A 56942-nucleotide genomic window follows, 5' to 3' on the forward strand; every position below is an offset into this window, starting at 1 on the left:
CGACTGTGCCCGGCCATCCGCAGGGCCAGGCTGGCCACCGCCAGCCACGGCTCGGCGCCCTTGCCCACGCCCTTGCAGGCCCGATCCACCAGCGCCGCCTGGGCCCGCAAACTTTGCCAGAATGCCGCCGGCCGACGCCGCTGGGCGCGGGTCAGGAGTTCCCGCCGTCGCGGCGGTTGACCCGCCATATTGCCGTCGATCAGTCGCTGCAAATCCTGAGTCAGCTGCCACAGCGCGAGGATGGGCGTCTCACCGGCGTCCTTCAAATGTGCCAGTGCCCGGGTCAAGCGCCGCCCATCGCCCGCGAGCACCGCGTCGGCAAGATCCCGCGCGGCAAAGCGCGGGTTGTCGGTCACCGCCTGCAAAACACTGTCGCGGCCCAGCGCCGCGCCCGGCGGGCTGAGCAGCACCAGCTTGTCCAGTTCCTGGGCAGCCACCAACAGGTTGCCTTCCGTGAGATCGGCCAGCAGGCTCGCCGCCGCTTCATTCAGCGCTACTCCCAGCGAGCGGGCACGCGCTACCAGCCAGCGCGGCATCGCGGTCGCCTCCAGCGGCCAGGCGTACATCACCACGCCGGTCGAATCACACGCCCGATACCAGGCACTGTCCCGTACTCGGCGCTCGAATGACTCCCCGGTGAGCAGCAGCAATACATCCGGCGCCGGGTCCTTGGCGTACGCACACAGGGCAGCGCTGCCGTCGTCGCCGAGCTTGCCGCCACCCAGGCGCAGTTCGATCAGTCGCCGCTCGGCAAACAAGGACAGGCTGGCCGCCTCCCCGCCCAGCACGCTCCAGTCGAAACCACGCTCGACCTCATGCACCACGCGCTCGCCAAACCCCAGCCGCCGCGCTGCCTTGCGCACCGCGCTGGCGGCGTCGGCAACCAGCACAGGTTCTTCCCCCGCGAGCAGATAAATCGGCTGCAAACCCCGCTCAAGCGCGCTGGCAAGCTGCTCTGCCTTGATCTGCATGTCGGAGCCGGCGGTTAGCGCAGCCGCGCCGCCAGGCGCCGCACGATCTCGCGCACCGACTGATCCAGCAGTTCCACGCGGCCGGCATTAGCCTCGCTCTGGCTGCCGAGCACGTTGCTTTCGTCGTAGGAAATGTCGCGCAGCAACTCCAGGTTCTGCGGCGCCACCAGGAAGCTGCCATCCCGCCGGCTCAGCTCAAAGCCCAAGGTGTAACGCAACTCGTGCTCCAACACCCGGGCGTCGGTGCCCACGGACAGCACACGGGTAGTGAAGGTGGGATCGCTGATACGCAGGACCGAGTCGGCCTCGGTGGCGTCCTCGACCAGGCGCACGCCGCGGCTGGAAAGCGCCCGGTGCAGCCTGTGACGCAGGTCATAGTCGTAACCCGGGACCTCGATGAATACCGCCCCCACCGTGTCCGGCAGCTGGTAGTGGCCGCGCACGTGGAAGCCACACCCAACCAGGAACAACAATGCGGCGAATGCCGGAAGGCGCAGAAAAGTGCTCATGAACGAATTCTCTATGAGTTTCAGACGACAATGTTGACCAGCTTGCCTGGCACCACGATCACTTTGCGCACCGCGCCAGCACCGACAAAGCGCTGAACGTTGGGTTCAGCCAACGCCGCGGCGCAGATCGCGTCATGGTCGGCATCTGCCGACACGCAGACGGTGCCGCGCAGCTTACCGCCCACCTGCACCGCCAACGCGATCTGGGCACGCTCCAGCGCTGCCGGGTCCACCTGCGGCCAGCCCGCGTGCAGGATGGCACCGTCATGGCCAAGCTGCGCCCACAACACATGCGTGATGTGCGGCACGATCGGTGCCAGCAGCCGCAACAGGATGGACAGGCCCTCGTCCACCACCGCTCGGTAGCCAGCACCATCGGCCCCGGTGGGTACCGCCAAACGCGACATCTCGTTCAGCATCTTCATGCCGGCCGACACGATCGTGTTGAACTGGCTCCTGGCGAAGTCATAACTGGCCTGGCTCAGACGCTCGTGCAGCTCCCTGCGTACGGCACGCTGGTCCGCGTCCAACGCCCCAGCATCGCCGGTCGGCGCGCCTTCGCGCCAGACGATGAAGTCAGCGGCAAACCCCCACAGGCGTTTCAGGAAGCGATTGGCTCCGGCCACACCCTCATCGGACCACTCCAATGCCTGGTCGGGCGGTGCGGCGAAAATAGTAAACAGGCGCGCCGTGTCGGCGCCGTAACGGTCGATCAGCGCCTGCGGGTCGACCGTGTTGCCCTTGGACTTGGACATCTTGGAGCCATCCTTGAGCACCATGCCCTGCGTCAGCAGACGCGTGAACGGCTCGTCGACCTGCACCAGACCCTCGTCCCGCATCAACTTGGTAAAAAAGCGCGCGTACAGCAAGTGCAGGATGGCGTGTTCGATGCCGCCGACGTACTGGTCCACCGGCAACCAGCTGTTGGCACGCCCGTCCAGCATGGCGCTGTCCAGGTCCGGGCAGGAGAAGCGGGCGAAGTACCAGGACGACTCGAAGAACGTGTCGAAGGTGTCGGTCTCGCGCCGCGCCGGGCGGCCGCAGTCCGGGCAGGTAGTCTGGTAGAACTGGGGCATGCGCGTCAGCGGCGAGCCGCTGCCGTCCACCGTCACGTCCTCGGGTAGAACCACCGGCAGTTGCTCGTCCGGCACCGCCACGGGGCCACACGCTTCGCAATGAATCACCGGAATCGGGCAGCCCCAGTAGCGCTGACGCGACACGCCCCAGTCGCGCAGGCGGTACTGCACGCGCCGGGCACCCGTACCGCGCGCTTCGGCCAGGTCGGCAATGGCGTCGAACGCTGCCTGAAATTCCAGGCCGTCATAGGGTCCGGAGTTGATCAGCAGGCCCTTGTCAGTGAACGCGGCGTGCGCGACCAGACTTGCCGGATCGCCGTCGAATCCGGCCGGTGCCACCACCGGCGTGATCGGCAGCCGGTACTGGCGGGCGAATTCCCAGTCGCGCTGGTCGTGGCCGGGCACGGCCATGATGGCGCCCTCGCCGTAGTCCATCAGCACGAAATTGGCTACCCACACCGGCAGCTGCGCACCGGTCAGCGGGTGCACGGCGCGCAGGCCGGTGTCGACACCGAGCTTGTCCTGGGTCTGCATGGCCGCCTCGCTGGTCTCGCGGGGCTTGAGCGCGTCGATGGCCGACGCCAGGCCAGAATCGGCCGCCGCCACCTGGCGCGCCAGCGGGTGATCAGCGGCGACGGCCATGTAAGTGGCGCCGTACAGTGTGTCCGGCCGGGTGGTATACACCTTCAGTGGGCCGTAACCGGGCACCTCGAAACTCAGCTCAATGCCTACCGAGCGGCCAATCCAGTTGCGCTGCATGGTCTTGACCGGCTCGGGCCAGTCGAGCTCATCCAGGCCGGCCAACAGCTCGTCTGCGTAGTCGGTGATGCGCAAAAACCATTGCGGAATCTCGCGCCGCTCCACCAGGGCGCCGGAGCGCCAGCCACGGCCGTCGATCACCTGCTCGTTGGCCAGCACGGTCTGGTCGACCGGGTCCCAGTTGACCGCCGCCAACCGGCGGTAGGCCAGGCCTTTTTTCAGCAGCCGCGTGAACAGCCACTGCTCCCAGCGGTAGTACTCGGGCCGGCAGGTGGCGATCTCACGCCGCCAGTCGTAGGCAAAGCCCAGGCGCTGCAGCTGCGTGCGCATGTGGTCGATGTTGTCGTAAGTCCAGCGCGACGGCGCAATACCGCGCTGGATGGCGGCGTTCTCGGCCGGCATGCCAAAGGCGTCCCAACCCATCGGTTGCAACACGCGACGTCCCTGCATGGTCTGATAGCGCGCCAGCACATCGCCGATGGTGTAGTTGCGCACGTGCCCCATGTGCAACGCACCCGACGGATACGGGAACATGGACAGGCAGTAGAACTTATCGCCCGGACCGTCGTCGGCTACTGCGAAAGTGTGATGTTCCTGCCACCAGGTCTGGGCCTGGGTTTCGACCGTGGCGGCGTGGTACTGGCGATTCATGAAGGACTGCGCAAGGGGCGGCAAAAAAGACCGGCGATTATAGCCGTCGACCCGAGCCCACCCGGCCTTTCCACCCGCCGGCCAGGCACAGCGCCAGGCACAGCAGCGTCACCGGCATCTCGCCGAAGCGCGCAAACGGCGTCAAACCCCGCCGGGGCACCACTTCGCCGCGCAACACGGTCGGCTCGAACGGCGCCGCGCGGGACGTCACCCGACCACGGTGGTCGATGATGGCGGTAAGACCCGTGTTGGTGGCGCGGGCGATGGGCCGGCCCAGTTCACGCGCCCGCATGCGGGCGATATCGAGGTGCTGCGGCGGGGCGATGGAATCGCCAAACCAGGCGTCGTTGCTGATGTTGATGAGCCAGTCGGCCGCGGCGCCGGCGCGCAGCTCCTGCGGAAACAGAATCTCGTAACACACCGACGCGGCCACGCGCGAGTCACCCACCTGCAACAGCGGCTGGTCGGTACCACCGGCCGAAAAATCCGACATCGGCACTGCCAGCAGATCAAGCACCGGACCAATTTGGTTTTTTAGCGGCACGTACTCGCCAAACGGCACCAAGTGCCGCTTGCGGTACTCACCGCCCGGGCCCGTCAACTGCACCAGGGCATTGTAGTAGCGGCCATCGGCGTCCTCGGTTGGCATGCCGATCAGCAGTGCGGCACTACCGGCCGCCGCCCGCAGCGCCGCGAAATAGCCAGGATCGACCTGGCTTGGCAAGGCCGGCACGGCGTTCTCCGGCCAGATCACCGCGTCGGCATCGAACTGTCCGACACTCAGGCGCCGGTAGCGATCCAGCGTGGCCTCGAAATAGGCCGGGTCCCATTTCATCTGTTGCTCGACGTTGCCCTGCACCAGGGCCAGGCGCACCGGCGACCCGGCCGGCTGTGTCCACTCGATCCTGTCCAGTGCCAGCCCGCCGGTCGTCAGCAAAATGAACATGGCCGCTGCCGGCCAGCGCCATCGAGTCCGGGTCGACAGGTAGACCAGCAAAGCCGCCGCCGCAACCAGCACAAGCCCGACCCCGGCCACGCCGACCAGTGGCGCGAAGGCGCCGAGCGGGCTGTCGATCTGGCTGTAACCGGGCGCCAGCCACGGGAAGCCGGTCAGCAGCCAGGAGCGTAGCCATTCGCTGAGCCCGAGCGTCCCCGGCGCGGCAAGTAAAAAAGCACCCTCACGCGTGCCAAGACGTCTGGCCACATACAGCGCCAGCGCCGGAAACAGCGCCAGATAGGCCACCAGGGCCGCAGTAGTGATGGTCGCGCTGGCGACATCCATGTTGCCGTAGCGGTAGCAGCTGACGAAGATCCAGTGCACACCACCGCCGAACCACGCCAGACCGAACACGTAACCTCGCGCCGCCGCCTGCCGCGCCGTGCCCCGCATGGCCAAAATCAGCAATCCAGCCAGCGCCAGCAGGGGCAGCTGCCACCAGCCAAAGGGCGCATAGGCAAACGGCATCAGCCCGCCGGCCGCGGCTGCCAGCAACAGCCCGGTGCGGGGCTTTAGCGGCTTCACCGGCGTCTTAACCGTCGTCGGATTCGAGCACCGACAGGTCCTGACGCCGCACCACCATCTGGTCGATGCGCGGCCCCTCGGCGGCCGCCACCTCGAACTCGAAACCCTGGTACTGGAGCCGCTCCCCGGCATCCGGCAAATGCCCGAACTGGTGCGCCACCAGGCCGCCGATGGTGTCGAACTCAGCGTCGCTGAAACTGACACCAAAATGTTCATTGAACGCCTCAATCGGCGCCAGCCCCTGCACCCGCACACTGCCATCGGCATCCGGCTCGATGAAGGCTTCATCCTCGTCGATGTCGTACTCGTCCTCGATCTCGCCCACGATCTGTTCCAGCACGTCCTCGATGGTGACCATGCCAGCCACGCCGCCGTACTCGTCCACCACCACCGCCATGTGATTGCGGCTCTGGCGAAACTCACGTAGCAGCACGTTAAGGCGCTTGCTTTGCGGCACAAAGGCGGCCGGCCGCAACACGTCGCGCAGGTTGAACTGAACCTCCTTGCCTGGCTCCAAGTAAGCCAGCAGGTCTTTCGCCAGAAGGCAGCCGATGACCTCGTCGCGGTCCTCGCCGATTACCGGGTAGCGCGAGTGACCGCTGGCCACCACCACCTGCACCATGCCCTCCAGGTCATCGTCACGGCGCATCACCACCATCTGCGAGCGCGGCACCATGACATCACGCACCTGGCGTTCGCCCATGGTGAGCACGCCCTCGATCATGCTCAAGGTGCCGGCATCCAGTACCGCTGCATCGGCGGCGTTTTTCAGATGCCGCATCAAGCGCTCGCGGTCGAACGGCTCGCCAAACAAGGCGTGGCCAATGCGCTGCAACAAACCGTAGTGGGCGTCGGTACTCACGACTGCTGGTACGGGTGGGGCAGCCCAAGTTCCGCCATGACACGGGTTTCAAGCGCTTCCATGGCCAGGCGGGGCGACTGCTGGTCGTGATTGTGCCCGGCCAGATGCAACACGCCGTGAATCAGCAAATGCGCCAGACGCTGGTCGAAGCTCATGCCGTAGGCCAGGGCCTCGGCCTGCACGACCGGCAAGCACAGGACGATGTCACCCAGCGGCCGCGGCTCGTCTGGCGGGGCCGGAAAGTCGTCTGCCAAGGGAAAAGACAACACATTCGGGGCGTAGTCCTTGCCGCGGTAGTCGCGGTTCAGCACCACGGCTTCGGCCTCGTCCACCAGGCGCACCGCGAGGCTGACGTGGGCCAGGCCGAGCGCCGCCAAACCGGCTGCCACCCAGGCGGCAAACACCGCGTCGGTCGGCGCCGCAACGGCACTGGCCCGATCGACATCAACTTCGGTCGCCGGCAGGGGGCTCGACTTCGCGCTCATAGGCATTGACGATACGTTCCACCAGCGGATGGCGGACCACGTCGCGGGCTGTGAAAAAATTGAAGGAAATACCCTCGACGTCCTTGAGCACGCCGAGGACATGTTTGAGCCCCGAGCGCCGATTCGGCGGCAGATCGACCTGCGTCACATCACCGGTGATCACCGCTGTTGAGCCAAAACCGAGCCGCGTCAGGAACATTTTCATCTGCTCGGGCGTGGTGTTCTGTGCCTCGTCAAGGATGATGAAGGCCTCGTTCAGCGTGCGCCCGCGCATATAGGCCAGCGGCGCAATCTCGATTACATGCCGTTCGATGAGTTTGCTCACCTTCTCGAACGTCAGCATCTCGTACAGCGCGTCATAGATCGGTCGCAGGTACGGGTCGACTTTTTGTGCCAGATCACCCGGCAGGAAACCGAGTTTCTCCCCCGCTTCCACGGCCGGACGCACCAACACCAGGCGCTGTACGCGTTCTTCCAGCAGCGCCTGGACGGCGCAGGCAACAGCAAGATAGGTCTTGCCCGTGCCGGCCGGCCCGACGGCAAACACAATATTGTTCTTCCGGATGTTGTCCAGGTACTCGGACTGGCGCTGGCCACGGGCACGCACCATCTGCCGCCGACCCACCGCAACCACCGCGGCTGACTCAGATACAGGCTGCGCCTGTCCGGACAGACTGGCGCGAACCAACAGGTGCACCTTGGCCGCGGACAGCTCCTCGCTGCCGGCAGTTTCGTCGTACATGGACTGCAAGGCATGTCGGGCGCCACTGACCGACTCGGTCACGCCAGTGATGGAAAACTGATGGCCGTGGCGCCGGATGGTTACGCCAAAATGACTCTCCAGCTGGCCAATGTGCTCGTCGAGCGGCCCGCACAGGCGGGCCAGGCGCGCGTTATCGCCAGGTTCGAGGGTGACTTCCGCCACCTCTGGAGGCGAATTCAAGCCAACCGTTACCGTCACGCGGCGTGACGCGAGGCAACCAACTCGCCGCGCAGAGTATGGACAGAAACCGCGTTGATCTTCACATCCACCATCTGGCCCGCGAGCTGCTCATCGGCGGCGAAGTTTACCACCCGATTGTGACTGATCCGCCCCTGCATACGGCCCTGCCCGCGTTTGGCCGGACCTTCCACCAACACCCGCTGAACGCTGCCCACCAGGCGCTCGACGAAGGCTTGTGACCGGTTCGCAACCAGCGTTTGCAGACGACCCAGACGCTCTTTCTTCACCTCGGGCGGCGTGTCATCGGCCAGCGCCGCCGCCGGCGTACCGGGCCGGGCGCTGTAGACGAAGCTGTATGCCTCATCGAAACTGGCCGCCTCCACCAGCGCCAGGGTGGCGGCGAAGTCCTCCTCGGTTTCACCAGGAAAACCGACGATGAGGTCCGTGGTCAGACTGATCCCCGGCCGCGCCTGACGTACCCGCCCGATCTTGGCCAGGTACTCGGCTACGGTATGGCCGCGCTTCATGGCCCGCAGGATGCTGTCAGAACCGCTTTGCACCGGCAAATGCAGGTGCGCCGCCAGCTTGGGCACCTCGGCATAGGTATCGCTCAGGCGGTCGGTAAACTCGACCGGGTGTGACGTGGTGAAGCGAATGCGGGCGATGGCGTCGATCTGCGCCACCTGCCTGATCAGTTCGGCCAGGTCGGCCGTGCCGCCGCGCGGGGTTGTGCCCAAATACGCGTTGACGTTCTGCCCCAGCAAGGTCACCTCACGGGAGCCCTGCTCGGCGTGCACCGCGACTTCGGTCAAAACATCCAGCAGCGGGCGGCTGAACTCCTCGCCCCGGGTGTAGGGCACCACGCAAAAACTACAGTACTTGGAACAGCCCTCCATCACCGACACGAATGCGGCCGGGCCGCGCGCCCGTGGCAGCGGCAAGCGGTCGAATTTTTCGATCTCCGGAAAACTCACGTCCACCGCGGCCCGGCGACCCTGGGCCTGGTTCAGCAATTGCGGCAGGCGATGGATTGTCTGCGGCCCGAATACCAGGTCCACATAGGGCGCCCGTTGGCGCAGGCGCTCGCCCTCCTGGCTAGCGACACAGCCACCGACACCGATAACCAGTTCCGGGCGATGGCGCTTGTAATCGTGCCACCACGCACCGAGCTCCGAGAACACTTTCTCCTGGGCCTTCTCGCGGATGGAGCAGGTGTTCAGCAGCAGCACGTCTGCCTCGGCGGGGTCGGCCGTGACCTCAAGCCCATGCGACTGCGCCAGCACATCGGCGATGCGCTGTGAGTCGTACACGTTCATCTGGCAGCCAAAGGTCTTGAGGTGCAGTTTTCGAAGCGGATTCATAGGGCGGGGTGGCGGCCGCGTGCCGCCTGGCAGCAAAACGCAAGGCCGCCTATCATAACGGTTTTTTCTCGTCCACCCTGGTCCTTTCCATGCAGTTCGATCGCCCCTTCGACGTCATTGTGGTCGGCGCTGGCCATGCCGGTGTCGAGGCGGCGCTGGCGTCGGCCCGGATGGGCGCCGATACGCTGCTGCTGACCCATAGCCTTGAAAGTATCGGCCAGATGTCGTGCAATCCGGCCATCGGCGGCATCGGCAAGAGCCACCTGGTGCGCGAGATCGATGCCTTGGGCGGAGCCATGGCGCACGCTGCGGATCTGGCCGGCATCCAGTTTCGGGTGCTCAATCGCAGCAAGGGACCGGCCGTGCGCGCGACGCGCGCCCAGGCCGACCGCGCTGTATACCGGCAGGTAGTGCGCAGGCTGGTGGAAGGGCAGCCCGGGCTGAGTCTGTTTCAGCAAAGCGTGGACGACCTGATCGTCGAAGACGGCCACTGCTGCGGCGTGGTCACGCAGATGGGGCTTTCGTTTCGCGCCCGCGCAGTGGTGCTTACCACAGGCACATTCCTCGGCGGGGTTATCCACATCGGCGAGCAGCACTACGGCGGCGGGCGCGCCGGTGATGCGCCGGCCGTCGCGCTGGCGCGGCGCCTGCGCGAACTCGACCTGCCGGCAGGACGCCTGAAGACCGGTACCCCGCCGCGCCTGGACGGGCGCAGCATCGACTACAGCGCGCTCAACGAGCAAGCTGGCGACACGCCGACGCCCGTGTTCTCCTTTCTTGGCAAGGCGGCCGAACACCCGCGCCAGGTGAGCTGCCACATCACCTATACCACCGCTCAGACGCACGATGTAATCCGCACCAACCTGCACCGCTCGCCCATGTACTCGGGCGCCATAGAAGGCATCGGCCCGCGTTATTGCCCGTCGATCGAGGACAAGGTGGTGCGATTTGCCGACAAGCAGGCACACCAGATTTTTATTGAACCCGAGGGCCTGGACACGCACGAGGTGTACCCGAACGGCATCTCGACCAGTCTGCCGTTCGATGTGCAACTCGCCTTCGTGCGCGCCATCCCGGGCTTCGAACGGGTACACATCACACGCCCCGGCTACGCCATCGAGTACGACTACATCGACCCACGGGCGCTTAATCCGTGGCTGGAGACGCAGGCCATCGGCGACCTGTTCTTCGCCGGCCAGATCAACGGCACCACCGGCTACGAGGAAGCGGCTGCGCAAGGGCTGTTGGCGGGTCTGAATGCCGGCCTGCGCGCGCGCGGCGAGGCGCCCTGGTGGCCGCGCCGCGATGAAGCCTACATTGGCGTGCTGGTCGACGACCTCACCGCCCGCGGCACCGCCGAGCCGTACCGCATGTTCACCTCCCGAGCCGAGTACCGGCTATGGCTGCGTGAGGACAATGCCGACCAGCGCTTGACCGAAACCGGTCGCCGCCTGGGCCTGGTAAGTGACGCGCGCTGGGCGCGCTACAGCGCCAAGCGTGAGGCCATGGCCCGCGAAACGGTCCGTTTGGGCGGCATCCTGCTGCGGCCGCAGCAGCTTGACGACGACAACAACGCGTTGCTCGGCGGGCCGCTCGGACGCGAAACCACGGCGCTTGAGCTGCTGCGTCGGCCCGGAATCTCCTACGCCAAGCTGCACCAGCTGCCCGGTACCGGCCAGGCCGATGGCGACACCGAGGCCACCACTCAGCTTGAAATTGACCTCAAGTACGACGGCTATCTCGCGCGCCAACGCACCGAAGTCGAGCGCCAACAACGACAGGAACACGCCGTCCTGGCCAGCGACCTCGACTACGCCGCGATCCGCGGTCTGTCGCATGAGGTGCAACAGAAACTTGCCGCGGCCAGACCGGTGACAGTCGGTCAGGCCAGCCGCGTACCCGGCGTGACCCCGGCCGCCATCTCCCTGTTGCTGGTGCATCTGAAGCGCCGCGGCGCCGCGTCGACTCATGCCGCCTAGGGCGCCGCTCGTCGGCGACTGGTCCGCGGCCGGCGCGCGGCTCGATAGCGGACTCGCGACACTCAAGCTGGACCTGCCGGACGCGACTCGCCAGCGGATGATTGCCCTGCTGCAACTGCTGCGGGAGTGGAATCGCACCTTCAACCTGACCGCCGTGCACACGCCAGCCGACATGGTGACGCGCCACTTGCTGGACAGTCTGGCGGTGCTGGCCTATTTGCCGCCGGGCCCGCTGCTGGACGTGGGCACCGGCGCCGGCTTTCCCGGCCTGCCACTGGCACTGGCGCGGCCCGACACCCAGCACGTGCTGCTCGACAGCAACCTGAAGAAAACCCGCTTCGTTGAACACGCGGCACTCACACTTGGCATTGGCAACGTGCAGGTGGTGCGCGCCCGGGCCGAGGAGTACCAACCAGTACCCGAGTTTCCCGTGGTCATCGCGCGGGCCTTCGCGCCGTTGCCGCGGCTGCTGCGGCTGACCTGCAAGCTGTGCGTACCGGGCGGCCGGATACTGGCCTTGAAAGGTCCGACAGTGGAGGCCGAGCTGACTGACCTGCCAGCCGAGTTCACGCTCGTGGATACCGTGACCTTGCCCGGCTTCGACGGCCCCGCCCGCCGCACCCTGGTGCTGCTCGATCGGCGGGTGGTCGGTTAAAGTGCTCGTGCCCTGTAGCCCCTGAACCGCGCATGTCACGCATCATCGCAATCGCCAACCAGAAAGGTGGAGTCGGCAAAACCACCACCACCGTGAACCTGGCTGCCGGCCTGGCGCGTGCCGGGCGGCGGGTGCTGCTGATAGACCTCGATCCGCAGGGCAACGCGACCACCGGCAGCGGTATCGACAAACGCAGCGCCACACCGGGCGTGCTCGAAGTGCTGACCGGGGAAGCGCGGCTGACGCAGGCGCGACGCGCGGCCAGCGGCGGTTACGATGCCGTGCCGGCCAATGCCGACCTGACCGCCGCCAAGGTCATACTGTTTCAGCTTGACCGGCGCGAGTATCGCTTGCGCGATGCCCTGGCTCCCGTGGCCGGCGACTACGACTACATACTGATCGACTGCCCGCCGGCGCTCGATATGCTGACCGTGAACGCGCTGATTGCCGCCGGCTCGGTGCTGATCCCCATGCAATGCGAGTACTACGCCCTGGAGGGCCTTTCAGACTTGCTCGACACCATTGCCGACATCGCAACCCGGGCCAACCCGGCACTGCACGTCGAAGGCGTGTTGCGCAGCATGTTCGACCCGCGCAGCCGGCTGGCACGGGACGTGTCGGAACAGTTGCAAAGCCACTTCGGCGAACGCCTGTACCGAACCGTCATTCCGCGCAATGTGCGTCTGGCCGAAGCCCCCAGCCACGGCCTGCCGGTATTCGACTACGACCGCAACTGCGTCGGTAGCACGGCGTTTCTTACCCTGGCCGGCGAAATGTTGCGCCGGCACACATCCACGGCGGCCGCATGACACAAAAGCGAGGACTTGGCCGGGGCCTGGAGGCGCTGCTCAGCGCCAACCAACCGCCCACTGCGCAGGAACGTCTCACGCGCTTGCCGCTGGAACAGATCGAGCGCGGTCGCTTCCAGCCCCGGCGCCATTTTGGCGAGGAGGAGCTCACGGCGCTTGCCGACTCAATCCGTGCCCAGGGCGTGGTGCAACCGGTGCTGGTACGCCGTACCGATGATCAGCGCTACGAGTTGATCGCCGGCGAACGACGCTGGCGGGCAGCTCAACTGGCCGGTTTGCACGAGATACCGGCCATCGTGCGCGATATTCCCGACGAAGCGGCCGCCGCGGTGGCGCTGATCGAGAACATTCAGCGTCAGGATCTGAACGCGATGGAAGAAGCGGACGCGCTCGAACGACTGACGCGCGAATTTGGCCTCACCCACGAGCAGGTGGCTCGCGCCGTCGGTCGCTCCCGGGTGGCGGTCAGCAACCTGCTGCGCCTGCGCCAGCTGACGCCGCCGGTCAAAGCGATGCTGGAAAGCCGCCAGCTCGACATGGGCCACGCCCGGGCGCTGCTGGCGTTGGATGGAAACCTCCAGCACGAGATTGCGCAGCGCGTAGTGACCAAGGATCTGTCGGTTCGGCAGACCGAACAGCTGGTGGCGCGCCAGCTGCGGGGCGAGACAACACCATCGCCGCGGGCACAAAGTGCTGACCTGCAACGCCTCGAGAAAACCTTGTCAGAACGCCTGGGCGCCAGCGTACATATCGAACACGGCCGCCGCGGTGGACGCCTGGTGATTCACTACACCACGCTGGACGAACTCGACGGCATCCTAGGCCATATTCGGTAGCCCGCCACCGCCGAACAACTCAACTGCGGCCGCTACGCTCGGTAATGATGACTTCCTCCACCTCGTGCGCCGCCGCGGTCAACCCACGTCGGCGTAGCAGGGCTTCCAGGCTGCCGATTTCTGCGTCCGGCGCCTGCTCGACGTCCGAGGCCTGCGCGCGGTCGTCGCCGGCCTGTTTATCCTGGTCCGAAACTGGCTCCTCGGATATCTGATCGTCAGTACCGGATTCGTCAGACAACTCCGCGTCGTGGTCGGATTCGTCGCCGACATCGTTGGCGTCCACGTCCATCCCGCGATCCAGATCGACCTCGTCGGTTTCGCCAATCGGGTCCTCGGCGTGGAACTGATCGCTGTGCGCCTCCGGCGCAACCCCGCCAGGCAAGTCCAGGGCGGCTGCGTCTTCCAGGTCCAGCTCGGCGGCAAGGTCATCCAAGCTCACTATTTCTTCCGATCCGTTGTACTCATCATCCTTGGGAGCAGGGTCCACATCCATGGCTTTCCCAGGTCCACGTGATGACACGGTCTTTGGTGCGCCATCGGTCATGAACGACTCGATAGCCGATGCTTCCTCCCAGTCCCACAGCGATTGACCCGCCCGAACACGCTGATAAATCTCGTCCAGGGTCTCCAGGAACGCTTCCTGCTCGAACATCGACACCCCGCCCTGATCCATGCCCTGGCGCAACTGGCGCAACAGACGGGGGCGCAGTTCCTCCAGGCGCTGCGCGGCTGCGCCTTCCCGGGGCACCAGACTCCACAGCAGGGCATCGACGCTGGCCAAGGCCTGCCGCCACGGCGAGGCTTCCGCGCCATAACGCTCCAGGCAGTCGATCAAATACTGGCGCCAGTGACTGCGCAGGAAAACATCGACCGGATCGGGTAGGCGACCGGACTTGGCAAGACGCTGCGTCAGTTCCGCGTCGACACGCGCCGACAAAGCCTGATGACGTGATTCCGTCTCGCCGATGGCCTTGCCCGATGGCATGGCCAGAGAACGCAAATCGGCCAATCCGCTTTCGGTTGCGGCAGCGAAAGCCCGGTGATCGTCCATGCACGACTCACCAACACTGTCGATCAAGGCAGCCAGCACGTCGTGCTGAGGGGGCAGCAGCGGTTCCCGCCAGGTACGGGTCACGGCGATCAACTGATCAAAGAAGCGCCGCCCAAGATGCGATCGGCGCGCCAGTACGGCCCGGTCGCGCAAGGCAAGCCGCAGAAACGGAATCTGCAATCTGGCGATCTGTAGCCGGGCCGACACCGGAACCGCAATATCGGTAAACACCGAATCGAACAACAACGCCACCATGTCCAGCACCATTTGCTGAGACAGGTCCGAGACCGGTGGCGTTACCTGCCGGGTGGCAATCCGCGCCAGATCAATGGACGCCGAACGACTGCGACTTCCTGGCCGGTCATGCTGCTGCAAGGTAGCCAGTAGTTTGAGCGCCTCATTGCCCTGCCCCGCCTCGCCACCGGCCAGCGCGCGCTGTATCAGGGCACTCAGGTCGATGTCACCCCCGTCGGGGGCCTCAAACGGCGAGTTCGGCTGCCGATCGATCTCCAACACGGGCAGATCCGTTGCATCGGCGGACAGGGGCGTCAAAGCCCCTTCCGGGGTCGTCAGGTCCTGCGCCAGGGAGCGATAGATTTCCGGCAGGGCAACGCCCACATGACGCTCGAAAAACTTGATCACGATAAGCCGGACAGCGGGGTCGGCCGGCGTGTCGCGGCAAGCCGCCTCAAACGCGGCGAATACCTGTCTGGGGCCGAGTATCTGGTCGCCGTCGGGAATACCAACCGCCAGCGCGACCCCATCGCGTACCGCTCGCAGGGCGTCTGCGCAGTCGGTTTCGGCACGCCGCACCGCGGCGGTAAAGGCCATGACCTCGCTGCGATCGGCGCCGGATTCGCGCCGCGCGCCCGGCCCCTCGCCACGCTCAACCGCCTGCCAGCAGGCATCAAGGTCGGCGACGAATCGATTCTCTATGGTTTCCCGGCCGAGCCGCAGTTCGCGTATGGCGTCAAAGTAGTTGCTACGCTCAAGATCACCATCGGCCTCCTGGGCCAGATCAAACAGGGCATCGTCGAGCTTGCCGAGCATGGTGGTAAACGCACCCCGCACGGACGCCATGAACGCCTGCTGCGCGGACGCGAGAACATCACCAACGGAATTCCGTTCGGCATCAATATCGGTCTTACTGGATTTTGAACGGCCCATGGGATCCTTCACAGCAACTGTTGAAACATCGCCCAGGCTCAGGCGAAACAACGCTGCCAGCGCGCCAGATCATCACCTGGCACCGGCGTGAGTTGAATTCCGTGCAGGTAATCCGGCGTCACATGGCGCGACCAGCGCACCTCTCCGCAAAGGAAGAACTTCCCCGGCACGCTGGTGACGTTGACCCATAATTCAAGCCGCGCGCCGACCGCCAATTCCCGCTCCAGCCACAGGCCGATCCCGGCCGCGGAGACGTCGCAGGTCCGTGCTGGCAAGGTCGCGCCAGCCAGTTCCGGCGCCGCATCGGCGCTGACAATCTGTATCAGCAGGCGTTCGTCGCGAGACCGTCGGCGGTCGTAACGACGCTCCGCAGAATCGTGGTGGGCGGTATCGGCGCCCGATACCAACTTAATGGTGGCAGTCATAGGTGCGTCCCAGTGAATCCGGCTCCCCGTGCTCGGCATATCGGACCGAGCGGGCCAAACTTTAATGTGGGGGTTGCCAGACGCCGGCCGTTGCCGTTTGCGAGGCCAGGGCGTGCGCGGCACGCGTGGTTTGCGGCAACCGGAACCGGGTGACACAGGCCATTACCAGGCTCAGCGCTGTATCCAGGCTCACCCGATGGCCAACTGACACATAGATGGGCCGCACGCCGACTCGGCTGCGTAGCACGGCGCCAATCACCTCATCGCCGTCACGCAAGGGTGCCCATGCGCCGCGGCGGTCCGGCACCGCCTGGTGCTTGCCGACCAACCGGGTCTTCGCCACTCCGATACTCGGCAAGCCAGTGAGTATCCCGAGGTGGCATGCAATGCCAAAGCGGCGTGGGTGGGCGATGCCCTGGCCGTCGACCAGCAGCACGTCCGGCGGGTGGACCAGTCGGCGTAGCGCTTCCAGAACCACCGGCAATTCGCGAAACGACAACAGCCCCGGAATATAGGGAAATGTCACCGACTGCCCGGCCAGCACGTGTTCAAGCGAGTCCAGCCCGGGAAACGACAACACCGCCACCGCGGCGCGAGCCCAGGCAGGCATCGGAAAGCCGACGTCCACTCCGGCGACCCGGCGGACGGCGCCCAGGACATCGTGCCGGACCACGCGACCGCTGAGCGCTCGTTGTACTGCCACGGCCTGGGCCGGCGTACGCGGCCAGGCAGCAAGGCCGATGCTATCCTCAGCCTGCATGTCCGACATTAGCCCGCCCGACGCCCTGGCCGCTTCCGTCGCCCGCGAACTTTACGTTCGCGACCTGGCGGCCCAACACCTTGGCATCGCGGTGCAGCACTGCGGCGCCGGCAGCGCCGTGCTCACCATGACGGTGCAGGAGTCGATGCTCAACGGTCATGGCAGCTGCCACGGCGGGTTTATTTTCAGCCTGGCAGACACCGCCTTTGCCTATGCCTGTAATAGCGGTAACGAGTTGACCGTGGCACAGCATTGCAGCATCGATTACCTACGCCCGGCACGGGCCGGCGAGCTGCTGACCGCAAGCGCCCGGCAGCTGGAGCGCCGCCCGCGCAGTGGCGTCTATGATGTCGACGTGCGCGACCAGGACGGCAGTCTGATCGCACTGTTTCGGGGCCTTGCCCGCAGTCGTCCCGGGCAGACGGTGATCGACCACCAGGAGCTCTGAGCAGGTCAAAGACCCTGCGCCTTGGCGGCATCCCATAGCTGATCCAGTTCCTCCAGCGTGCAGTCCCGGGCGGACCGACCGACCTGGCGCAGACGCGCTTCGATATAGGCGAAACGGCGCTCGAACTTGGCATTGCCGCCGCGCAGGCTGTCCTCCGCATCAAGGTCCAGATGCCGGGCCAGATTGGCCAGCACGAACAACACATCACCCAGTTCGTCCGCCACCGCCGCGCGGTCGCCCTCAGACAAGGCCTCGCGCATCTCGGCCAGTTCCTCGTCGAGCTTGTTCAACACCGGCGTCACGTCTGGCCAGTCGAAACCCACACCTGCTGCGCGCTGCTGTAATTTTTGCGCCCGACGCAAAGCCGGCAAGGCCAGCGCTATGCCGGCAAGGACTCCGTCGTCAGCGCCCGGTCGTGTCGCCCGCTCCGCCTGCTTGGCGGCCTCCCAGGCAGCGGCACGCTCGGCATCGGTTTCGAAAACGGCATCCCCGAAGACGTGCGGATGGCGGCGCTGCAATTTGTCGCAGATCGTAGCCGCCACGTCCTCGAAGTCGAACAGGCCGGCTTCCTGCGCCATCTGCGCGTGAAACACCACCTGCAACAGCAGGTCACCAAGCTCCTGGCGCAGATCGTCAAAATCCGCCCGCGCTATGGCGTCTGCGACCTCATAGGCTTCTTCGAGGGTATACGGCGCCACGCTGGCGAAATCCTGTTTCAGATCCCAGGCGCAGCCATGCTGCGGATCGCGCAGGTGGGCCATGAGTTCGAGCAGGCGGCGCGTGTGTTGCATGCGGACATTATCGGCCGCTCAGCCAGCCTGTGCGAGCCATGCTATGCGGCTCGCAACACACCCGCTTCAAGCCTGATGAATATCTAGCCCAGGCGCCGGATTAGGAGCGGCTGCGTTTCTCGCCCCAACCGCCAGTTGAGTGTCGTGGGAAGCGATGACCCGTAGAGTTCCGGTCACTGCATTTCCGGTTACGGGTTCACAGGCACGGATGGTCGCCGGCGTCACCTGCATCTTGGACAACGACCTGAAACGCGGATTAATCAGGCACCATGGTGGTAACTAGCCAAGGTAGGAGGTCGGCTTACCAGGGGCGGAAAACGGAGGCACGAACAACGTCATGCTGCTTGCCCGTCGCGCAGTGACGTTGGGAAAATGACTGCGCAAACAACCAGAGCAAGCACGATCGCAGCGCCTGCCGGCAGGTCGAACAACCCGGACGCCAGCAGCCCGAGCACATAACCAGCGACACCGACAGCGCCTGCTCGGACCAGCCTGCCACCGGCCGCCAGCGCGGGCACGATCAGGCTGGCGAACACCAGATACACCCCCACCACCTGCACGGAGGCAGTGACGGTGATCGCAAACAGCAAATAGAAACCGAGAGGCGAGTCCCGCCAACGCAGGCCGAACCAGCCAAGCAGCGTCAGGGCCGTCACACCGGCCAGCGGCAGCAAGCCATCCCAGGTGGTCCACAGAATTTGGCCCACCAGCAGATCCTTCAGGTGCTCACCGGCGTGCGGGTCCTGGCTCATCAGCAGAATGGCTGCGCAGGCGGCGGCCACGAAACTGACGCCGATTACCGCCTCCAGGTGGGTCGGGTTTTTCCTCTCCATCCAGCGCAGGCACAACGCCCAGGTCAGCGCGGCGATCACCGCGCTGACCTGGGTGCGCCAGCCGTTGATCTCGAAGCCGAGCGTGCTGGCGATGACAATGCCCAGGCCGGCGATCTGCGCGATCGCCAGATCGATGAAAATGATCCCGCGGCGCAGCACCTCGCGACCCAGCGGGATGTGCGTGGCGAGCACCAGCAGGCCGGCCACCAGGGCCGGCAGCAGGATGGTCGGTTGCAGGCCATCGAGCGTCACGGCGCGGCCTGCAGCAGGCGGTTCAGGGTATCGTCGAACAGGCCAAACAGATCCGCCGCCCCCGCCGAGCCGCCCACCGTGTACGGCAGTTCCACCGCCGGGATGCTGGCGCGGCTGGAGAGCCATTCGGACGCCTTCGGCGATTCATAGGCGGCGCGCAGCACCATCCGCGCCGGGGTGGCCTTGAGGGTTTCCAGCAGGCCGGCGAGGTGACTGGCGGTCGGCTCCATGCCCGGCTTCGGTTCGAGCTCGCCCACCACCGTCAGTCCCAACCAATCGGCGAGGTAACCCAGGTTCTTGTGATGGGCCACCACCGGGATGCCCCTGAGCCCACTGGCCTGCTGCTCCCAGCGCGCGATGGCCGCCGACCAGCGCTGCTGGAAGTCGGCATGGCGCTGCGCATAGCGGGCGACATTCGCCGGGTCAATCGCGCCGAGCCGCTGCGCCAGCGCGTCGGCCACCCGCGCGACGTTGCGCGGGTCCAGGTGCAGGTGCGGGTTGCCGGCGGCGTGGATGTCGCCCATCGCGCGGTCGAGCACCGCCGGACGGTCGATGAGGCGCACGAAACGGGCCGCTTCGAAATAACCCGGCTGACCGGGCTGAATCCGGCCGTTACCGGCCTCGCGGTGCAACAGCGGCAACCAGCCGCTTTCCAGCTCCGCGCCGCTGCACACCAGCAGATCGGCGCGGCGGGCCTTGGCCAGCAACGAGGGCCGCGCCTGGATGCGATGCGGATCCTGCACGGCGGTGGTGGCGGCCGAAACCTCGGCCAGATCGCCAGCCAGCTCCTGCGTCAAGGCCATCCACTCCGGTTCGCAGGCAAGCACATTGAGCGCCGCCCGGACAGCGGGCGCCGCCAGGACCAACGCGGTCAGTGCGAAAGCAACTAACGATTTCATGGGATTGATCCTTCAGAATTTGTGGGCGCCGTGCGGGCCAATGCTCATGATGTATTGCAGGATGACCTGGCTGTCCGGGTCGCCCTGCACGGATTTGTTCCGCGCAAACTGCAAGCGAAAGCGCGAGAACTCCGACGGCGAGTAGTCGGTCATCAGGCTCCAGCGGCTGGGATCAAAATCGGTGATATCGAAAAACGCCCCGTTGGCGCCAAAGTCCACGGAACCCGCACTGAGCCGGTCGTAACGGGTTCCGATGCGCCAGCGCGGCATGAACTGGTACACCGCCTGCGCGTAGCCGCCCGACTGGGCGCTGGCGTAGCGGTCCGTCAGGCCGCTGCAGGCACCGCCGTCTGCGGTTGCGTCCTCGCACAGCAGCTCGCCATCCTCGTCGCGGTCGAAATACTCGGCCGCGAAGATGAAATTGCGCTGCCGCGGATTGCCATCGGGCGACCACTTCCAGACGAAATCGGCGAGCCAGGCCTTGGACGTGCCCGAGAACAGGCTGAGCGCCTCGAAGTCGTTCAGATCGTCCAGGAAGGCCTCGCGCTACCGGGGCGATGCGCGCAGATAGGACACCCCGGCGCGCCAGGCATGCGAGGCGCCGACATCACCGCCGACATGGGCAAAAGCGGCCCAGGCAGCGGCGCCGTTCTTGTCCGCGCCGCCATCCGAGCCGGGAAAGAACTGCCCCCTGGCGACTTCCGCACCCAGCTCCAGGAACAACTCGGTCGGCGCCAGCCAGCGCGCTTGCAGGCCGTCCTGCGTCAGGCCCCCACCGAACAGCACCGAGTACATCAGGTTGTTATCGGCGAAATCCCAGGCGTGCGGGTGCTTTTCGTTCTGGTAGCCGATGCCGGAAAAAAACCGCCCGCCTTTCACGGTCAGGCCGTGGCCCAGGCGCAAGGTCTGGAACCAGGCTTCTTCGACCTCGACCTCCTCGTCCGCCACCGCCAGAGTGACCAGGCCGCGCGAGTAGGGATCGGTGTTGGCGCTCATCACCAGCTCGGTGTGATCGAGCGTGAAGCCGCGCTCGGCGTGCGCGTGTCCGCCAGCTGGGAAAAACCCGCTGATCGGCCGTTCGCCGCCGGCACGGTCAAGGTAGGCGCCCTGCAGGATCAGCGACAGCTGCGGGTTGAAGGCGCTCGGCACGGCCGGGGGCGCCGCGCTGGCCGTCCGCTCGACGCTCCGGGCAGTCTCCTCGGCACTTTGTGCCTTGGTTTCTGCACTTTGAACGCGGCTTTCGAGCGCTTTCAGCCGCGCCTCGTAGTCGCCTTGCAGGGCTTTGAATTTCTGTTCGAACTCGGTGCGCAGCGCGGACAGGTCATCCTGCGGCGCAGCCTGTGTCGGTACGACGAGCGCGCACAGCGCCGCCGCGGCAATAGCCAGACGATAGGACATGGAATAACTCCCGTAAACGCCCGCTCAGGGGCGGGTCGGTCTGGGCGGCCGGCGGCCGCCGTTCAGAATTCAGGCAGCGACCAGCAACGGCGGCGCCCGAACCTGATACGGGAGAGCGAGGGGAGGAAGGGCAACGAACGGCAGCGACGCCAGCGGTGCTGGCGCGAACACGACCGCAAACGGCAACAACGGCATCGCCGGCACCAATGCGCCAACTGTTCCGGAATAAGCCACACAGACCGCACAGACCTGGTGGGGCGGCGGCGCTGACGAATCGGGCCTGCTCGCGTCAGCAAAATGGCCCAGCGTGTGCAGCACCGTCCCCATCTGCAACGCTACCAGCAAGATAACAAGCAGTAGCGGCAGGAACCTGCGCTGCCGAGTAAGGCGCCGAAAAAATAGTCTCAGGGTTGTACTACTCCATCGAAGCGGCGGAAGCGATCATGCCACCTCGCAGCTTGCCACTTCGCAGCTTAAGCCAACAAGAGACCACACAGCGGGCAGCGGCGAGGCGAGGACGCCAGACACATCATTGCAGGACCTTTCAGCGCCCGCCACACCGGCCACCGCCGAGGCGCGTTTTCGCCGAATCAATGGCTTACGCGCCCGATTCGCGGCAGGCCGCCCCACTTCGCGTCAGATGCGGATTGCCGAATGTTTCCCTAAAAGCTGACGCTCTCGCCGCAACCGCAGCTGTCCTTGGCGTTCGGGTTGTTGAACTTGAACACCTCGCTGAGGCCTTCCTTTCGAAAATCCAGTTCAGTGCCGTCGAGAAACGGCAGGCTGTCGGCTGCCACCACCAGGCGCACACCCTTATCCTCGAACACGTGGTCTTCAGCGACCACATCCTGGGCCGGTTCGACCACGTAGCTGTAGCCGGAACAACCGCTTTTGCGTACGCCCAGGCGCAGCGTCGGCGGCAAGTCCCCGGCCAGGATTTTGACCACCCGGGCGGCGGCGGCTTCGGTCAGGCGGATGCTCATGGCAGGTACCTCATCACATCATGCCCGTTTGCAAACGGGCGGCTTCGCTCATCATATCGGCCGTCCACGGGGGATCCAGAACCACTTCCACGGCCGCGTCGATCACACTGGGAATCACCAGCAGCTTTTCCCGGACGTCCTCGGCGATCACATCGCCCATGCCGCAGCCCGGGGCGGTCAGCGTCATCTTGACGTCCACCCGGTGCATATCCTTACCGGCCGGGGCCACGGTGCAGTCGTACACCAGGCCAAGCTCGACGATATCGACCGGGATTTCCGGGTCATAACAGGTGCGCAGGTGCTGCCAGGCCAGATCCTGCACCGCGGCTAGTGAGGCCGGGCCGCGATAGCTTTCAGCCGGTAACGGGATGCGTGTCTTACCCAGGGCGTCAGCATCCTTGGCATCGATCCGCGCCATCTGCCCTTCCAGCAACACGGTATAACTACCGCCCAGCTGCTGCATGATGGTCACCTGGGTACCCTTTTTGGCATTCACCTGAATGCCCAGCGGCACGAACAGGGCCTTGCAGTCGCGGCTGAGCACCACGTTTTCGCGTTCAGTCATCGGGTCAGCCTGCGGTGTGGGGAATGGGCGCGACGGTCATTCGGTTTTGGCCGGTGTGGTCTGCCCTTGGGCAGCATTGTGCAAGGTGTGCCAGGCCAGGGTGGCGCATTTCACGCGCGACGGAAACTCGCGCACACCGGCCAGCACAGCCAGTTTGCCAAGTTTCTCGGCCAACTCCGGGCGTAGGTCCTCGCCGGTAACCATGGCGTGAAAGTCGCCAAACAGGGCTTCGGCCTCGGCCACTGTCTTGCCCTTGACCGCCTGCGTCATGAGCGATGCCGATGCGGTCGATATTGCGCAACCGGCGCCGTCAAAACGCAGGTCGGCGATGCGATCCTCATCGATGCGCAGGTACACGGTCACTTTGTCACCGCACAGCGGATTGTAGCCGTGGGCCTGGTGGTTGGCGTCGGCCAGGACCCCGAAGTTACGCGGGCTCTTGTTGTGGTCGACGATCAGTTCCTGGTACAGGTCGCGCAAGCTCGACATCAGGCAAACATCTCCACCGCCTTGCGCAGGGCCTGAACCAGCCGGTCCAGATCCTCGCGGGTGTTGTAGAAGGCGAGCGACGCGCGCGCAGTTGCCGCCACCCCGAAAAATTCCATCACCGGCATGGCGCAGTGGTGACCAGCACGGATGGCGATGCCATCGGTATCCAGCACGGTACCGATGTCGTGCGCGTGCAGGCCGTCGATCACGAACGACAGGATGCCCGCCTTGTGCGCGGCAGTACCGATCATGCGCAGGCCCGGCACCGCCGCCAGCGCTTCGCTGCCGTAAGTCAATAATTCCTGCTCGTAGGCGGCGACCGCTTGCAGCCCCACCCTGCCCAGGTACTCAATGGCCGCGCCAAGAGCAATGGCGCCGGCAATATTCGGCGTGCCGGCTTCGAATTTGTAGGGCAGGTCGTTCCAGGTGCTGCCTTCGAAGCTAACGGTACGGATCATGTCGCCGCCGCCCTGCCAGGGGGGCATGGCGTCGAGTAATGTCCGCTTGCCATAGAGCACGCCAATACCCGTTGGCGCGTACAGCTTGTGGCCGGAAAAAGCATAAAAATCGCAGTCCATCGCCTGCACGTCGACCGGGGTGTGCGCCACCGCCTGCGCACCGTCCACCAGCACCGGCACGCCCTGCGCGCGCGCCAGAGCGATCATCTCCGCCAGTGGATTGATGGTACCCAGTGCGTTTGACACATGGCTCACCGCTACCAGCCGCGTGCGCGGACCCAGCAAGCGGCGAAACTCGTCCATACGCACGGTGCCGGTGTCGTCGATAGGCGCCACCTTGAGCACCGCACCGGTCTGCTGACACACCATCTGCCACGGGACGATGTTGGAATGGTGTTCAAGCCCGCTGATCAGCACCTCGTCACCGGGGCCGAGCTTGGCCCGGCCGTAGCTTTGCGCCACCAGGTTGATCGCCTCGGTGGTGCCGCGGGTGAAGATGATTTCGCAGGTTTCGCGAGCGTTAATGAAGGCGCGCACCCGCTCGCGGGCCGCCTCGTGGGCCAGCGTCGCCTGCTCGGACAGCCAATGCACGCCACGGTGGATGTTGGCGTTGATTTCGGTGTAGTAGCGCGCCTCGCTGTCGATCACGGGCTGCGGCTTCTGGGTCGTCGCGGCGTTGTCGAGGTAAGCCAGCGGCATACCGCGCACGCTGCGTTGCAGCAGCGGAAAGTCGGCACGCCAACGGGCTGCGGGGAACTCGTGCTGATGGGAAGCGTAACTGGCAAGATTCATGACCGGTATCCGTCACAGAGCCGCGAGGCGAAGATCGAGCAGGCGGTCGGCGTGCTCCTGCAGGCGCTGATCGAGACCGCCGAGCGCGTCCCGCGCGAACGCCGCCATCAACAAGCTGCGGGCACTCGCCAGGTCGATGCCACGGGCTCGCAAATAAAACAGCTGCGCCTCGTCCAACTGGCCGACGGTGGCACCATGGCTACATTTGACGTCATCTGCGTAGATTTCAAGCTCCGGCTTGGCATCCACCTCGGCGCGGTTGGACAGCAACAGGTTGGCGCAGGTCATGCGCGAGTCGGTTTTGTCGGCGCCGGGGTGCACGTGCACGCGGCCATTGAACACCGCCCGGCCGGTACCGCCGACAAGGCCCTTGTAGACCTCTTCGCTGCTGCAGTGCGGAGCCATGTGCTCAATGCGCGTGTGGAAATCCACGTGTTCGCCAGAGCCGGCGGTATACAGCCCACGCAGGCTGCACTCGCCGCCGGCCTCGTGCAGGTAGACGTCGATATCCTGGCGCGTGAGGCCACCGCCGCCGGCCACCGCGTGCGACTCAAAGCGTGCGGCGCGGCCAACGCGTACGCGCATGTCCGCAATATGGATGGCCGCGGCGCCTTCGGCGACGAGCTTGACATGCCGCAGCCGGGCCCCCTCGGCCAACGTGGCCTCGGTCAGCACATTGACGTGGTACGCGCCGGCCGCAACGCCGAGGTAGTGCTCCACCACCAGCGCCTGGCTGTTCCGGCCAAGCTCGATCAGCAAGCGCAGGTAGGCAGCCGAGGCCCCTACCCCACCCATGTGCACCACGTGCAGCGGTTCGGTGAGCTGCGCGCCAGGTGCCAGGCGCAACCACAAACCATCCTCGAACAGCGCCCGGTTCAGCGACGCAAACGCCCGCTCCGGGCCGCTTTGGCGCAGCAGCGGGCGCAGCGCTTCAGCGTGCGTTACCAGCGCCTCGCCCAGACTCAGTACCTGCACGCCCGGCGTTGCCAACGGCAGGCGTGATAACTGGGGCTGAAATCGCCCGCCGGCAAACACCAGCAGTGAACCGTCCACGGGGGGCGCTTGCCGCAAGTCCGCCAGCTCAAGCGGCGCCTGTGCGGCGAAGCGGTCAAGCGCGGCGAGACGGGTGTATTTCCAGTCCTCATCCTTGCGATCTGGAACGCCACGCGCCTGAAAATTGTGCCAGGCGGAGTCGCGCGCCTCGCGCAACCAGGCTGGCGTCTGCTCATCGGCGCGCAGACGCGCGTACTGGTCCTGCCAGTGAGCCAGCGCGCTCATGCCGACGCGGCCTCGGTGCGCACCCCGCCGTAGCCGCTTTGCTCCAGCTCGCCGGCCAGCTCCGGCCCACCGGAACGCACAATCTGGCCGTCCGACAGCACGTGGATGCGATCCGGCTGCACATAGTCGAGCAAGCGCCGATAGTGGGTCACCAGCAGCATGGCGCGCTGCGGCGCGCGCAGGCGGTTGATGCTGTCCGACACCACCCGCAGTGCATCAATGTCGAGCCCGGAATCGATCTCGTCCAGCAGCACCAGATCAGGCTCCAGCAGCCCCATCTGAAAAATTTCGGCGCGTTTTTTCTCGCCGCCAGAGAAACCCTCATTGATGGCGCGCTGCAGAAAGTCCTCGCGGATACCAAACTCCTTCATGCGGGCCTTGATCAGGACCAGGAAATCCATGGCGTCGAATTCTTCCTCCCCGCGGTGCTTGCGCCGCGCGTTGACCGCCGCGCGCAGGAACACCGCCGTCGACAGGCCTGGAATCTCCACCGGGTATTGAAAACCCAGAAACACGCCATCACGGGCGCGCTGCTCAGGCGGCTGCGCCAGTAAATCCTGGCCACGGTAATGGACGCTGCCGGCCAGCACCTCATAGCCCTCGCGCCCGGCCAGGACATTGGCAAGCGTGCTCTTGCCAGACCCATTGGGGCCCATGACCGCGTGCACTTCGCCGGCCTTCAGGGTCAGATCGACACCGCGCAGGATTTCCTTGTCGTCGACCGCGACCCGCAGTCCCTTGATTTCAAGCATTGATGCCATGACTCGTTGTAGTTAAGGGCGAACTAGCCGACGCTGCCTTCAAGGCTCACGCCCAGCAGGCGCTGCACCTCGACCGCGAACTCCATCGGCAGTTCCTTGAAGACTTCCTTGCAAAAGCCGTTGACGATCATCGACACCGCGTCTTCCTGACCGATGCCGCGCTGCCGGCAGTAGAACAGCTGGTCCTCGCCGATACGCGAGGTGGTGGCCTCGTGTTCGACGGTGGCGGTCGGCTCCTGCACTTCGATGTACGGAAACGTGTGTGCGCCGCACTGGCTGCCGATCAGCAACGAGTCGCACTGAGTGTAGTTGCGCGCGCCCTCGGCTCCGCGCAGCACCTTGACCAGTCCGCGATAGGCATTGCCGCCGTGGCCGGCGGAAATCCCCTTGGAAATGATCGTGCTGCGGCTGTTCTTGCCGATATGGATCATCTTGGTGCCAGTATCGGCCTGTTGAAAGTTGTTGGTCAGCGCCACCGAATAGAACTCACCGACCGAGTTGTCGCCGGTGAGCACGCAGCTGGGGTACTTCCAGGTGATGGCCGAGCCGGTTTCCACCTGGGTCCAGGAAATCTTCGCGTTTCGCCCACGGCAATCGCCGCGCTTGGTGACGAAGTTGTAAATGCCGCCGCGGCCTTCGGCGTCGCCGGGATACCAGTTTTGCACCGTCGAGTACTTGATCTGGGCGTCTTCCAGCGCCACCAGCTCGACCACCGCCGCGTGCAGCTGGTTCTCGTCACGCATGGGCGCGGTGCAGCCTTCGAGGTAAGACACATGGCTGCCGGCTTCGGCCACGATCAGCGTGCGCTCGAACTGCCCGGTCTTGGCGGCGTTGATGCGAAAGTAGGTCGACAGCTCCATTGGGCAGCGTACGCCCTTGGGGATATACACAAACGAGCCGTCGGTAAACACGGCCGAATTGAGCGCCGCGTAGAAGTTGTCGGCCGGCGGCACCACTGAGCCCAGATACTTGCGCACCAGGTCCGGGTGGTCATTCACCGCTTCGGAAAACGAACAGAAAATCACGCCGTGCTCGGCCAGCTTTTTCTTGAACGTGGTGCCGACCGACACGCTGTCGAACACCGCATCCACCGCGATGCCAGGCCCGGCGTCGGCCGCCACGCCGGCCAGGGCGGCACGCTCATGCAGGGGAATACCGAGCTTCTCGAACGTTGCCAGCAGCTCCGGATCCACCTCGTCGAGGCTCTTCGGACCGTCGGCGTTCGATTTGGGCGCCGAGTAGTACACGATGTCCTGAAAATCCACCGGCGGGTGCTGCACATGCGCCCACTCGGGCGGTGTCATCTTCAGCCAGTGGCGATAGGCCTCCAGTCGCCAGGCGAGCATGAACTCGGGCTCACCTTTCTTGGCCGAGATGATGCGGATCACGTCCTCGCTCAGACCCGGCGGCACGCTGTCGGCTTCGATGTCAGTGACGAAGCCCTCGCGGTACTCGCGGTCGATGAAGACGCCGATATCGGTGTTGGTATTCATCCTCGAATCCTTGAATTTGCGTCAGGACGGCGCGTTTGCCGACTGCCGGCGTAGTGCGGCGTGGATCGGCACCGGGGCCGGGCGAATCATTTCGGCAAGCGTCATGCTCTCAAGCGCCGCCAGCACCATCTGATTGATACGCTGCCAGTTACCCCGGATGGAGCACACCGACTCCTGCTCACACAGACCCTCGCCGCTGCCGCACTCGGTCAGCCCGACCGGCCCCTCGAAGCTGCGCACGATCTGCGCCACTGAAATCTCTGCCGCCGGCCGCGCCAGTGCATAACCTCCACCCTGCCCGCGCACCGAGCGCAGCAGACCCGCGCGCACCAGCACCTTGAGCACCTTGCTGGTGGTCGGCAAGGCAATGCCGGTGCACAGAGCTACCTCGGACGCACAGTGCACCGTGTCCGAGGCCGCGGCGAGGTGCCCCATCACCACGGTGGCGTAGTCGGTTAGTTTGCGTACCCGCAACATGGATCGCTATCGGCCCCTGGATTGCATTCGCCGCGAGATAGCGCGGCAGTTGTGGACCATTTTAGTCCTGATTGAGTGAGGCGGACAAGCCTCTCCAAGCCAAGCGTCTTGGCCGGGCTTGGGGCGCGTGCGATGATTGGCGGCGAATTCACCCTGCCCTGGACACCCATGCCCGCGCGCATTATCGACGGCAAGCGGGTGGCGGCCGAGCTACGCACGGCGCTCGCCGCCCGCACCGCCCTGTTTACCACCCAGTATCAGCGCCGGCCGGGCCTGGCGGTGCTGCTGGTAGGCGCTGATGCGGCATCGCAAATCTATGTAAGCAGCAAGCGGCGGGCCTGTGAGGAAGTCGGCATGATGTCGTTCGGGCACGACTTGCCGGCCGACACGACAGAATCCGCGCTGCTGGCGCTGATCGACCGACTGAACGACGACCCGCAGGTGGACGGCATCCTGCTTCAGCTGCCCTTGCCGGCCCATATCCGCGCCGAAGTGGTGCTCGAACGAATCCATCCGGACAAGGACGTGGACGGATTTCACCCCTACAACCTGGGCCGCCTGGCGCAGCGCCTGCCGGGTCTTCGTCCATGTACCCCACGCGGCATCATGCGTCTGCTGGAGCATTACGCCATTGCGGTACGCGGTCAGGACGCGGTGGTGGTGGGCGCCTCCAACATCGTTGGCCGACCCATGGCGCTGGAGTTGCTGCTCGCGGGCGCCACCGTCACGGTGTGTCACCGCTTTACCGAAAATCTGCGCCAGCACGTGGGGCGGGCTCAGCTACTGGTGGTGGCCGTCGGCAAACCGGGCCTGATCCCCGGTGACTGGATTGCCCCCGGCGCGACGGTGATTGACGTAGGCATCAACCGACTGGCGGACGGACGCCTGCACGGCGATGTGGGTTTCGATACGGCGCGCGAGCGCGCGGCGTGGATCACCCCGGTCCCCGGCGGCGTGGGCCCCATGACCATCGCCCTGCTGCTGGAGAACACCCTCACCACCGCCAAGGCGCATAGCGCCCAGATTGATCCAGATTGATGGGTAGCGGGCAATCCCCGCCTGCGGCCTGTAGTCAGCCGCTTCAGGAACCCAGCGGCGTGGCCATGCCCTCCACCGCCAGGCATTCAGCTAGGGAGACGCTGAAGTATTCAGTGTTTCCCGCAACGCAAGGATGCGCTGCCAAAATCTGTGGCTGTAAGCCACTAATTTTATGAGTTATCGAAAAACCACTCTTTTCCGATGACGTGCGCTGAAAACTCCAGGATGGATTTATTGAGCGCTTCTTCCCTAAGAAAAAAAACGGTTCTCCGGCCGTGGCAAGCCGAGGTTCTCGCGCAAGGTCGTACCCTCATAAGCGCGCCGGAACAGGCCACGACGCTGTAGCTCCGGCACCACCTGGTCAACGAAATCATCGAGTCCGCCCGGCAGGTACGGGAACATCACATTGAAACCATCGCAGGCGCGGGTTTCAAGCCATTCCTGCATCTGATCGGCAATCAGGGAGGGCGTGCCGATCATCTCCAGCGAGCCGAAAGCGGCGCCTACGTACTGGGCGAGTTGCCGCACGGTCAGGCCGTCACTGCGCGCCATGTCCACCAATTTCTGACGCGAGGTGTGGCTGGCATTGGTGGGTGGCAGCTCGTCCGGCAACGGGCCGTCAAGGTCCAGTTTCGAGGCGTCGAAGCCGAGCTGCACCGACAATGTGGCGATACCGCTGTCCGGATGCACCAGACCGTCGAGACGGGCCTTCTTGGCGCGCGCCTCGGCCGCGGTGTCACCAATGACCACAAAGGCCCCGGGGGCGATCACTATATGGTCGGGATTGCGACCCACCGCTCGGGCACGGTCCTTTATATCGGCGTAGACACGCTGCGCCGAGACCAGATCGCCCACGCCAGAGAACACCATTTCGGCGGTTTCGGCGGCCAGCTGGCGGCCGGCGTCGGACTGACCCGCCTGCACGATGACCGGCCAGCCCTGCACGGGCCTGGCGATGTTCAGTGGCCCGCGCACCGAGTAATACTTGCCTTGGTGATCCAGCACGTGCAGTTTGTCAGGGTCGAAGAAAACGCCGCTTTCCACATCGCGCAGAAAAGCATCGTCGGCCCAGCTGTCCCACAGGCCGGTGACCACATCGTAAAACTCGCGCGCACGACGGTAGCGCTCATCGTGCTCCAGGTGCTCCTTCAGCCCGAAATTGAGTGCTTCGTAGGGATTGGTTGAGGTGACCACGTTCCAGGCGGCACGACCGCCACTGATGTGATCGAGCGATGCGAACTGCCGCGCGACATGAAAGGGCGCGTTATAGGTGGTGGACATAGTGGCGATCAGGCCAATATGTTCGGTAACCGCCGCCAGCGCCGGCAACAATGTCATCGGCGCGAATGAGGTCACGGTCGCGCTGCGCTTGAGCGCCGGCGTCGGCATATTGGGCACGGCCAGGTGATCGGCCATGAAAAATGCGTCGAAACAGCCGTGCTCAAGCTTCTGTGTCAGCCGCTTGATCAGTGGCCAGTTGAAATTGGCATCGGGTGCGCCACCGGGGTAGCGCCAGGCAGCGGTGTGGATACTGATCGGGCGCATAAAGGCGCCCAGGCGCAGACGTCGCGGCTCGCTCATCGCATAGCTCCATCAGGTTGCGGTGGTGGCGGTTCTACTGGAGGCTGCAATGTCACGCCAGCCGCCAGCTGCGCCAGCGTGGCCAAATAAATGGCCATGCCGCGGCGCAGATCATCCACCTTGATACGCTCGTTCTCGGCGTGTGCGAGGTTCTCGCCACCTGGGAAGCCCATGCCAAAGGCGACGAACCCGGGAAAGGCCTTGGCGTAGGTGGTGCCACCGATCGCCAGCGGCGCGCTGTCATCGCCCGTAAACTGGCGATACACGCCCAGCAGGGAGCGCACCAGCGGCGCATCCGGCTCCACCCACAACGCTTCCTTGCCTTCGATAATCTTGAGTTCACCACCGTAGGGCGCAAGCGCCGCGGCCAGACGCATGCGCTGCATCGCCAGGTCGAGCCCCCGCGGCGCGCGGATATTAAGGTGGGCACGGATACTCTGGGCGGTGCCCGTCAACAGGCCAAGATTGACCGTGCTGACGCCCAGGCCCTCGACCTCGTGCCGAAGGCCCAAAGTGGCGCCATTGGTTTCAAGCCCAAGACCCTTCGCGATAAACGCCAGTGCCCGTCCGCCGGCAGATTTCGGGTCGATGCCAACAGATTGACGAGCGCTGTGCAACAGGCGCGCAAGGTGAACGACAGCATTGACGCCGAGTTCCGGCCGCGCACCGTGGGCGGCCTTGCCAAGGGCCACGATCTGGACGCCACTGTCCACCTGCTTCAGCTTGAAACTGGGCCCCGGCGTTGTGGCGTCATAGGCGCCAATCGCGGCCTGCATGACGGTGGTGAGCCTGGCGGGGTCGCCCTGCAAGCGAGCCTCGGCCGATTCAGGCACCGAATTAGGCACGACTCCGCCCGACAACTGCCGAAGCACAGGGTCAGCGGCACCACTGAACCGCGCCACCGCTTCGAGGTAACTTTTCTCGGCGTGGATAACGGGAAACCCCGCGTCGGCGGTCCAGCCCTCGCTTGGCACCAGGCCCGCCGCGTGTACCGCGTCAAGGTCGCGCCAGTCCATGTTCTCCTCGCTGCTGCCGACGATCAGGCGTACCGGACGGGTCAGCGGCAACTTGGAATCCTTCAGCGCGGCGAGCGCATACAGACTCGCCACCAGCGGACCCTTGTCATCCAGGCTGCCGCGCCCCCACACGGCGCCGTCGACCAGCGCGCCGCTGAATGGCGGATGTTGCCAGCGCGCCGGATCCCCGGCTGGCACGACGTCGGCGTGCACCAGAATGCCGAGCGCATTCTCGCCCTGCCCGAGTTCAACCACCGCGACCTGTTCGCCCGGCAGCAGCCGGGCTTCAAGACCCAACTCGCCGGCCCGCACCACCACCGCGCGCAACAGGGCGACTTTATCGGTACGGTGCGGATCACCGGCCTCGGTGATGGAGGGAACGCGGACCCAGGCCTGCAGATCCGCCACCGCGGCGGCCAGGCGCTGGTCGACAGCGGCGTCTATCTGCCCACGATCGAGCGCCCATGCCGGCGCCGCCGCAAGCAGCAGCGCGGCGCCTAGGGCGCCCGCCCTAAACCACGATTTGCAGTTCATCGCGCGCGGCCACGGCACGCAGCTGCTTGGCACCGTCGCTGCGCAGCTGGCCGATATGGTCGAGGTAAAGCTGGTCCACGTCGCCGGTGACATAGTTGCCGTCAAAACACGAGGCATCGAAATCCGTGACCGCGGGGTTGCCCTCCCGGGCAGCGTCCTTCAGGTCTTCAAGGTCCTGGTATAGCAACCAGTCAGCGCCGATCAGCTCGCACACTTCCTGCTCGCTACGGCCGTGGGCGATCAGCTCATGCGGATTCGGCATGTCAATACCGTAAACATTGGGGAAACGCACCGCCGGCGCCGCGGAGGCGAAATAGACCCGGCGCGCGCCGGCATCGCGCGCAAGCTGCACAATCTGTTGCGAGGTGGTACCACGCACGATCGAGTCGTCCACCAGCAACACGTTCTTGCCCTCGAACTCCAACTCGATGGGATTGAGCTTCTGGCGCACCGAGCGCTGGCGCTCGCCTTGGCCCGGCATGATGAAAGTGCGCGCGATATAGCGATTCTTGATGAAGCCCTCGCGGTACTTCAATCCCAGCTCGGCCGCCAGCTGCATGGCCGCGGTCCGGCTGGTGTCCGGAATCGGGATCACCACGTCAATGTCATGTTCCGGCCACACCCGACGCAGCTTATGGGCCAGTTTCTCGCCCATGCGCATCCGGCACTTGTGTACCGAAATGCTGTCCATGATCGAGTCTGGCCGGGCGAAATAGACCAGTTCGAACAGGCACGGGTTCAACTGCGGTGTGTCCACGCAGACACGGGTGTGCAATTTGCCGAGCCGGTCGAGAATCACCGCCTCACCGGGCGCGACGTCGCGCAGAACACGATAGCCACCGCTCGCTATCGCCACGCTCTCGGAGGCCAGGATGTACTCGTCACCGAGCACCGTCTCACGCACACCAATCACCAGTGGGCGGATGCCATGGGGATCGCGAAAGCCGACCACGCCGAAGTCGGTAATCATCGCCACCACCGCATAAGCACCGCGACAACGCCGATGCACCGCGCGCACCGCGGCGAAAACGTCCTCGTGTGCCGCCTTCACCCGGCCGATGCGTTGCAACTCCCCGGCGAACACATTCAGCAACACCTCGGAATCCGAATCGGTGTTCAAGTGTCGCAGCTCGTCCTCGGTCAACGCCTGGCGCAGCGCCTGGGTATTGGTCAGGTTACCGTTGTGCGCCAACGTAATGCCGTAGGGTGAGTTCACATAAAACGGTTGCGCCTCCGCCGATGCCGAACTACCCGCCGTCGGGTAACGCACGTGGCCGATGCCCATATTGCCGCGCAGGCGCTCCATGTGCTGCTGGCCGAACACGTCACGCACCATGCCGTTTTGTTTACGCATGTACAGGCGGCCGTGCTCGGCGGTGACCATGCCGGCGGAATCCTGTCCACGGTGCTGCAACACAGTCAATCCATCATAAAGCGCCTGGTTGACGGCCGTCTGGGCAACGATTCCGATGATTCCGCACATAGGTGACCCTACCCCGCCGCTGGCGCCTTGAACTGCGTCAAACCCCACTCGGCTGCCATCTTCAGCCACTGCGCCGACGTGCGGGTTGCAGGAACCAGACTCGAACCTTGCCACCACAACGACCGTTGCAAGGGCGTGGCTTCAACCAGCAGCACAGTCGCCGTGACCAGAACCAGTCCACGCGCCGCGCCGAACACGGCACCCAGCGCCCGATCGGTACCCCGCAACGGACTGCGCTTGAGCAAGCTGACCAACAGGTGCGACAGGAGCGCCAACACCAACAAGGCGCCGATGAACATCAAAAACACCGCGGCTGCCTGGCGCGCACCAGGGCTACTGATCACGCCGGCCAGCTGCTCCATCAGCGGCGGATGGAAACGCCACGCCAGATAGGCAGCCACCAGCCAGGACGCCAGCGACAGCAGTTCCCGCAACAGACCACGCCAGATACCAACGAACAGCGATAGCACCATCACAGCCATGAATATGACGTCGATGAAATTCATCGGGCTGCATCACCGCCATTCATGTCATGGATAAGACATGACGATGGCGCTCTGGCCGGTTTCCTTGCTCAGGCGCTCAACCAAGGCCTGCGAGGCGGCGCGGTCGATCTCCGGCCCCACTCGCACGCGCAACGCCACACCCTGGGGGGTGTTCACTTGCTCGGTAAAAGCGCTGTAACCAGCCTTGCGCAGTCGCTCGCGCAGATCGACCGCCGTCTTGACGTTGCTGAAGGTGCCCAGTTGAACCACCCAAGCCTGCTGGCTGACCGCCGTCACTTGGGCTCCAGGGGCTGGAGGTGGCGTCACGGTGCGCTGCCCCGAGGCAGCCGGCGAGGGTTTTCCGGCCATGGGGGGTGCGGGCTTGGCCGGCACCGGCCTGGCTACGGGTGGCTTGCTGGCCACGATCGGCGTCGCCTTGGTCACCGGCGTCGCCGGCACGGAAGAGATACGCTCCTTGGGTGCCGGCGGGGGCGGAGGCACGGGTGGTATCGACGACGCGGACTCAGGCGCGGCCTGGCCTGGCGTGACTGGCGACTCGTCCTGCAACTGGTATGCGGGGGGTGCAACCGGCAGCGGGATGTCCTGTACCTCCGGCAGGGTCCCGGTCACCGGAGGCCCGTCGGCCGGCAGTGCGCTCGCGATGCCGTCAACCGGTTCATCCGGAATTTCAATCGTCTGCGGCCCCTGCGGAAGCGGCTGTCGCAAATCGTTCAGCGCCGGCGCCAGAATGGCCAGCAAGGAGACCAACACAAGGCCGCCAACGATGCGGTATTTGAGCCTGGAGGGTTCCATCGATACTCCGGCAGCGGTGCACAAGCGCCCGAATGGGTGGGGAGAAACTACTGAGGCTGGCCGCGCTCAACTGCGACATGGTCAGCCCGTATCGACCCTGTGCGGCGCCACCCCAGACAACGCGCCATCACGGATCCGCCCGCGTCAGGGCTGAAATTACCTTCTGACCTGGCTAATTATAGCTGTCCGTTGGCAGCAAACCGCTGCGCAGCGCCTGCTCGACGGTTTGAAAGGAGCCGAACACCACGATCCGCCGCCATTCGTCCGTGGCGGCCTCGGCGCTTACAGCCTGGCATGCCGCGGCGACGGTACGGTGGCAGCGGACGGCCGATGGCAACACCTCGGCAAGCCGCGCCGCGAGCTGCTGGGCCGTGCTACCGCGTGGCCCATCCAGCGCCGCCAGATGCCACGCATCGATCAGACCGGCCAGGGGTCCGACCATACCAACGGCGTCCTTGTCGCCCAACACGCCCAACACAGCCACGGTCCGGCCGGCCGCGGGATACGCGCGCAGGTTCTCGGCCAGATTACGCGCCGCTTCGGGGTTGTGGGCGACATCAAGCACCCACTCCAGGCGATGACCGCGACGCTCAAAACGCCCGCCAATACGTGCGTGTGCCACCCCGGCGACGAACGCCGATACAGGCACTGGCAGGCGCTGTGTGAGCAGGTGTACCGCCAGTACCGCGCTGGCCGCGTTGCGTATCTGCATGGCCCCAGGCAGGTCGGGTACCGGCAACGTCAGCGCGTTGGCGGCCGTCTGCCAACACCACGTGCCATCGCCACTGGTCGACGCCTTGTAGTCCACGCCAAAGCGCCACACCGATGCGTCAATGTCTGTTGCATAGGCCAGCACGCTTGCCGGCGGATCTCGATCGGCCACTATCAAGGGCCGACCGGCGCGCGCGACAGCGACCTTCTCGGCGCCTATGGCCTCGCGCGTCTCGCCCAGGAACTGCTGATGGTCGAGGTCGACCGAACTGATGATGGCCACGTCTGCATCGACTATGTTGACTGCATCCAGTCGGCCGCCCAGGCCCACTTCCAGTAACAGCACCTGGCAGTTCCTGCCCGCGAAAATGGTCAACGCCGCCAGCGTGGCCCACTCAAAATAGCTAAGCGACACCTCGCCACGGGCGGCATCGATGCGCTCGAAGGCGGCGCACAGGGTGTCATCGTCCACGGGCAGGCCATCGATCCGAACACGTTCGTTGTAGCGCAGCAGGTGCGGCGAGGTATAGGCGCCGGTGCAGTAGCCAGCGTGGCGCAGGATGTGTTCGGCAAACGCGACTGTTGACCCCTTGCCGTTGGTGCCGGCGACCGTGATCACCGGCACCCCGGCCAGTGGCAGCGCCAGGCGGCCGAGCACCTCGCGTACCCGGTCCAGACTCAGGTCGATTTTTACCGGATGGGCCGTTTCCTGCCAGGCCAGCCAATCGCTCAGGCAGCTGAAACGCGCGCTCACGCGGCGGCCGCGTGCCCCTGCAGCAAGCCAAGCAGGCGGGCAATGTGCTCGCGCAGTTGCCGCCGGTCGATGATCTGATCGACCGCGCCGTGGCTGAGCAGGAATTCGCTGCGCTGGAAGCCCTGGGGCAGCACCTCGCGCACGGTCTGCTCGATTACCCGCGCCCCGGCAAAACCGATCAGGGCGTTGGGCTCGGCGATGATGACATCGCCCAGCATGGCGAGGCTTGCCGAGACGCCACCGGTGGTCGGGTCCGTAAGCACCGATATGTACGGCAAGCCGGCCTCGCCCATGCAGGCGAGCTGCGCCGAGGTCTTGGCCATTTGCAGCAGCGAGAACAGGCCTTCCTGCATCCGCGCGCCTCCGGAGGCGCTAAAACAGACCAGCGGCAGGCGTTGATCGAGACACGCCTGGGCGCCGCGGGCAAACCGTTCACCGACAACCGAGCCCATGGAGCCACCCATGAAGCGAAACTCGAAGGCCGCCGCCACCAGCGGGCGCCCCATGAGCGCGCCCTGGTAAACCACCAGCGCGTCGCGCTCGCCGGTTTCCTTGTGCATGGCGAGCAAGCGATCGCGGTAGCGCTTGGTGTCCTTGAACTTGTGTACGTCCACCGACTCCAGCTCAGCGCCGAGTTCGCGCAGCGGTTCGGCGTCCAGGAAAGCATGCAGACGCTGGCGGGCACCGATACGCATGTGATGGTCGCAACGCGGACATACCTCCAGGTTGTGCTCAAGCTCGGTACGGTAAAGCACCGCCTTGCACTCGGGGCACTTGGCCCACAAGCCTTCGGGCACTTTTTTTGCGGAAGCAACAGCGCGGGTGCGAATACGCGCCGGCACCAGTCGGGTCAGCCAGTTCATTGGGTTCCTCCTACCGCTTCGAGGCCAGCACGCAACTCGCGCACCAGGGTAACTGCGCCGCTGAGGGCCGCCGTGCCGGTCACACCGGCGCCGGCCGCCGCTTCGATCAGCTCGATGACCGCGCTACCGACCACTACCGCGTCGGCAAAACCGGCGATTTGCGCGGCGGCGGCCGGTGTACGCACGCCAAAGCCTACCCCCACCGGCAGCGGGGTGTGCGTCCGCAGCGCCTGCACCTGGGCCTGCACGTCGGCGAGGTCGACCTGCCCGGCACCGGTCACACCCTTGACGGCGACGTAATACAGGAACCCGGTGGCCCGCTCCGCGACCACGCGCGCCCGCTCGCGACCACTGGTCGGCGCCAGCAGAAAAATACTGTCCAGGCCGGACGCCTTGAGCGCGGCGGCGTAGTCGGGCTCCTCGTCGAACGGCAGGTCCACCGTGAGCACGCCATCCACACCGGCGTTGGCGGCGGCAGCCGCAAAGCGCGGCACGCCCATCTGCTCGATCGGGTTCAGGTATCCCATCAGCACCACCGGCGTTTGTGCGTCGCTGCGGCGAAACTCGTGCACCAGGTCGATTACCCCTCGCAAATCCATGCCATGCGCCAAAGCCCGCTCCGAGGCACGCTGGATGACCGGTCCATCGGCCATCGGGTCCGAGAACGGAACGCCCAGTTCCAGTACGTCCGCCCCAGCAGCCACCAGAGCATGCAACAGCTCGACGGTCAGTTCGGGGTGCGGATCACCAGCCGTGACGAAGATCACCAGCCCGGCACGTCGGGCCGCGCGCAAAGCGGCAAAACGTTGCGCCAGTCGGCTCATACCTGGATGCCTTCGAGCGTGGCGACGGTATGGATGTCCTTGTCGCCGCGCCCGGAAAGATTGACCACCACGATCTGGTCCGGCCGCATGCCGGCGGCAAGCTTGCCGGCATACGCCAACGCGTGGGCGGACTCCAGCGCCGGGATGATGCCCTCGGTGCGGGTCAGGCCATGGAACGCCGCCAACGCCTCATCATCGCTCACCGCGACGTAGCGCGCGCGTCCGGTGTCGTGCAGATAAGCGTGCTCCGGACCGACCCCAGGATAATCGAGACCGGCCGAAATGGAATGCGTATCGCCAATCTGGCCGTCCTTGTCCTGAATCAGGTAGGTGCGGTTGCCATGCAGCACGCCCGGACTGCCGGCACAGATGGATGCCGCGTGATGACCGCTGGCGAGGCCGTAACCGGCCGCTTCAACTCCGTACAGCACCACACTCGGGTCGTCGAGGAAGGGGTGAAAGATGCCGATCGCATTGGAACCACCCCCAACACAGGCCACCACCGCATCGGGCAAGCGCCCCTCACGCTCGAGCACCTGCCCGCGGGCCTCGCGTCCGATGACCGCCTGGAAATCGCGCACCATCTGGGGATACGGGTGTGGCCCGGCCACGGTACCAATGATGTAAAAGGTGTTGTCGACGTTGGAAACCCAGTCGCGCAGGGCTTCATTGAGCGCATCCTTGAGCGTACGCGAGCCGCTTTCGACCGCTCGCACCTCCGCCCCGAGCAGGCGCATACGATAGACATTGGCGGTCTGACGGCGGATGTCTTCCACGCCCATGTAAACGACGCATGCAACACCCAGACGCGCCGCCACCGTGGCCGTGGCCACGCCATGCTGGCCAGCGCCGGTCTCGGCGATGACGCGCGTCTTGCCCATGCGCCGCGCCAGCAGGATCTGCCCGACCGTGTTGTTGATCTTGTGCGCGCCGGTGTGGTTCAGGTCCTCGCGCTTGAGGTAAATACGCGCGCCGCCGACCTCGCGCGTCCAGCGCTGCGCCAGGTACAGCGATGATGGCCGGCCCACGTAGTCGCGTAAATCCTGTTCGAGTTCGGCCCGAAAGTCCGGATCGACTTGCGCGGCGTGATAGGCCGTTTCGAGCTCCCGCAACGGCTGCATCAGGGTCTCCGCCACGAAGCGCCCGCCATAGCGGCCAAAATAGCCACGTACGTCCGGCAGCGCCGCTGGCGGCACTAACTCAACCATGCTTTTGGTCCCACTGTTGTACTGTCCGCATGAAAGTCCTGATTCGCGTCAGGTCCTTGATCCCCGGCTCGGTCTCGACGCCACTGCTGACATCCACCGCATAGGGCCGGACACGATCGAGCGCCGCAGCCACATTGCTGGCGTTCAACCCACCCGCCAAGACCAGAGGCCGCGGCAGGGCGGCCGGCACCACTGCCCAGTCGAAAGTCCGCCCGCTACCACCCGCCACCCCCGGGACAAAGGCATCTATCAACAGCCCGGCGGCGTCTTGATAACGCGTGGCAGCCGCGGCGAGGTCAAAGCCGGGCCGGGCATGCAGCACCTTAAGGTAACGACGCCCGTAGAGCCGGCAGGCGTCCGGCGACTCATCGCCATGGAACTGGATAAGGTCCAGCGCGACTCCGGCCAGTACTTCCCGTATCAACTGCTCGGCGGCATCCACGAACAAGGCCACCACACAGACCAGCGGCGGCAACTCCGCGACAATCGCTTGCGCCTGGGCGATCGACACATTGCGCGGGCTCACCGGATGAAAAACCAGACCGATCGCGTGCGCCCCGGCTGCCACCGCCGCAACACCGTCCTGCGGCCGGGTGATGCCGCAAATTTTAACCCGGGTGACCATGGTTCACAGCAGTAGCGTCAAGGGTGGTGGCGTCAGGCCGAAGCGCGGCGGGTAATGTACCGCCGCCAGATACAGGCCGGCCGCGGGCGCGGTAGCACCGGCACGGGTGCGGTCGCGTCCGTGCAACAACTGCCCCGCCCAGGCCGGGGGGCGGTCACCGATACCGATGTCGATCAACGTACCGACAAGATTACGGACCATGTGGTGCAGGAAAGCATTGGCCACCACGTCTACCACCAGCCAGGCGCCGTGACGTGTCACATCCAGGCGGCTGAGCGTGCGCCAGGAGGAGTGCGACTGGCAGCTGGCGGCCCGAAAGGCACTGAAATCGTGCTCGCCCAGCAACTGCTGAGCCGCCGCCTGCATGGCTTGCACGTCGAGTGGCCGTGGCTCCCAGGATGCCCGACCGTGGCCAATCGCGGGTGCCTGGGAACGGTTCAGCAGGAGATAGCGGTAATGCCGGGCGAACGCGCTGTAGCGAGCATGAAAATCCTCTGCGACCTGCTGTGCCGCGACAATGCGCACGTCCGCCGGCAGTTTGGTATTGGCGCCGCGCAGCCAGGCGCGTAACGGGCGTGGGCGATCGGTGTCGAAATGCACCACCTGACCCAGGGCATGCACGCCGGTGTCGGTGCGCCCGGCCGCGACGACCCGCACCGGTTGGTCGACGATCTTGGACAGGGCGGTTTCCAGGGTTTCCTGTACCGAAGGGCTGCGCGGCTGAAACTGCCAGCCACAATAACCGCTACCGTCATATTCGACGCAAAGAGCAATACGCAAAACGTTGCTGTGCGCCGCCGCTGTTAGCCGTTGAGTCGGGCAATCAGCTCGGCCGCCTGCGCTTTTTGCGTCACCGTGCCAACGCGCTCGATCTCGGCGTAAATCTGTCGCGCCGAGTCGCCGTCAGCCATGCCCACATACGCGGCCAGCAAATCGATCTGGCTGTCGACCGGATCGCCGAGCGCGTCGTTATCAAGGTCGTCGGTGGCGAGCGGTTCGTCACTCGCCACGGCTGGAACCTCGTCCGCCCACTCCACCGTTGCCTGGGGAACTGCGGGCGGCGGCGGGACAGGCGCTCCTGGCAGGTCTGCCGGCGCGGCTTCGGCGCCGATTGGGCCGGGCGCTTCGGCAAACGTGCCCGAAGCTGGCTGTGCCGCCCGCAGCCGCCGACGCATCCATAACCACCAGCCGCCAAGTACGACCGCACCAAAGCCGGCTGCCGGCAGGTAAGCCGAGGAAACCCGCCCCGAATCGCCTGACGCTTCGGCAGCGTCGTTGGGCGCCGTCACGGCAGCTTCCATTGTCGGCATCGCCGGGGGTTTTTCATCGACCGGGGGAGCGGCGGTGGCCGCCACAGCGTTCTGCTCCGTACCAGTCTCGCTTCCGGGCGGCGCGTCTTTGACCAGATCGGTCAAAGTCTTGATTTGCTCCTCCAAGAAACCAAGACGCTCCTGTAGCGCCTCGTTTTGCTGTTGCGTCGCGTCCAGAGCTTCTTCCAGCAGCTGAATTCGATCACCGGTCGGTTCACCGGAGGTCTGCTGTTCGCTGCCGGCACTGGCCGCAGGCACAACGTCCTCGCTGCGCAGCACACGGACCTCGGCGCTCGGGACAGCACTGGCAGGCGGCGCAGCCTCAATGCCGCCACTCGCTTCGGCAGGCGCTTCGGAACTGGGTGCGGCGACGGCAGGGATTTCCGGCTCCACGGCCGGCACCGGCGGCTCGGCGTTACTTACTGCCGAAGCCCGCAAACCCGGGGCTGCCGGTATCGCCAATCGGCTGCCGGCCTTGAGCCGATTCGGGTCGCCGTTGATGAACGCATCCGGATTGGCCCGCACGATGGCCGACATGACGCCGTCGAGACCCGCCCCCGCCGGCTGCACCCGCCGGGCAATCCCCCACAGCGTTGCGCCGGGCGGCACAGGACCGAATTCGGCGCCGGCCACGGGCTTGCCGACATCGGCAAAAACATCCCGCGGCAGCCGCCTGGGCGTCGGCGCGGGAATGGGGGTGACGCCGGCCGACCAAGCTGCCGCCGGTGGCCTCGCCGCGGGCAACGCTCCAACCGGGTCAAGCAAAACGGTGTAGTGCCTGACCACTCGCCCGGTCGGGCTGATCGCCTCGACCACAAAATCGACATAGGGTTCGCGGACCGGCCCCGGTGAGGTGACGCGCACATAAGGCCGGCCATCCTGCCCCACCTGAACCGCAAAACGCAGCATGGCGGCGCTCTGGACGCCCATGCGCTGGTACACCTCGGCCGACGCCAGGCTGATGGTTGCCAACTCGGCTTCAGCCAGCGTCGCGCCTATTAACTCGATGCGTGCATTCAGCGGCTGACCGAGCGCCGAGTCGACGCGCACGTTGCCAAGACCCAGCGCATTCGCCGTCAACGGAACCAAACCGAGTTGCAGCAACAGGGCCGGCGCTAACGCCTTTTTCAGGCTAGTTCTTTCTACCACCGGAGCCCTCCCCTTTTTTACAAAATTCAGCCGTGTGGTGGATGTCTGGGCAGCAAGGTTAGCGCAGCGCCCACCGCGCCACAAACCACAGACCTCATGCGTCCAGATATCCTGCGACCAGCAACTCCGCTATCTGCACACTATTGGTCGCCGCACCCTTGCGGATATTGTCCGAAACGACCCACAGATCAAGCCCACAGGGGTGGGAAATATCCTCGCGAATCCGACCGACATAAACCCAGTCGGTACCGGCCGCCTCGACCGCGGTGGGATAACCACCGGGAACATGCTCGTCAACCACCCTGACCCCCGGGGCCTGCGTCAACAGGCGACGCGCTTCATCGGCGGTCAGCGGCTGCTCGAACTCCACATGCACCACTTCCGAGTGACCATAGAAAACCGGAATGCGCACGCAGGTGGGATTTACCTCAATCTGCTGGTCGCCGAGAATCTTGCGGGTTTCCCAAACCATCTTCATCTCTTCGCGGGTGTATCCGTTGTCCTGGAAGCTGTCGATGTGTGGAAGGGCGTTGAAAGCGATTTGCCTCGGATAAACCGTTGGCTCGATCGACTGACCATTGAGCAGTTTGGCGGTCTGGCCGGCCAACTCCTCGATGGCTTTTTTCCCGGTGCCAGATACCGACTGATAGGTCGCGACGTTGATGCGGCGCACCCGGGCAACGTCGTGAAGCGGCTTGAGCGCCACGACCAGTTGAATGGTGGAACAGTTCGGATTGGCGATGATGCCGCGGTTGCGATACTCCGCGATATCAACCGCGTTGACCTCCGGGACCACCAGTGGGATGTCCGGATCGTTCCGGAAGTGCGAGGTGTTGTCGATTACCACGCAGCCGGCGTCCACCGCGCGCGGCGCGTATTCGGCCGACACCGACCCGCCGGCCGAGAACAGGCCGATCTGGGCTTTCGAGAAATCGAACGTGGCCAGGTCCTGCACGCGCAGGCGCCGATCGCCGCAGGTGACCATCTTGCCGACCGACCGCTCGCTGGCCAGCGCGTACAACTCGCCCAACGGAAAGTTTCGCTCCGCCAGGACCTCAAGCATGGTTTCGCCGACAGCCCCTGTGGCGCCAACGACCGCTACGTTGTATTTACGACTCATTATCGTTACCGGAATTTCAAACGTCAGCCCGCAGCGCCGCCACCACGGCATCGCCCATCAGCGCGGTGGACACCAGCGTGTCGCCGGTCACCGCAATGTCTCTGGTACGCAAGCCCTGCCGCAACACACTGCCCACCGCCCGCTCGACGCGGTCGGCGGTGTCCTGCTGGCCCAGGCTGTAGCGCAGCAGCATGGCTACCGACAGCAGCGTGGCCAGCGGATTGGCCTTGTGCTGGCCGGCAATGTCCGGGGCCGAGCCGTGTACCGGCTCATACAGGCCAAAGCCGGTCTCGTTCAGCGAGGCCGACGGCAGCATTCCAATCGACCCGGTCAACATGGCGGCGCAGTCGGACAGGATGTCGCCGAACAGGTTCTCGGTAACGACCACATCGAACTGTTTCGGTGCCCGCACCAGCTGCATGGCGGCATTGTCGACATACATGTGACTCAGTTCCACGTCCGGATACTCGGCGGCCAGACGGGTCATCACCTCGCGCCACAGCTGGCTGGTCTCCAACACGTTGGCCTTGTCCACCGAGCACAGCCGGCGGCCGCGACGGCGGGCGATGTCGAAGCCGGTGCGCCCAATGCGCTCGATCTCCGCCTCGCCGTACACCATGGTGTTACGGCCTTCGCGGCTGCCGTCGGGCAAGGTATCGACACCGCGCGGCTCGCCAAAATAAATACCGCCGGTAAGCTCCCGGATGATCAGGATGTCCAGACCTGCCACCACCTCGGACTTCAAGGTCGAGGCACTGGCCAACTCCGGAAACAGCAGGGCCGGGCGCAGGTTGGCGTACAGCCCAAGCGCCTTTCGGATGCCAAGCAGGCCCCGCTCCGGGCGCAGCGCCGGGGGACCCTGGTCCCATTTCGGGCCACCGACCGCACCCAGCAGCACGGCGTCCGCGGCACGTGCCAGGCTCACCGTCTCATCAGGCAAGGGCCTGCCGGTGGCATCAATGGCGCAACCCCCGATCAGCCCGCGCTCGCACTCGAAGCCCATACCGAAATCCGCTTGCAGGCACGCCAGCAGCTTTTCCGCTTCAGCCAGGATTTCCGGCCCGATGCCGTCTCCCGGCAGCAACAGCAGCTTGGATGTCATCGCGGCGACCCGGCGCGGTCGGGGAACAGCCACGGCGCCTCGGTGGCACGCTGCGCCTCGTAAGCCCGGATGGCGTCGGCGTGGCCAAGGGTCAGTGCGATGTCATCAAGACCGTTCAGCAAGCGGTGACGACGATCTGCTTCAAGCTCGAACGCGAAAACCTGCCCATCGGGCGTGCGCACCTGCAAGGCCTCCAGATCTACCGTCAGCCGGTAGCCTTCGTTCGCCTTGACGTCGCCGAACAGACGATCGACCACGTCCTCGGCCAGGGCCACCGGCAACAAGCCGTTCTTGAACGCATTGTTGTAGAAGATTTCCGCAAAGCTCGGCGCGATCACGGCACGGATGCCATACCCAACCAGTGCCCAGACAGCATGCTCGCGACTTGATCCACAGCCGAAATTACGGCGCGCCAACACGATTTGTGCGTCACGGTACCGCGGCTGGTTGAGCACGAAATCCGGATTCAGCGGCCGACCGGAGCAATCCTGGTTCGGCTCGCCATGATCCAGATAGCGCCACTCGTCAAACAGATTCGGCCCGAAGCCGCTGCGTTTGACCGACTTCAGGAACTGCTTGGGGATGATGGCGTCGGTATCGACATTGGCGCGGTCAATCGGCAGCACCACGCCGACCAGGGAGGTAAACGCGTCCATGCCTTACTTCGCTGACTTCTCGATCGCTTCACCACCCCTCTGCACGTCCTTGCCAATGCCGGCGAGGGTGTTGCAGGCGGACAGTGACAGCAACAGGCCCGCGGCCAACAGTAACTTCACGCAGTTCATCGGTGTCTCCTTCATAGTTGCCTTACGTCCACAAAATGCCCGGCGATCGCGGCCGCCGCGGCCATCGCCGGGCTGACCAGATGGGTGCGCCCGCCCTGCCCCTGGCGCCCCTCGAAGTTGCGATTGGAGGTAGACGCGCAGCGCTCGCCAGGCTCCAGCTGATCGGCATTCATGGCCAGGCACATGGAGCAGCCTGCCTCGCGCCACTCGAACCCGGCGGCGCGGAAGATTTCGTCCAGCCCCTCGGCCTCGGCCTGGCGCTTGACCAGGCCCGAGCCCGGCACAGCCAGGGCCAGGCGCACGTTGCCAGCCACCTTGCGGCCCTTGAGCACGGTCGCGGCAACCCGAAAGTCCTCGATGCGGCCATTGGTGCAGGAACCGATAAACACCTTGTCGATGGCAATGGCGGCCAGCGGTGTACCGGCTTCGAGCGCCATGTAATCAAGCGCCCGGCGCATGCCCTCGGCGCGGGCCGGATCGGTTTCGGCGGCCGGATCGGGCACCCGGCCATCGACCGGCAACACCATCTCGGGCGAGGTGCCCCAGGTCACCTGCGGGATGATGGCGGCGGCGTCCAATTCCACGACCCGGTCGAAGCGGGCATCGGGATCGGACACCAGCCCCCGCCAGGCGGCAGCGGCCTGCTCCAAGGCCAGCCCCTGAGGCGCAAACGGACGGCCACGGATGTAGTCGACGGTGGTGTCGTCGACCGCTACCAGGCCAACACGCGCGCCGGCCTCGATGGCCATGTTGCACAGCGTCATGCGCCCTTCCATGGACAGCCCACGCACCGCCTCACCGGCAAACTCGATGGCATAGCCAGTACCACCGGCGGTGCCGATGGCGCCAATGATGGCCAGGATCATGTCCTTGGCGTAAACATGCGGACCCAGGCTGCCATCGACCCGCACCTGCATGTTTTTCGACTTTCGCTGCGGCAGCGTCTGCGTGGCCAGCACGTGCTCGACCTCGGAGGTGCCGATGCCGTAGGCCAGGGCCGCGAATGCACCGTGGGTCGACGTGTGCGAATCGCCGCACACCACCGTCATGCCCGGCAGGGTGGCGCCCTGCTCCGGACCGATGATGTGCACCACGCCCTGGCGCGGATCGTTCATGCGAAATTCGGTGATGCCGAAGGTGTCGCAGTTGCGGTCCAGCGTTTCGACCTGCTCACGCGACACCGGGTCGGCGATACCGACACTGCGGTCGGTGGTCGGCACGTTATGGTCGGCCACTGCCAGGTTGGCCGCGGTGCGCCACGGTCGGCGACCCGACAGCGTCAGACCCTCGAAGGCCTGCGGCGAAGTCACCTCATGAATCAGATGACGGTCGACATACAGCAGCACCGAACCATCGGTTTCGGTGTGCACGACGTGGGAATCCCACAGCTTGTCGTAAAGGGTTTTGCCGGTCATGGCACGCTTACCGTGTGTTGCTGACTTCAGACCTGAGCCCGCCGGAGCGGACGTTACCGGATATGCCTCGACGCGTCGCCATGGCCGCTCGACAAGCGACAAAGACCCTCCCAGAATAAGCCACCGCCCGCACCCACCGCGCGGCGGCTAACTTCACCCTGGAATCGAAGACCTATCGAGTCGGCTTGTGCCATGACCTATCGCGAACTTGTCATCTGGCTCGAAAATCGGCTCGGCACCTGCCACCTTATGGTCAACAGGTCGGCCAAGGAACCGGCCGACCTGTTGCAGGCTACCGGCCTGCACGACCGCCTGGTACGTGAGCTGTTACAGGCAGTCTACAAAGCCAATCGATGCTACCACATCCGAGCTCTTGTCTCGGCCGAATGTACGCTGGCAGCACTGCAACCGGTCCGGGAAAAAGTGCTTGACCAGCCCGCCACCGACCTGTCCACCGTACGTTTCCTGGACACCATCGACACGGCGGTGCGGGAAGCCTTTGCCGTGCCGACGCCCAGTCCCGCGCAACCGACCGGTGGCGCATCGCAGGTCATCGCGCTGCCGCGGTGGCGTCGTCTGGGGAAAGTCGGTTAAGCCATTGCCATAAGAGGCCCGCGACCAGGGCGGCGGCCGCTGCCAGTTCGAACACCCGTGTCGGCCCGGCTGAGTCCCACAGGAATCCGCTCGCCACACCGCCCAGCGCGCCGCCACCTCCCATGCAAAGGCCGCTGTAGAGCGCCTGCCCGCGTCCTTGCAGGGCAGCCGGGAAAAAGCGCTGCACCTGTGCTAACGCCGCAACATGGAAAGCACCAAAGGTAGCGGCGTGCAGGATCTGCGCCGGCAACAGCCAGCCCAGACTCGCCGCGCCGTGGCCGATCACCAGCCAGCGCACCGCTGCCAACAGCAGGCTTAGCAAAAATACCCGCGACGCGCCCAGGCGCGGCAACAGGCGCGCCAATGCCAGGAACACCGCAACTTCCGCCACCACGCCCAGCGCCCACAGGGCACCGATCATGCTGCGTGTATAACCGAGGTCTTCGAGCAGGATCGAATAAAAACCGTAGTACGGGCCGTGACTGGCTTGCATCAGAAATGCCGCCACCAGAAAACCGAGCGCCGCCGGATTGCGCAGCGCGCCGCGCAACGAGGCTCGCGCCTGCACCGCCGGTGCGCCGACCCGGTCGGGTACCAAAAGACTGCTGACAAAGGTGCCGACCATGGTCGCCAGAAGCACCAGCAACAGGGTCTCGAGGCCGGACTGCTCCAGCAACCAGCCGCCACCCAGCACCACGCCGATAAACCCCACGGACCCCCACAACCGGATGCGGCCATACAGATTGCCGACACCGTCCAGATGGCGCAGGGTGACGATCTCGAACTGTGGCAGCGCCGCGTTCCAGAAAAAACCGAACGCGGCTGTGATCAGCGCCACCTGCCAGAAACCGCCGGCAACGAACATGCCGCAGAAAACCACCGTCATCAGTGCCGCCGCCAGGCGCACCACCACGATGCGCCGCGCCATGCGGTCGCCCACCCAAGCACTGGCCCAGGGGGCGAGGATGCGTGTCAGCGTGCCCACCGCCATCAGCTGACCGATTTCGAGCGCGCTCATCCCACGCCCGCGCAAAAACACCGTCCAGTACGGCACCATCGCGCCCAGAATGGCGAAATAGAACAGGTAGAAAGCCGACAGTCGCCAATAGGGCAACGCCGACCGTGCGTCAGTCGCCAATCGAGCCGGGGATGATCGGGGTAACCGATACCACGCCCGCGTTTTGCGCCTGCTGACGCAGCAGGTGATCCATAAGCACCAGTGCCAGCATCGCCTCGGCGATCGGCACCGCTCGAATGCCGACGCACGGGTCGTGGCGACCGGTGGTGACGATATCGGTGTCCGCACCGTGCACGTCCACCGTGCGACCCGGCAGGCGAATGCTGGAAGTCGGCTTCAGCGCCAGGCTGACCGTAATATCCTGACCGCTGGAGATGCCGCCCAAAACGCCTCCGGCCCGGTTGCTCAGGAACCCGGCAGCGCTCATCTGGTCGCGGTGCTCGCTGCCCTTTTGCCGCACCACCTCGAAACCGGCGCCGATCTCGACCCCTTTGACGGCGTTGATGCCCATCATGGCGTGCGCGATGTCGGCATCCAGGCGGTCGAACACCGGCTCGCCCAGGCCCGGCTGCACGCCGCTGGCAACCACGTTCACCCGCGCACCGACCGAATCGCCATCGCGGCGCAGCAGCGTAATGGCCGCTTCCAGCTCCGGCACACGGGACGGGTCAGGACAGAAAAACGGGTTCTCGTGCACCGCAGCCCAATCGCGCAGCGCGAGCGCGATGTCGCCCATTTGCGCCAGATAGCCGCGGATAAGAATGCCGCGTCCGGCCAGGTATTTGCGCGCTACCGCGCCAGCCGCCACCCGGGCGGCGGTTTCGCGGGCCGACGAACGCCCGCCGCCACGGTGGTCGCGGTGGGCGAATTTTTGCTGGTAGGTGTAGTCGGCATGACCGGGCCGAAACTTGTCCTTGATCGCCTCGTAATCACGCGATCGATGGTCGGTATTGCGAATCAGCAGACCAATCGGCGTGCCGGTGGTCAGGCCCTCGAACACGCCGGACAGGATCTCCACCTGGTCGGCTTCCTGGCGCTGGGTGGTGAAACGCGAGGTTCCGGGCCGGCGCCGGTCCAGGTCGGGTTGAATGTCGGCCTCGGCCAGTGGCAGACCGGGCGGACAGCCATCGATGATGGCGCCCAGCGCCGGGCCGTGGCTCTCGCCAAAGGTTGTGACGGCAAACAGTCGGCCGAAGGTATTGCCGGACATGGACCCCTCAGGTAACGAAGTGCACCGCCACCTCGGCGATGTTTGGCAGCAGGCGTATCGGCGCGCACAGTTGCTCGGCCAATGCCTGGGCAGACCGGGTATCGGTGGTTACGGCAAGCGGCAGGTGCAGTTCCACGCCAATGCGGTCGGCATCGTAGTGCAGCTGGACCCGCTTCACCTGCTCGGCGCTGGGCAGGCCGGCAATGGTGCTGCGGATTTTCTGCTCCAGATCCGCCCGCAACGGCAGGGTACGACCGCGCTCGAAGGACTGATCGTCCTCGGTGTCGATGTGTACCAGCACGTCGCTGACCTCGTCGAGATCTGCGATCAGGCGCTCGCGGATGTGCTCGGCAATGCGATGTCCCTCGGACACACTGATGTGCGGATTAACCTGCACGTGCACGTCCACCAGCGCGTCGGGGCCGGCCTGGCGGGTGCGTAGCAAGTGCAGGTCGTGCACTCCCTCCACGTCGCGAATAGCCGCGCGAATGGCAGCTACCCGGTCGCGCGACAGGGCCACGTCGGCCAGCTCCGACACTGACTGCCACAGCAGTTGCCAGCCGACACGGGCGATCAGCACCGACACGCCGATGGCGGCCACCGGATCCAGATACGGCATGCCCAACAGGCTGCCGCCCACACCCAGCAGCACCACCAGAGAGGAAATCGAGTCGGTGCGCTGGTGCCAGGCGTTTGCCTCCAGCATGCGCGAGCGCGTTTCGCGGCCGACCCGCAAGGTATAGCGATAGATCCATTCCTTGAGCCCGATCGCAATCACGGCGACCAGCAAGGTGGCCGGCTCCGGCGGCATCAGCAAATCGCTACTGAGCAGTCGCTGGGCGGCGCTCAGCGTGATACCCGCGGCCGTTGCCAACAACACCGCGCCCAGAAAAACCGACACCAGCGTCTCGACCCGCCCATGGCCGTAGGGATGTTTGCTGTCGGGAGCACGCGAACCCTCGCGGGCGCCGTACAGCACCGCCATGTCGCTGAACAGGTCAGCGCTGGAGTCGATGGCGTCGGCGATCAGTGCCTGCGAGTGGCCGAAGATACCGCCGGTGAACTTGATAATGGCCAGAAACAGGTTGATGCCAGCCGCGAACAACGTGACCCGGCGACCGGCCTGGTAGCGGCGGCTGCCCTCAGGACTGGCGGTGGTCGTCGGCATCGCTACCCACCTCAAGAATGATGGTCACCACGCCGTCGCGTTCAAAACTGTCGATGTGCCGATGACCGTTTATGCGGCACCAGGCGGGAATATCGGCCAGCACCCCGTGATCGGTGCACTGCACCTCCAGCACGTCGCCGGGCGCGAGGTCGCGGATCTTCGCCTGCGTGCGCAACACCGGCATTGGGCACAGAAGGTAACGGGCGTCGAGGGTATGATGGGCCATAGCTTGGAGGAGTGTGTTGACGGGTCGTTGCGCCCGCCGCCGCCCCTCACTGAGGGTCGAAAGAGCGCAGAAGGATAGCGCGTCAGTCCATGCCCGGTCACTGTGCCAACGCCTCTGTCACCCGCCCACCCGCGGCGGTCACGGGTTTGATTCTTGCCGGCGGGCGCGGTAGCCGCCTGGGCGGTATCGACAAAGGCCTGCTGCCAATCGACGGCGTGCCACTGGTGCAGCGTGTGGCGCAGCGTCTCGCGCCACAGGTGGACAGCCTGCTGGTCAGCGCCAATCGCAACCTCGACGTCTATCGCGCCCTGGGTTTTCGCGTGCTCGAGGATGGCCCGTTTCTGGATGCCGGTCCGCTGGCCGGCCTGCGCGTCGGCCTGCAGGTCTGCGCCACATCCTGGTTGCTGGCAACACCGTGCGACATGCCGTATCTGCCGACGGATCTTTGTCAGCGGCTGCTGAATGCGGCGGCACCGAGCGACCGGCGCGCCCGCGTGCCCTTCGACGGTGTGCGCCACCACTACGCCTGCGTGCTGCTGCCCAAAACGGCACTGGCGCAGGTCGAGCATTGCCTGGACGACGGCCGGCGACGCGTGCAGGATCTATTACAGACCATCGGCTGGCTTGAGGTGGATTTTGCCGAGGACTTGGACGTAACAGACCCAGGCGCGTCGTCGCAACACCCCCGACGCGCGTTCAGCAACATCAACACCGCTGCAGACCTGGCGGCACTCGGCTTTCGCACGGACCTGCCATGATCAAACAACGCCAAACCCGCATCGTCGCCACTCTCGGCCCGGCTACCGACCCACCTCAGGTGCTGATGCAACTGCTGCAGGCGGGCATGAACGTGGCGCGGATCAACTTCTCGCACGGGGTACGGGCCGACCACGAACGGCGCATTGGCGACCTGCGCGCCGCCGCTGCCGAACTGGGCTACGACGTGGCGGTACTGGCGGACCTGGCCGGCCCCAAGGTGCGAGTACGCGGGTTTCGCGACGGGCCGGTGATGCTGGTGGCCGGGGAGCTGTTCACCATCGACGCCGCGCTCGGCGAGCTCGACGGCGACGCCACCCAGGTAGGTACCGATTACCCTGAACTGGCGGACGACGTTACCAGTGGCGATCGTCTGCTCCTGAACGACGGGCTCATTCAGCTGCGCGTGCTGTCCGCGCAGGACGGCGCTGTGCGCTGCGAAGTGGAAGCCGGTGGCCTGCTGTCGACCCACAAGGGCATCAACAAACAGGGCGGCGGCCTGTCGGCACCGGCCCTGACCGCCAAGGATCGCCAGGACATCACCACCGCCGCCGAGCTGGAGGTGGACTACCTCGCCGTGTCCTTCGTGCGCCGGGCGCTGGATATCGAGCTCGCCCGCGAGCTGCTGCGTGGCGCCGGTGGCCACGCCCGGATCGTGGCCAAGATCGAACGTACCGAGGCAGTAGCGGCGCTTGAGAGCATCGTCGAAGCGGCCGACGCGGTGATGGTGGCGCGCGGTGATCTTGCCGTGGAAATCGGCGATGCGGAACTGCCCGGCGTACAGAAACGCATCATCGCCGTGTCGCGCGAACTGAACCGCCCGTGCATCACCGCCACCCAAATGATGGAGTCTATGATCGCCAACCCGGTGCCGACCCGCGCCGAGGTGCTCGACGTCGCCAACGCAGTCATCGACGGCACCGATGCGGTAATGCTGTCTGCCGAAACCGCCACCGGCGCCTACCCGGTGCGGACCGTCGAGACAGTCGCGCGGATCTGCCTGGGCGCCGAACGCTACCCGGTGACCGAGCGCTCGATCGAGCGATTTGCCAGCCACTTCGAGCGCACCGACGAGGCCATCGCCATGGCCGCCATGTACCTGACCCGGCACGGCGAGCTTGGCGCGGCGGTAGCACTGACCGACTCCGGCCACACCGCGCTGCTGCTGTCGCGGCTGCTGCACCAGGTACCGGTGTTCGCCCTGACCGAGCACGCCCGTACGCGTCGGCGCATGGCCCTGCTGCGCGGCGTGACCGCAATCAGCTTCGATCGTGGCGCCCGCCCCTACGAGCGCGCCGCGTACGACGCCCTGGATCTGCTGAAAGAACGCGCCCTGATCTCCGCCAATATGCGAGTCCTGATCACCAAGGGCGACCGACCGGGTTCTGGCCGTACCAACACCTTGCTGTTGTTGGACGTTCCGTGAGAATGCCGTTTAGTCCGGATTTCGTTCCCTGCCGGGGAAAACTTACCTTCTCTTACAATGAATTGATCGAGCGCGCCCGTAGTCCCGCGATCAGACATCGCCCTCGCGGTCGAGCAGTGCGCGCTTGCGCTCCACACCCCAACGGTAACCGGACAATCCACCGTTGAGGCTGACCACCCGGTGACAGGGAATCGCCACCGCCAAGGGGTTGGCAGCGCAGGCCCCGGCAACCGCGCGCACCGCATTTGGTGCGCCAATACGCCGGGCGATATCCGTATAGGTCACGGTCTTGCCGGCAGGAATCTGCCCCAGTGCCTGCCACACGCGCTGCTGGAAGGCCGTGCCGCGCACGTCCAGTGGCAAGTCCAGTCCGAGTCTCGGCGCTTCGACAAAGCCCACCACGCGCGCTACCAGTTGCTCGAAATCCTCATCCCCGCCCACCAGATCGGCACGGGGGAAGCGATCCTGCAGATCGCGGGCCAGGGCCTCCGGATCGTCACCCAGCAGAATGGCGCACACACCGCGCTCGCTAGCCGCCACCAGAATTGCGCCCAGTGAGCACTGGCCGACCGCGAAGCGTATTGCGGTATCGACACCGCCCGCGCGGTACTGGGTCGGCGTCATGCCAAGCACCTGATTGGAGGTCGCGTAAAAACGCCCGTTGGAGTTGAAGCCGGCGCCATAGATAGCCTCGGTGATGGTATCGCTGCGCCCCAGTTCGACCCGCACACGGCTGGCGCGATGGGCGGCCGCGTAAGCCCTGGGCGTGACCCCGGTGACGGCTCTGAAAATTCGATGCAGGTGATACCGGCTGAGTCCGGCCCGGTGCGCCAGTACATGCAAAGTGGGCGGTGACTCCGCGACCTGGATGAACCGACACAGATCGGCAATCAGCGCAGCGTGCTGTTGCGCCAACGTCGGCTGGCCGGGCCGGCACCGTTTACAGGGACGAAAACCGGCCCGCTCGGCGGCTTCGGCAGTGGCGTGAAATTCCACGTTTTCCGGGCGCGCGGCACGCGCCACGCAGGACGGTTTGCAATAAACGCCAGTGGTTCTTACCGCGTAGAAGAACTGCCCGTCGGCGGCGGCATCGCGAGCGCACACCGCCACCCAACGCGGATCGCTCAGTGTCGCTGTCACCAGCCTTTCAGTCGTTCCTACCATGGCGCTCCCACCATTTCGCTGGCCAGACTGGCCGATGTCCGAAAGTTAGCGATTGCCCGGTGCAAGCGCACTCCACGGCTTGCTTTCGAATTCGCATAAAGGCCGCAACCTCGCTGTCGGCGCCTCAAATAACTCCGTCGCCCACCAGGGTTGCCAACACATGTGTACAGGGTCCACACGTGCATACCTGACCGGTCACAACCAGACAGACGCTGCCGTGGCCATGAGCGACTCCGACCATTGGGCGCAGCTGCTGATGGACCCGGGGGTGAGAGCGTTTCCTGGGCAGTCAGTGCAGGGTCGCAGCCACGCCCCCACAGCATTTTTTGAATTTCCGGCCGCTGCCGCAGGGGCACGGGTCGTTGCGGCCCACCTTGGGCACCCCGCGCACCGCCGGCTGGCGGGAGCGTTGTGCCCAGTCAAAGTTCTCGTACTCCAGTCCGCTCGGCTCAGTCGGGCGTCTCGCCAGCCAGAAGGCGTGAATGTTCATCAGCGAGGGTACGATTTGCTGTATCCAATGCTCGCGACCACCTTGTCTTGCAGTGATTTCGTCCCCCTCTGTGGTGCCTAGGCGCATGAACGGCGCGAACCACTCCGAATTGCCGAGCATGGCCAGGGCCCAGGCCTCCCGGTCAAACTGCTGGCCGATCAGGAAGCCCTCGCACCAGTCCTCGGCTCGCCACTGCTCACCCATCAAACACACAGGCTTGAAGGCCGCCGGGTCATCCATGAACTTCCGAATCACGGTGTTATAGAAGCGCATCACCAGCTGTAACACGACGTTGGCCGCCTCCGGGCTCGTGAAGTCGGCCACCGCCTCGCCGTCGTGCTTGTCCCATACCCAGAGTAGCCATTCGGAGGGCATCACCAGACGCGGGCCAACGACTATAGCCGTCAGAAAACCCTCCAGCATGGACACGTTCATCGCCCGACCGGCCAGTTTGGTTGACTCCAGAAACCAGTCGAGGACCAGCACGTCCTCATCGGTCACGTCGGACATGAGTTCGGTCGCAGATTGCTCGCTCAACTCAGATGCTCCTCGATCCATTCCCACCGCTTGTCCTTCACCATCACGAAGCGGAAGCGCCCCTCCGACAGCTCCGCCCACAGGCCGCCGATCAGGCGGTCGTCCTGGGCGTCGGTCCAGCCGTTGCCGCCTTTGTATTCCACCACCAGCGCCGCCCCGGCCCGGTCGTTTGATGCGGGTAGCTGGCACACGAAGTCCGGGTAAAAACGCCCGTCCGCCTTTTGCATGAAGAACGAACTGCCTTCGCGGCGCACCAGATTGCGCACCCAGAACCGGATGCGGCCTTTCTGCGCCTGGGTGTCCAGCCAGCAGGCGCATTCGAATTCTTCCTTGTTGTCGAAGTCGCCGATGCGGCCGTAGAAGTGCCGGCGAAAATCGAACGCCCCGAAACGGCCGTCGTAATCGCGGCCGGGCGCGTAGGCGTGCGGGTTGAACTCGAATGCGTAGTGGTCGCTTACGGCCACGCGTGCGGCGGTATCCTCGCCGAACAGCACCTGCTGATAGGCCTTGCCGACGGCCTGTTTGCGCAGGTCGCGGATACGCGCTTCGAGCTGACTTCGGATCAGGAATTTCTGCAGGTTAGCGCGGGCCAGCGTGAAGCCCTCGCGGTTCAGCAACCCGGCCAGCCAGGCGGCGACGAAGGCCTGCTTGCTGGCGTGTGTCAAAGACTGCTCCGGCAGATTGCGGCACAGCCACGCCGCCAGGCGTACCGCGTCCCAGTGCTCCGGCTGGTAGATCAGGCCAAGGTCGCGCTGCAGGTCCGGCAGGAAGCGTGAAAACACCTTGCCGGTCTGGGCGT

57 protein-coding genes (1 of these 57 running past the window's edge) are annotated in these 56942 nt (G+C 65.3%); 9 read left to right on the top strand and 48 right to left on the bottom strand.

The annotated features are described in order from the left end of the window. The 8 genes from holA to miaB form a co-directional block, all read right to left on the bottom strand. The coding region (gene holA / locus ABZF37_RS00735; RefSeq protein WP_372715691.1) for a DNA polymerase III subunit delta at positions 1 to 971 on the bottom strand (971 nt) is incomplete at its 3' end. 14 nt (positions 972 to 985) lie between these two features. After that, positions 986 to 1480 carry an LPS assembly lipoprotein LptE gene (gene lptE, locus ABZF37_RS00740; protein ID WP_372715693.1) on the bottom strand — a complete coding sequence of 165 codons (495 nt, stop codon included), beginning with the start codon at positions 1478 to 1480 and terminating at the stop codon, positions 986 to 988. A 20-nt stretch (positions 1481 to 1500) separates the two neighbouring features. Beyond that, positions 1501 to 3966 carry a leucine--tRNA ligase gene (gene leuS / locus ABZF37_RS00745; RefSeq protein ID WP_372715695.1) on the bottom strand — a complete coding sequence of 822 codons (2466 nt, stop codon included), beginning with the start codon at positions 3964 to 3966 and terminating at the stop codon, positions 1501 to 1503. 37 nt (positions 3967 to 4003) lie between these two features. Next, the gene (gene lnt / locus ABZF37_RS00750) at positions 4004 to 5488 is read right to left on the bottom strand and encodes an apolipoprotein N-acyltransferase (RefSeq protein WP_372715698.1); all 1485 of its coding nucleotides are present in this window, start codon (positions 5486 to 5488) and stop codon (positions 4004 to 4006) included. Positions 5489 to 5495: 7 nt separating this feature from the next. Beyond that, positions 5496 to 6350: an HlyC/CorC family transporter gene (locus ABZF37_RS00755; RefSeq protein ID WP_372715700.1), complete on the bottom strand. Its 855-nt coding sequence runs from the start codon at positions 6348 to 6350 to the stop codon at positions 5496 to 5498. Beyond that, positions 6347 to 6835, bottom strand: a complete 489-nt coding sequence (ybeY, locus tag ABZF37_RS00760; RefSeq protein ID WP_372715702.1) for an rRNA maturation RNase YbeY — start codon at positions 6833 to 6835, stop codon at positions 6347 to 6349. The genes ABZF37_RS00755 and ybeY overlap by 4 nt, the downstream gene beginning before the upstream one ends. Further along, complete coding sequence (locus ABZF37_RS00765) at positions 6795 to 7778, bottom strand: PhoH family protein (protein ID WP_372715705.1); 984 nt, start codon at positions 7776 to 7778, stop codon at positions 6795 to 6797. Before ABZF37_RS00765 ends, ybeY begins: the two co-directional genes overlap by 41 nt. Positions 7779 to 7792: 14 nt before the next feature. Continuing rightward, positions 7793 to 9139, bottom strand: a complete 1347-nt coding sequence (gene miaB, locus ABZF37_RS00770) for a tRNA (N6-isopentenyl adenosine(37)-C2)-methylthiotransferase MiaB (RefSeq protein ID WP_372715707.1) — start codon at positions 9137 to 9139, stop codon at positions 7793 to 7795. Between the two features lie 89 nt (positions 9140 to 9228). On the opposite strand from miaB, the gene mnmG reads away from it, so the two are divergent. The 4 genes from mnmG to ABZF37_RS00790 are packed head-to-tail and all read left to right on the top strand — an operon-like array spanning position 9229 to position 13418. Next, positions 9229 to 11118 (top strand): tRNA uridine-5-carboxymethylaminomethyl(34) synthesis enzyme MnmG, encoded by a 1890-nt coding sequence (gene mnmG / locus ABZF37_RS00775; protein ID WP_372715709.1) that lies wholly within the window; start codon positions 9229 to 9231, stop codon positions 11116 to 11118. Continuing rightward, positions 11108 to 11773 (top strand): 16S rRNA (guanine(527)-N(7))-methyltransferase RsmG, encoded by a 666-nt coding sequence (gene rsmG, locus ABZF37_RS00780; RefSeq protein WP_372715711.1) that lies wholly within the window; start codon positions 11108 to 11110, stop codon positions 11771 to 11773. The genes mnmG and rsmG overlap by 11 nt, the downstream gene beginning before the upstream one ends. Before the next feature lie 32 nt (positions 11774 to 11805). Then, complete coding sequence (locus ABZF37_RS00785; protein ID WP_372715713.1) at positions 11806 to 12582, top strand: ParA family protein; 777 nt, start codon at positions 11806 to 11808, stop codon at positions 12580 to 12582. Then, positions 12579 to 13418 carry a ParB/RepB/Spo0J family partition protein gene (locus ABZF37_RS00790; protein ID WP_372715716.1) on the top strand — a complete coding sequence of 280 codons (840 nt, stop codon included), beginning with the start codon at positions 12579 to 12581 and terminating at the stop codon, positions 13416 to 13418. The genes ABZF37_RS00785 and ABZF37_RS00790 overlap by 4 nt, the downstream gene beginning before the upstream one ends. A gap of 19 nt (positions 13419 to 13437) precedes the next feature. Here ABZF37_RS00790 and ABZF37_RS00795 read toward each other — a convergent pair whose 3' ends face one another. The 3 genes from ABZF37_RS00795 to nfi all read right to left on the bottom strand — a co-directional run bounded on the left by ABZF37_RS00795 (position 13438) and on the right by nfi (position 16821). Next, complete coding sequence (locus tag ABZF37_RS00795; RefSeq protein WP_372715718.1) at positions 13438 to 15636, bottom strand: DUF1631 family protein; 2199 nt, start codon at positions 15634 to 15636, stop codon at positions 13438 to 13440. A 38-nt stretch (positions 15637 to 15674) separates the two neighbouring features. Continuing rightward, on the bottom strand, positions 15675 to 16061 hold the full coding sequence (locus ABZF37_RS00800) for a PilZ domain-containing protein (RefSeq protein ID WP_372715720.1): 387 nt from the start codon (positions 16059 to 16061) through the stop codon (positions 15675 to 15677). Positions 16062 to 16122: 61 nt separating this feature from the next. Further along, positions 16123 to 16821, bottom strand: coding sequence for a deoxyribonuclease V (nfi, locus tag ABZF37_RS00805; protein ID WP_372715722.1), 699 nt, complete (start codon positions 16819 to 16821; stop codon positions 16123 to 16125). On the opposite strand from nfi, the gene paaI reads away from it, so the two are divergent. Then, positions 16820 to 17269, top strand: coding sequence for a hydroxyphenylacetyl-CoA thioesterase PaaI (paaI, locus tag ABZF37_RS00810; RefSeq protein ID WP_372715724.1), 450 nt, complete (start codon positions 16820 to 16822; stop codon positions 17267 to 17269). The genes nfi and paaI overlap by 2 nt on opposite strands. Positions 17270 to 17274: 5 nt before the next feature. On the opposite strand, the gene mazG is transcribed toward paaI, so the two are convergent. The 13 genes from mazG to ABZF37_RS00875 all read right to left on the bottom strand — a co-directional run bounded on the left by mazG (position 17275) and on the right by ABZF37_RS00875 (position 28738). After that, complete coding sequence (gene mazG / locus ABZF37_RS00815; RefSeq protein WP_372715726.1) at positions 17275 to 18060, bottom strand: nucleoside triphosphate pyrophosphohydrolase; 786 nt, start codon at positions 18058 to 18060, stop codon at positions 17275 to 17277. A gap of 335 nt (positions 18061 to 18395) precedes the next feature. After that, positions 18396 to 19145, bottom strand: coding sequence for a metal ABC transporter permease (locus tag ABZF37_RS00820; protein ID WP_372715728.1), 750 nt, complete (start codon positions 19143 to 19145; stop codon positions 18396 to 18398). Then, positions 19142 to 20044: a metal ABC transporter substrate-binding protein gene (locus ABZF37_RS00825; protein ID WP_372715730.1), complete on the bottom strand. Its 903-nt coding sequence runs from the start codon at positions 20042 to 20044 to the stop codon at positions 19142 to 19144. The genes ABZF37_RS00820 and ABZF37_RS00825 overlap by 4 nt, the downstream gene beginning before the upstream one ends. A 12-nt stretch (positions 20045 to 20056) precedes the next feature. Beyond that, a complete protein-coding gene (locus ABZF37_RS00830; RefSeq protein WP_372715732.1) occupies positions 20057 to 20314 on the bottom strand; it encodes a hypothetical protein in 258 nt (85 codons plus the stop codon). Positions 20315 to 20590: 276 nt separating this feature from the next. Further along, entirely contained in the window at positions 20591 to 21442 is an 852-nt protein-coding gene (locus ABZF37_RS00835; protein ID WP_372715734.1) for a hypothetical protein, read from the bottom strand. Positions 21443 to 22104: 662 nt separating this feature from the next. Beyond that, positions 22105 to 22425: a HesB/IscA family protein gene (locus tag ABZF37_RS00840; protein WP_372715736.1), complete on the bottom strand. Its 321-nt coding sequence runs from the start codon at positions 22423 to 22425 to the stop codon at positions 22105 to 22107. A 13-nt stretch (positions 22426 to 22438) separates the two neighbouring features. Further along, on the bottom strand, positions 22439 to 22990 hold the full coding sequence (sufT, locus tag ABZF37_RS00845; RefSeq protein ID WP_372715738.1) for a putative Fe-S cluster assembly protein SufT: 552 nt from the start codon (positions 22988 to 22990) through the stop codon (positions 22439 to 22441). 36 nt (positions 22991 to 23026) lie between these two features. After that, a complete protein-coding gene (gene sufU, locus ABZF37_RS00850; protein WP_372715740.1) occupies positions 23027 to 23479 on the bottom strand; it encodes a Fe-S cluster assembly sulfur transfer protein SufU in 453 nt (150 codons plus the stop codon). Beyond that, entirely contained in the window at positions 23479 to 24729 is a 1251-nt protein-coding gene (locus ABZF37_RS00855) for a SufS family cysteine desulfurase (RefSeq protein ID WP_372715743.1), read from the bottom strand. The genes sufU and ABZF37_RS00855 overlap by 1 nt, the downstream gene beginning before the upstream one ends. A 12-nt stretch (positions 24730 to 24741) precedes the next feature. Beyond that, positions 24742 to 26007: a Fe-S cluster assembly protein SufD gene (gene sufD / locus ABZF37_RS00860; protein ID WP_372715745.1), complete on the bottom strand. Its 1266-nt coding sequence runs from the start codon at positions 26005 to 26007 to the stop codon at positions 24742 to 24744. Beyond that, positions 26004 to 26759 (bottom strand): Fe-S cluster assembly ATPase SufC, encoded by a 756-nt coding sequence (sufC, locus tag ABZF37_RS00865; RefSeq protein WP_372715747.1) that lies wholly within the window; start codon positions 26757 to 26759, stop codon positions 26004 to 26006. Before sufC ends, sufD begins: the two co-directional genes overlap by 4 nt. A 32-nt stretch (positions 26760 to 26791) precedes the next feature. Further along, the gene (sufB, locus tag ABZF37_RS00870) at positions 26792 to 28261 is read right to left on the bottom strand and encodes a Fe-S cluster assembly protein SufB (RefSeq protein WP_372715750.1); all 1470 of its coding nucleotides are present in this window, start codon (positions 28259 to 28261) and stop codon (positions 26792 to 26794) included. Positions 28262 to 28282: 21 nt separating this feature from the next. After that, positions 28283 to 28738 carry an SUF system Fe-S cluster assembly regulator gene (locus ABZF37_RS00875; RefSeq protein ID WP_372715752.1) on the bottom strand — a complete coding sequence of 152 codons (456 nt, stop codon included), beginning with the start codon at positions 28736 to 28738 and terminating at the stop codon, positions 28283 to 28285. Positions 28739 to 28906: 168 nt separating this feature from the next. Here ABZF37_RS00875 and folD point away from each other — a divergent pair, with 168 nt between their 5' ends. Then, positions 28907 to 29776: a bifunctional methylenetetrahydrofolate dehydrogenase/methenyltetrahydrofolate cyclohydrolase FolD gene (gene folD / locus ABZF37_RS00880; RefSeq protein ID WP_372715754.1), complete on the top strand. Its 870-nt coding sequence runs from the start codon at positions 28907 to 28909 to the stop codon at positions 29774 to 29776. A gap of 249 nt (positions 29777 to 30025) precedes the next feature. Here folD and ABZF37_RS00885 read toward each other — a convergent pair whose 3' ends face one another. From ABZF37_RS00885 to leuC, 17 genes are all read right to left on the bottom strand, one after another. Then, a complete protein-coding gene (locus tag ABZF37_RS00885) occupies positions 30026 to 31357 on the bottom strand; it encodes an LLM class flavin-dependent oxidoreductase (RefSeq protein WP_372715757.1) in 1332 nt (443 codons plus the stop codon). Continuing rightward, positions 31354 to 32907, bottom strand: coding sequence for a Sapep family Mn(2+)-dependent dipeptidase (locus tag ABZF37_RS00890; RefSeq protein WP_372715759.1), 1554 nt, complete (start codon positions 32905 to 32907; stop codon positions 31354 to 31356). Before ABZF37_RS00890 ends, ABZF37_RS00885 begins: the two co-directional genes overlap by 4 nt. Then, a complete protein-coding gene (gene purF / locus ABZF37_RS00895; RefSeq protein ID WP_372715761.1) occupies positions 32885 to 34390 on the bottom strand; it encodes an amidophosphoribosyltransferase in 1506 nt (501 codons plus the stop codon). Before purF ends, ABZF37_RS00890 begins: the two co-directional genes overlap by 23 nt. A gap of 8 nt (positions 34391 to 34398) precedes the next feature. Next, the gene (locus ABZF37_RS00900; protein ID WP_372715763.1) at positions 34399 to 34896 is read right to left on the bottom strand and encodes a CvpA family protein; all 498 of its coding nucleotides are present in this window, start codon (positions 34894 to 34896) and stop codon (positions 34399 to 34401) included. Positions 34897 to 34920: 24 nt separating this feature from the next. Next, positions 34921 to 35688 carry an SPOR domain-containing protein gene (locus tag ABZF37_RS00905; protein WP_372715765.1) on the bottom strand — a complete coding sequence of 256 codons (768 nt, stop codon included), beginning with the start codon at positions 35686 to 35688 and terminating at the stop codon, positions 34921 to 34923. 172 nt (positions 35689 to 35860) lie between these two features. Continuing rightward, complete coding sequence (folC, locus tag ABZF37_RS00910; protein WP_372715767.1) at positions 35861 to 37153, bottom strand: bifunctional tetrahydrofolate synthase/dihydrofolate synthase; 1293 nt, start codon at positions 37151 to 37153, stop codon at positions 35861 to 35863. After that, positions 37150 to 38016, bottom strand: a complete 867-nt coding sequence (gene accD, locus ABZF37_RS00915; protein ID WP_372715769.1) for an acetyl-CoA carboxylase, carboxyltransferase subunit beta — start codon at positions 38014 to 38016, stop codon at positions 37150 to 37152. Before accD ends, folC begins: the two co-directional genes overlap by 4 nt. Beyond that, complete coding sequence (gene trpA, locus ABZF37_RS00920; RefSeq protein WP_372715771.1) at positions 38013 to 38840, bottom strand: tryptophan synthase subunit alpha; 828 nt, start codon at positions 38838 to 38840, stop codon at positions 38013 to 38015. Before trpA ends, accD begins: the two co-directional genes overlap by 4 nt. Further along, positions 38837 to 40048, bottom strand: coding sequence for a tryptophan synthase subunit beta (gene trpB, locus ABZF37_RS00925; protein ID WP_372715773.1), 1212 nt, complete (start codon positions 40046 to 40048; stop codon positions 38837 to 38839). Before trpB ends, trpA begins: the two co-directional genes overlap by 4 nt. Next, entirely contained in the window at positions 40041 to 40673 is a 633-nt protein-coding gene (locus ABZF37_RS00930; RefSeq protein ID WP_372715775.1) for a phosphoribosylanthranilate isomerase, read from the bottom strand. Before ABZF37_RS00930 ends, trpB begins: the two co-directional genes overlap by 8 nt. 3 nt (positions 40674 to 40676) lie before the next feature. After that, the gene (gene truA, locus ABZF37_RS00935; protein WP_372715777.1) at positions 40677 to 41453 is read right to left on the bottom strand and encodes a tRNA pseudouridine(38-40) synthase TruA; all 777 of its coding nucleotides are present in this window, start codon (positions 41451 to 41453) and stop codon (positions 40677 to 40679) included. A 23-nt stretch (positions 41454 to 41476) separates the two neighbouring features. Further along, complete coding sequence (locus tag ABZF37_RS00940) at positions 41477 to 43132, bottom strand: FimV/HubP family polar landmark protein (protein ID WP_372715780.1); 1656 nt, start codon at positions 43130 to 43132, stop codon at positions 41477 to 41479. Positions 43133 to 43226: 94 nt separating this feature from the next. Then, positions 43227 to 44252: an aspartate-semialdehyde dehydrogenase gene (locus ABZF37_RS00945; protein WP_372715783.1), complete on the bottom strand. Its 1026-nt coding sequence runs from the start codon at positions 44250 to 44252 to the stop codon at positions 43227 to 43229. A 16-nt stretch (positions 44253 to 44268) separates the two neighbouring features. Next, complete coding sequence (gene leuB, locus ABZF37_RS00950; RefSeq protein WP_372715785.1) at positions 44269 to 45354, bottom strand: 3-isopropylmalate dehydrogenase; 1086 nt, start codon at positions 45352 to 45354, stop codon at positions 44269 to 44271. Beyond that, on the bottom strand, positions 45351 to 46010 hold the full coding sequence (gene leuD / locus ABZF37_RS00955) for a 3-isopropylmalate dehydratase small subunit (RefSeq protein WP_372715787.1): 660 nt from the start codon (positions 46008 to 46010) through the stop codon (positions 45351 to 45353). Before leuD ends, leuB begins: the two co-directional genes overlap by 4 nt. 3 nt (positions 46011 to 46013) lie before the next feature. Next, entirely contained in the window at positions 46014 to 46139 is a 126-nt protein-coding gene (locus tag ABZF37_RS00960; RefSeq protein WP_372715789.1) for an entericidin A/B family lipoprotein, read from the bottom strand. Between the two features lie 11 nt (positions 46140 to 46150). After that, a complete protein-coding gene (leuC, locus tag ABZF37_RS00965; protein WP_372715791.1) occupies positions 46151 to 47554 on the bottom strand; it encodes a 3-isopropylmalate dehydratase large subunit in 1404 nt (467 codons plus the stop codon). 192 nt (positions 47555 to 47746) lie between these two features. Here leuC and ABZF37_RS00970 point away from each other — a divergent pair, with 192 nt between their 5' ends. Further along, positions 47747 to 48148, top strand: coding sequence for a hypothetical protein (locus ABZF37_RS00970; protein ID WP_372715793.1), 402 nt, complete (start codon positions 47747 to 47749; stop codon positions 48146 to 48148). Here the strand turns inward: ABZF37_RS00970 and ABZF37_RS00975 are convergent. The 4 genes from ABZF37_RS00975 to ABZF37_RS00990 are packed head-to-tail and all read right to left on the bottom strand — an operon-like array spanning position 48105 to position 51770. After that, a complete protein-coding gene (locus ABZF37_RS00975; protein WP_372715795.1) occupies positions 48105 to 49262 on the bottom strand; it encodes an MFS transporter in 1158 nt (385 codons plus the stop codon). The genes ABZF37_RS00970 and ABZF37_RS00975 overlap by 44 nt on opposite strands. A gap of 13 nt (positions 49263 to 49275) precedes the next feature. Then, positions 49276 to 50376: a chorismate synthase gene (aroC, locus tag ABZF37_RS00980; RefSeq protein ID WP_372715797.1), complete on the bottom strand. Its 1101-nt coding sequence runs from the start codon at positions 50374 to 50376 to the stop codon at positions 49276 to 49278. A 7-nt stretch (positions 50377 to 50383) separates the two neighbouring features. Next, positions 50384 to 51544: a cation diffusion facilitator family transporter gene (locus tag ABZF37_RS00985; protein WP_372715800.1), complete on the bottom strand. Its 1161-nt coding sequence runs from the start codon at positions 51542 to 51544 to the stop codon at positions 50384 to 50386. After that, positions 51519 to 51770 (bottom strand): sulfurtransferase TusA family protein, encoded by a 252-nt coding sequence (locus ABZF37_RS00990; protein WP_372715802.1) that lies wholly within the window; start codon positions 51768 to 51770, stop codon positions 51519 to 51521. The genes ABZF37_RS00985 and ABZF37_RS00990 overlap by 26 nt, the downstream gene beginning before the upstream one ends. Positions 51771 to 51859: 89 nt before the next feature. Here ABZF37_RS00990 and mobA point away from each other — a divergent pair, with 89 nt between their 5' ends. Further along, positions 51860 to 52528: a molybdenum cofactor guanylyltransferase MobA gene (gene mobA / locus ABZF37_RS00995; protein WP_372715804.1), complete on the top strand. Its 669-nt coding sequence runs from the start codon at positions 51860 to 51862 to the stop codon at positions 52526 to 52528. Next, positions 52525 to 53952, top strand: coding sequence for a pyruvate kinase (pyk, locus tag ABZF37_RS01000; protein ID WP_372715806.1), 1428 nt, complete (start codon positions 52525 to 52527; stop codon positions 53950 to 53952). The genes mobA and pyk overlap by 4 nt, the downstream gene beginning before the upstream one ends. 90 nt (positions 53953 to 54042) lie before the next feature. Here pyk and ada read toward each other — a convergent pair whose 3' ends face one another. The 3 genes from ada to ABZF37_RS01015 form a co-directional block, all read right to left on the bottom strand. Continuing rightward, entirely contained in the window at positions 54043 to 55116 is a 1074-nt protein-coding gene (ada, locus tag ABZF37_RS01005; protein WP_372715808.1) for a bifunctional DNA-binding transcriptional regulator/O6-methylguanine-DNA methyltransferase Ada, read from the bottom strand. Positions 55117 to 55405: 289 nt separating this feature from the next. Then, the gene (locus tag ABZF37_RS01010) at positions 55406 to 56143 is read right to left on the bottom strand and encodes a UPF0149 family protein (protein WP_372715810.1); all 738 of its coding nucleotides are present in this window, start codon (positions 56141 to 56143) and stop codon (positions 55406 to 55408) included. Further along, a protein-coding gene (locus ABZF37_RS01015; protein ID WP_372715812.1) for a DEAD/DEAH box helicase crosses the window boundary here: on the bottom strand, positions 56140 to 56942 show its end. It continues 1903 nt past the right edge of the window; 803 of the gene's 2706 nt are visible here — the last part of the coding sequence; the start codon falls outside the window, past its right edge — the gene reads right to left on this strand; it ends in the stop codon at positions 56140 to 56142. Before ABZF37_RS01015 ends, ABZF37_RS01010 begins: the two co-directional genes overlap by 4 nt.

The sequence above is a fragment of the Immundisolibacter sp. genome, assembly GCF_041601295.1.
Classification (GTDB): Bacteria; Pseudomonadota; Gammaproteobacteria; order Immundisolibacterales; family Immundisolibacteraceae; genus Immundisolibacter.

Coding starts and splice junctions, on each gene's coding strand:
- lptE (WP_372715693.1), bottom strand. CDS start 1,480: ATGAGCACTTTTCTGCGCCTTCCGGCATTCGCCGCATTGTTGTTCCTG.
- leuS (WP_372715695.1), bottom strand. CDS start 3,966: ATGAATCGCCAGTACCACGCCGCCACGGTCGAAACCCAGGCCCAGACC.
- ybeY (WP_372715702.1), bottom strand. CDS start 6,835: ATGAGCGCGAAGTCGAGCCCCCTGCCGGCGACCGAAGTTGATGTCGAT.
- miaB (WP_372715707.1), bottom strand. CDS start 9,139: ATGAATCCGCTTCGAAAACTGCACCTCAAGACCTTTGGCTGCCAGATG.
- mnmG (WP_372715709.1), top strand. CDS start 9,229: ATGCAGTTCGATCGCCCCTTCGACGTCATTGTGGTCGGCGCTGGCCAT.
- rsmG (WP_372715711.1), top strand. CDS start 11,108: ATGCCGCCTAGGGCGCCGCTCGTCGGCGACTGGTCCGCGGCCGGCGCG.
- ABZF37_RS00785 (WP_372715713.1), top strand. CDS start 11,806: ATGTCACGCATCATCGCAATCGCCAACCAGAAAGGTGGAGTCGGCAAA.
- ABZF37_RS00790 (WP_372715716.1), top strand. CDS start 12,579: ATGACACAAAAGCGAGGACTTGGCCGGGGCCTGGAGGCGCTGCTCAGC.
- ABZF37_RS00795 (WP_372715718.1), bottom strand. CDS start 15,636: ATGGGCCGTTCAAAATCCAGTAAGACCGATATTGATGCCGAACGGAAT.
- ABZF37_RS00800 (WP_372715720.1), bottom strand. CDS start 16,061: ATGACTGCCACCATTAAGTTGGTATCGGGCGCCGATACCGCCCACCAC.
- paaI (WP_372715724.1), top strand. CDS start 16,820: ATGTCCGACATTAGCCCGCCCGACGCCCTGGCCGCTTCCGTCGCCCGC.
- nfi (WP_372715722.1), bottom strand. CDS start 16,821: ATGCAGGCTGAGGATAGCATCGGCCTTGCTGCCTGGCCGCGTACGCCG.
- mazG (WP_372715726.1), bottom strand. CDS start 18,060: ATGCAACACACGCGCCGCCTGCTCGAACTCATGGCCCACCTGCGCGAT.
- ABZF37_RS00825 (WP_372715730.1), bottom strand. CDS start 20,044: ATGAAATCGTTAGTTGCTTTCGCACTGACCGCGTTGGTCCTGGCGGCG.
- ABZF37_RS00830 (WP_372715732.1), bottom strand. CDS start 20,314: ATGCCGCGCTGGCGCATCGGAACCCGTTACGACCGGCTCAGTGCGGGT.
- ABZF37_RS00835 (WP_372715734.1), bottom strand. CDS start 21,442: ATGTCCTATCGTCTGGCTATTGCCGCGGCGGCGCTGTGCGCGCTCGTC.
- ABZF37_RS00840 (WP_372715736.1), bottom strand. CDS start 22,425: ATGAGCATCCGCCTGACCGAAGCCGCCGCCGCCCGGGTGGTCAAAATC.
- sufT (WP_372715738.1), bottom strand. CDS start 22,990: ATGACTGAACGCGAAAACGTGGTGCTCAGCCGCGACTGCAAGGCCCTG.
- sufU (WP_372715740.1), bottom strand. CDS start 23,479: ATGTCGAGCTTGCGCGACCTGTACCAGGAACTGATCGTCGACCACAAC.
- ABZF37_RS00855 (WP_372715743.1), bottom strand. CDS start 24,729: ATGAATCTTGCCAGTTACGCTTCCCATCAGCACGAGTTCCCCGCAGCC.
- sufD (WP_372715745.1), bottom strand. CDS start 26,007: ATGAGCGCGCTGGCTCACTGGCAGGACCAGTACGCGCGTCTGCGCGCC.
- sufC (WP_372715747.1), bottom strand. CDS start 26,759: ATGCTTGAAATCAAGGGACTGCGGGTCGCGGTCGACGACAAGGAAATC.
- sufB (WP_372715750.1), bottom strand. CDS start 28,261: ATGAATACCAACACCGATATCGGCGTCTTCATCGACCGCGAGTACCGC.
- ABZF37_RS00875 (WP_372715752.1), bottom strand. CDS start 28,738: ATGTTGCGGGTACGCAAACTAACCGACTACGCCACCGTGGTGATGGGG.
- folD (WP_372715754.1), top strand. CDS start 28,907: ATGCCCGCGCGCATTATCGACGGCAAGCGGGTGGCGGCCGAGCTACGC.
- ABZF37_RS00885 (WP_372715757.1), bottom strand. CDS start 31,357: ATGAGCGAGCCGCGACGTCTGCGCCTGGGCGCCTTTATGCGCCCGATC.
- ABZF37_RS00890 (WP_372715759.1), bottom strand. CDS start 32,907: ATGAACTGCAAATCGTGGTTTAGGGCGGGCGCCCTAGGCGCCGCGCTG.
- purF (WP_372715761.1), bottom strand. CDS start 34,390: ATGTGCGGAATCATCGGAATCGTTGCCCAGACGGCCGTCAACCAGGCG.
- ABZF37_RS00900 (WP_372715763.1), bottom strand. CDS start 34,896: ATGAATTTCATCGACGTCATATTCATGGCTGTGATGGTGCTATCGCTG.
- ABZF37_RS00905 (WP_372715765.1), bottom strand. CDS start 35,688: ATGGAACCCTCCAGGCTCAAATACCGCATCGTTGGCGGCCTTGTGTTG.
- accD (WP_372715769.1), bottom strand. CDS start 38,016: ATGAACTGGCTGACCCGACTGGTGCCGGCGCGTATTCGCACCCGCGCT.
- trpA (WP_372715771.1), bottom strand. CDS start 38,840: ATGAGCCGACTGGCGCAACGTTTTGCCGCTTTGCGCGCGGCCCGACGT.
- trpB (WP_372715773.1), bottom strand. CDS start 40,048: ATGGTTGAGTTAGTGCCGCCAGCGGCGCTGCCGGACGTACGTGGCTAT.
- ABZF37_RS00930 (WP_372715775.1), bottom strand. CDS start 40,673: ATGGTCACCCGGGTTAAAATTTGCGGCATCACCCGGCCGCAGGACGGT.
- ABZF37_RS00945 (WP_372715783.1), bottom strand. CDS start 44,252: ATGAGTCGTAAATACAACGTAGCGGTCGTTGGCGCCACAGGGGCTGTC.
- leuB (WP_372715785.1), bottom strand. CDS start 45,354: ATGACATCCAAGCTGCTGTTGCTGCCGGGAGACGGCATCGGGCCGGAA.
- leuD (WP_372715787.1), bottom strand. CDS start 46,010: ATGGACGCGTTTACCTCCCTGGTCGGCGTGGTGCTGCCGATTGACCGC.
- ABZF37_RS00960 (WP_372715789.1), bottom strand. CDS start 46,139: ATGAACTGCGTGAAGTTACTGTTGGCCGCGGGCCTGTTGCTGTCACTG.
- leuC (WP_372715791.1), bottom strand. CDS start 47,554: ATGACCGGCAAAACCCTTTACGACAAGCTGTGGGATTCCCACGTCGTG.
- ABZF37_RS00970 (WP_372715793.1), top strand. CDS start 47,747: ATGACCTATCGCGAACTTGTCATCTGGCTCGAAAATCGGCTCGGCACC.
- aroC (WP_372715797.1), bottom strand. CDS start 50,376: ATGTCCGGCAATACCTTCGGCCGACTGTTTGCCGTCACAACCTTTGGC.
- ABZF37_RS00985 (WP_372715800.1), bottom strand. CDS start 51,544: ATGCCGACGACCACCGCCAGTCCTGAGGGCAGCCGCCGCTACCAGGCC.
- ABZF37_RS00990 (WP_372715802.1), bottom strand. CDS start 51,770: ATGGCCCATCATACCCTCGACGCCCGTTACCTTCTGTGCCCAATGCCG.
- mobA (WP_372715804.1), top strand. CDS start 51,860: ATGCCCGGTCACTGTGCCAACGCCTCTGTCACCCGCCCACCCGCGGCG.
- pyk (WP_372715806.1), top strand. CDS start 52,525: ATGATCAAACAACGCCAAACCCGCATCGTCGCCACTCTCGGCCCGGCT.
- ada (WP_372715808.1), bottom strand. CDS start 55,116: ATGGTAGGAACGACTGAAAGGCTGGTGACAGCGACACTGAGCGATCCG.